The organism is Oceanimonas sp. GK1 (genome assembly GCF_000243075.1).
Classification (GTDB): Bacteria; Pseudomonadota; Gammaproteobacteria; order Enterobacterales; family Aeromonadaceae; genus Oceanimonas.
The window spans coordinates 1,067,501-1,123,395 of the sequence record NC_016745.1; the positions used below are offsets into that span (position 1 = coordinate 1,067,501).

Below are 55,895 nucleotides of genomic sequence, written 5' to 3' on the forward strand. Positions count from 1 at the left end.
CATGAGTAACGATAAAGGGGGTGAAAAACCTCCTCGCCGGAAGACCAAGGGTTCCTGTCCAACGTTAATCGGGGCAGGGTGAGTCGGCCCCTAAGGCGAGGCCGAAAGGCGTAGTCGATGGGAAACGGGTTAATATTCCCGTACTGACACACATTGCGATGGGGGGACGGAGAAGGCTAGATGGGCCAGGCGTTGGTTGTCCTGGTGAAAGGGTGTAGGTGGTGACTTTAGGCAAATCCGGAGTCACAACGCTGAGACCCGAGACGAAGGTACTACGGTACTGAAGTCATTGATGCCCTGCTTCCAGGAAAAGCCTCTAAGCTTCAGATGTGTGTGAACCGTACCCCAAACCGACACAGGTGGTCGGGTAGAGAATACCAAGGCGCTTGAGAGAACTCGGGTGAAGGAACTAGGCAAAATAGTACCGTAACTTCGGGAGAAGGTACGCTGGAGCGGGTGAAGTCCTTCGCGGATGGAGCCTGAGCCAGTCGCAGTGACCAGGTGGCTGGGACTGTTTATCAAAAACACAGCACTGTGCCAACTCGCAAGAGGACGTATACGGTGTGACACCTGCCCGGTGCCGGAAGGTTAATTGATGGGGTTAGCTGCAAGGTGAAGCTCTTGATCGAAGCCCCGGTAAACGGCGGCCGTAACTATAACGGTCCTAAGGTAGCGAAATTCCTTGTCGGGTAAGTTCCGACCTGCACGAATGGTGTAACCATGGCCACGCTGTCTCCACCCGAGACTCAGTGAAATTGAAATCGCCGTGAAGATGCGGTGTACCCGCGGCTAGACGGAAAGACCCCGTGAACCTTTACTATAGCTTGGCACTGAACATTGACCCTACATGTGTAGGATAGGTGGGAGGCTGTGAAGCGGTGACGCCAGTTGCCGTGGAGCCGACCTTGAAATACCACCCTTGTATGTTTGATGTTCTAACTTGGCCCCCTTATCGGGGGTGAGGACAGTGCCTGGTGGGTAGTTTGACTGGGGCGGTCTCCTCCCAAAGTGTAACGGAGGAGCACGAAGGTTGGCTAAGTACGGTCGGACATCGTACGGTTAGTGCAATGGCATAAGCCAGCTTAACTGCGAGACGGACAGGTCGAGCAGGTGCGAAAGCAGGTCATAGTGATCCGGTGGTTCTGAATGGAAGGGCCATCGCTCAACGGATAAAAGGTACTCCGGGGATAACAGGCTGATACCGCCCAAGAGTTCATATCGACGGCGGTGTTTGGCACCTCGATGTCGGCTCATCACATCCTGGGGCTGAAGTCGGTCCCAAGGGTATGGCTGTTCGCCATTTAAAGTGGTACGCGAGCTGGGTTCAGAACGTCGTGAGACAGTTCGGTCCCTATCTGCCGTGGGCGTTGGATGATTGAGAGGGGCTGCTCCTAGTACGAGAGGACCGGAGTGGACGAACCTCTGGTGTTCGGGTTGTCACGCCAGTGGCACTGCCCGGTAGCTAAGTTCGGAATCGATAACCGCTGAAAGCATCTAAGCGGGAAGCGAGCCTCGAGATGAGTCATCCCCAGGCACTTGATGCCTCTAAAGGGCCGTCCGAGACCAGGACGTTGATAGGCAGGGTGTGGAAGCGCTGTGAGGCGTGTAGCTAACCTGTACTAATGACCCGTGCGGCTTAACCATACAACACCCAAGAAGTGTGAGAGACTTGTAGTCTCGAGAACAAAACAGATTCATCACAAAGCTTTTTTCGAATTCAAGTTTAATGCCTGGCGGCCATAGCGTTGTGGAACCACCTGACTCCATGCCGAACTCAGCAGTGAAACGCACCCGCGCCGATGATAGTGTGGCAGCTGCCATGTGAAAGTAGGTCACTGCCAGGCACCCAATATAGTACTCCTGACTATACAGCTTTTGCGGAGCGGTAGTTCAGTTGGTTAGAATACCGGCCTGTCACGCCGGGGGTCGCGGGTTCGAGTCCCGTCCGCTCCGCCATCTTAAAGAAGCCCTTAGCTAGTTGATAGATAAGGGCTTTTTGCTGTTTTGCCTTCAGTCAAATCACTCACCCTCAATCTGTCAAGTCACCTCTCGTGACCAAAACGTGACCATTGGGTGACCTGAACCCGGTTTTGGCCGGGACTCAGTGGCTGGTCAGGCGGCTCAGGTAGGGCTGGAGTGAAAAGCCCAGGCGTTTACTCAGCGCCCACTCCAGATCCTTAAGGGCTTTGGCATTGTCCGTGGCGCGGCTGGTGCCGGCAAATACCACCCAGTTACCACTGCCGGTCAGGCAGGAGCGAACATCACAAAAGCGCGTTTGCAGGCGCTGCATAAATTCATCGTTCTGATGATTATTCCAACAGTTCAGCACCAGCCAGCCACCGGTTTTGAGCTGGCGGTGGCAGTTGTCGAGAAACCCGGCCGAGAGCTGCTTTGGCTCCACATCATCGGCGTTGTACAGATCGCTGAAAATCACATCCAGCTTCTTGCCCTGATAGTCACGCATAAAAACGAAGGCATCGGCCTGATGCAGTTGCAGTCGTTTACCCTGTGGCAGCTGAAAGCAGCGCTGTGCGGCTTCTATTACGGCCGGGCGCAGTTCCACGGCCTGCTGCTTTAATCCGGCAATACCGGTATGCAGGCAGGTATTCAGGGTGCCGGCCCCCAGCCCCAGCGTCAGGGTGTGTTTGGGGGTGTTAAACAGCAGCACCAGCAACATGGCCCTGACATATTCAAGCTGAGGCACATGGGGTTCACTTTTCTGCCAGCTGCTTTGGGCATCCGGGCCGCCAAAATTCAGCGTGCGCACTCCTTCTGACTCCAAAACCCGGATCGGACCGAATTCATCCCGAGCACTGAAAATTTCCTGCGGCATAACACACCTTCTCCGGGCAAAGCACCATTCTAACTCAGCACAGCAGAAGGAGAAAAAAACGCCGGGATGGCCGGGGCTGTGAGCATGTTGAAATATGCACCATGGCGCCAATAGAGAGCAGCGCATAGGCTTTGGATAGTCCGTTCTGTCGTTAACGGGAATCCCATGTCTCCACCCAAACACGCTGATCTGCCCGCCTTTCACAGCGAAGGACTGACCAAAACCTATGGCGAAGGAGGGGCTGCCGTGCAGGCCCTACGCGGGGTGGACCTGACCTTGCCCGCCGGTGAGCTGGTGGTGCTGCTCGGTCCGTCGGGCAGCGGTAAATCCACCCTGCTTAACCTGCTGGGCGGGCTGGACCGGCCAAGCGCAGGGCGGCTCTGGTTCTTTGAGCAGGAGCTGAGTGCCATGGATGACGCCGGCATCACCCATTACCGGCGTCATCATGTGGGCTTTGTGTTTCAGTCCTACAACCTGATGCCAAGCCTGACCGCCGAGGAAAATGTTGAGCTGGTGACCGAGCTGGTGGAGACCCCCATGGTGGCAAGGGAGGCGCTGGAGCGCGTGGGGCTCGGCCGGCGCGGCCATCATTTCCCTTCCCAGTTGTCCGGCGGTGAGCAGCAGCGGGTAGCCATTGCCCGGGCCATTGCCAAACGTCCGACCGTCCTGTTGTGCGACGAGCCCACCGGTGCCCTCGACAGCGCCACCGGCCGAATGGTGCTGGGGGTATTGCAACAGGTGAACCGGGAGCTGGGTACCACTGTGCTGATCGTCACCCACGCGGCGGCGACCGCCGCCATGGCCCACCGAGTGATCCACTTTGCCGATGGCCGGGTTCGTGACGTGCTGACGTCCGAGCATCAGCTTGATGCCGGCCGCATTGAGTGGTGACCGTCCATGGCGACCATGCTCAACCGCAAGTTGCGCCGGGATCTGTGGCAAATTCGCGGCCAGGCCCTGGCCATCGGCCTGGTGGTGGCGCTGGGAGTCATGTTGCTGGTGATGATGCATGGCCTGGTCAACTCCCTTGGCGATACCCGCGACAGTTACTACCAGCGCTACCGGCTGGCGGAGGTGTTCGCACCGGTCAAGCGGGCGCCGAAGCGGCTGCTAAGGGCGGTGTCTGCACTGCCCGGAGTGGCCCTGGCGGAAGGGCGGATCATCGGCGCCGGCCGGCTCACACTGCCCACGGAGGAGGTGCCCATACCCGTGCGGCTGGTCTCCTTGCCCGGCCGCATCAACCAGCTTCGGCTGACCGCCGGGCGTTTGCCTGAGCCAGTGCGACAGCAGGAAGTCTTGCTGCTGAACACCTTTGCCAAGGCGCAGGGGTTACGACCAGGGGACCGTCTTGAGCTGACCCTGAACGGCCGTCGGGAACGGCTGACGGTGGTGGGCCTGGCCATGGCACCGGAGTTTCTTTACGTGACCCCGCCCGGGGAATTGGTGCCCGACGATGGCCGCTTTGCGGTGATCTGGATGCACGGCGAGGCACTGGCCGACGCTCTGGATCTGAATGGGGCCGTCAATGAGTTCCTGATCCGTCATAGTACCAATATTCCCTTGCCGGCGCTGATCGCGGCGCTGGACCGGCTGCTGGCTCCCTACGGCGCCCTGGGCGCCTATCCGCGCGCCGAGCATCTCTCCGATCGCTTTATTCATGAAGAAATTGACGGGCTGCGGGTGTCGGCGCGCATACTGCCGCCGGTGTTCCTCGGGGTGGCCGCTTTCTTGCTGTACATCATGTTGTCGCGCATGGTGCAGGCAGAGCGGGAGCAAATCGGTCTGCTCAAGGCATTCGGGCACAGCAACCCTGAGGTAGGGCTGCACTATCTCAGGTTCGTGCTGGTCATTGCCCTTGGCGGCGCGCTGGCCGGTGTGGGGCTGGGCTACGGTTGCGGTTATTACCTGGCCGGGGTGTACCAGCTTTATTACCACTTCCCCTACCTGATGTTTCGCATCGAGCCCGAGGTGCTGCTGCTAGGTACCTTGATCAGCATGGCCGCGGCCTCGGCGGGCTGTATGCTGGTGTTACGGCGAGTATGGGCCCTGGCGCCGGTGGCGGCCATGCGCCCGCCGGTGCCGACCGACTTCAGCCGCAGCCTGCGCTTTGGTCCGGGCTGGCGGCGCTGGCTGGATCAGCCTGCGCGCATGGTGCTGCGCCAGTTGTGGCGGCGGCCGGTCAGGGCCCTTCTCACCGTGCTTGGCATTGCCCTCGGCATGGCGCTGTCGGTCGCCATGCTGACTGTGATGAGCGGCTTTGAACAGGCCCTGAACCTGCAGTTCGGGGTGATCGATCGCAGTGACGCCACCCTGACCTTTACCGAGCCGCGGGGGAGCAGCAGCCTGTATGCCCTCGGGCATGTGCCAGGGGTAGTGGCGGTAGAAGGCGTTCGTGAGGTGCCGGTGATCCTGCGTCATGACCGCCGGTATTATCGCGGTGCCGTAACTGGTCTGACGGTCGCGCCGCAACTCTATCGTGCCCTGGACAACCGCCAGCGTCCGTTGCGCCTTGAGGGCGAGGGGCTGGTGCTGGCCCGGCCATTGGCAACGCGGCTGGACATTGCGCCGGGCCAGCTGTTGCGGGTGGAGGTGCGTGAAGGCCGGCGACCGGTGCTGACGGTGCCGGTGACTGCGGTGGCCGATACCCTGCTGGGTGCTCCCGCCTTTATGTCGCTGGCGGCCCTGAACCGGGCCATGAAGGAGCCGGACCGGGTTTCAGGAGCCTACCTGCGACTCGACCGCGCTCAACAGGCCCGGTTGTACCGGGAGCTGAAAACCATGCCAGTGGTGGCGGGCGTCAGCCTCAGGGCGGAGCGGCGGGCGGCATTTCGGCAGGTGATGGACAGCGGCGCCGGCGCCACCCGCTATATTATCAGCGCCATGGCCGGCATCATTACCTTTGGCATTGTGTTTAACGCGGCCCGGGTGGCCTTTGCCGAGCGGACGAGGGAGCTGGCCTGTCTGCGTATACTGGGAATGACCAGCGCCGAAACCGGCCTGGTGTTGCTGGGGGAGCTGGGTGGATTGACCCTGGCAGCGCTACCGCTGGGTTCACTGCTGGGGTATGGGCTGTCTCAGGCCGCTGCGGCGGGATTCAGTACCGAGCTGTACCAAGTCTCGGCCGAGCTGGACCCGGCCAGCCATGTCTGGTCGGTGCTGACCGTGCTGGTGTCCGCTGCTTTTTCGGCGGTCCTGGTACAGCGGGACATTAACCGCCTGGATCTGGTGTCGGCCCAGGCCATCAGGGATTGATTGAATGGCGCTGCTCTCATCACGCAAAGGCCTAGCGATAGCGGTACTGGTGCTGGTGGTCGTGCTGGTGTACGGGCTTTGGCCCGAACCCCGGCCAGTGGACACCGGCGTGGTACGTCGTGAGCCGATGGCCCTGACCATAGTGGAGGAGGGACGTACCCGTGTGCGCCAGTCCTACCTGGTGACGGCGCCGGTGGATGGCCGCTTGTTGCGGGTCACCCTGGAAGCGGGAGACGAGGTGCATCAGGGTCAGGAAGTGGCCCGGCTGCTGCCGGTGATGGCGGGGTTGCTGGACAGCCGCACTCAAGATCAGGCTCAGGCCGCCCGAAATGGTGCCCGGGCGGCACTGGCGGCGGCCCGGGCCGAGGTGGCCGAGGCCGAGGCCGGTCGGCGGCTGGCGGAGGATCAATTGGCGCGCAACCGTCCGTTGCAGGCGCAGGGTGACATTTCGGCGGCCCAGTGGCAGCGTCTGCGTCAGGAGTTCAGCGTGGCAGTGGCCCGGCTGGAGGCGGCCCAGGCGGCGGTGGCGGTGCGTGAGGCGGAGTTGACTTCGGCTGAAGCCTTGTTGCAGGAGAACGCCGGCACATCGGGCGCTGCCGGCGTGGGGTTGCCGGCCCCCATCGGCGGACAGGTGTTGCAACGCTTGCTGCAGGGGGAAGCCGTGATCTCCGCGGGGACGCCCATTCTCGAGCTGGGCAATGTGGCCCGGGATCTGGAAGTGCTGGTGGAGCTGCCGTCTGCCGAGGCGGTGCGGGTGTCGACCGGTGACGAGGTAGAAATCGCACATTGGGGCGGACCGGACGTGCTGATGGGGAAGGTGGAGCGGATTGAGCCCAGGGGCTTTACCAAATTCTCCGCCCTGGGCGTGGAAGAGCAACGGGTAAATGTGCTGATCCGTTTTCTCGGTAACCCTGAAGCGCGGCGTGGGCTGGGACACGGTTACCGGGTGGAAGCGCGCATTCGCATCTGGCAGGGTGACAATGTGCTGACCGCGCCTTCCGGCGCGCTGTTCCGCCATCAGGGGCAGTGGGCGGTGCTGGTGGTTGATCACGGCCGGGCCCGGCTGACACCGGTGCAGGTAGGCAAGGACAACGGTCAGCGGGCCGAAATTCTGGACGGCTTGCGCGAAGGCCAGCAACTGGTGCTATATCCGGATCCCGGCCTGGCCGACGGGGCCCGCATTGCGCCGGGCCCCGCGGACGGACGTTAAAGCACCATCATGTCGCGCTGGAATGACTTCTCGCAGTAGCGGCAGCGAAACATCACCTGGTGGCGTACCGCCCGTACCCGAAACTTGCTGCTCACTGGTTCCCGGTGGCTGATGCAGTTGCCGTTGGGGCAGGAAAATACGCCTTCCACCTGTTCGGGCAGTTGCAGCTGCAGCTTTTCCACCACTTCAAAGTCTTCGATCAGGTTGACCGTGGCTTCGGGCGCAAACAGCGCCAGCTGGTTGGCCTGGGCGGAGGATAACCGTACGTTCTCCACCTTGATGATGTCCTTGGCCCCCAGCGCCTTGGACGGCAGGTTGAGCCCCACGGTAATGCGTTCCCGGTTCTCTGCCAGGCCAAACAGCTGCAGAATGCGGATGCCCTGGCCGGCGGGAATATGGTCGATCACGGTGCCGTTGTGAATGGCCTCGACTTGCAGTTGGGTTTTGTTCACGGCTGCTCCTTACAGGGTTTCGTTCAATACCAGCGCCAGCAGGGCCTGGCGGGCGTAAACGCCGTTTTCGGCCTGCTCGAAGTAATAGGCGTAGGGGGTGTCGTCCACCTCTACCGTGATCTCGTCGATGCGGGGCAGCGGGTGCAGTACCTTGAGGCTGTCCTTGGCGTTGTCCAGCACCTGGGGCGTCAGTACGTATTTGGAGGCCACGTGCATGTATTCGGTTTCGTCAAACCGCTCCTTCTGCACCCGGGTCATGTACAGAATGTCGAGCTCGTCCATCACCTCTTCCATGCTGTCGCGGAATTCGAAGTTGATGCCTTTTTCCACCAGCTCCTCGCACAGGTAGTCGGGCATGGCCAGGGCCTGGGGAGCGATAAAGTAGAATTTGCAGCCGAACAGGCTGAGTGCTTGGGTGAGCGAGTGCACGGTGCGGCCGTATTTCAGGTCGCCCACAAAGGCCACGGTCAGCCCCTGCAGGGTGCCCTGGGTTTCGTAGATGGTGAACAGATCCAGCAGCGTCTGGGTGGGGTGCTGGTTGGAGCCGTCGCCGGCGTTGATCACCGGCACCGAGGAAAACTCCGCCGCCAGCCGCGCCGCGCCTTCCTGAGGGTGGCGCATCACGAAGGCATCGCTGTAGGAGCTGATGATCTTCACCGAGTCGGCCAGGGTTTCGCCCTTTTTGGCCAGCGAGGTGCTGCCGCTGTCGGAAAAGCCGATGACGGCGCCGCCCAGACGATGCACGGCGGTTTCAAATGACAGCCGGGTGCGGGTGGAGGCTTCAAAAAAGCAGCTTGCCACCACCTTGTGCTTCAGCAGCTCGGGTCGGGGATGGGTCTTGAGCATGACGGCGGTATCGATGACCAGCTCCAGCTCGGCGCGGGTAAAGTCGGATATGGAAATGACATGCTTTTGATATAGAGGGTTCGCCATCAGCAATGCTCTTCAAGTGGAATTCGGGCCATAAAAAAACCCCGGAGTGGGGCCATTGAAGTGACAGGATCGCAAAGGTCGAAGCCGGTGCCGGCAAGGAGCACCGCCGCAAGGGGGCAGCAGCCATGGGATTCAAGCATGAAGGGCTCCGCGTATTTGCAAACCGTTCGGATTATAGAGAAATGTGCGGCCAAAGCAAAATGCGGTGAGGGGATGACCGCAAGCGGTGAAAGAGTGAGCGAACGCGCCGCGAGGGCGGAAAAAGCCCTTTACCTTTGATGGCGGCTGGATATAATTCGCCTCGTGTTGCAGGGGCATAGTTCCAATTGGTAGAACAGCGGTCTCCAAAACCGACGGTTGGGGGTTCGAATCCCTCTGCCCCTGCCAGCTTCACCGAAAAGGCCAGCCTCAGCGCTGGCCTTTTTCGTTACGGGGTGCTCATGAAGCCATTATCATCGCAACTCTGGCAATTTCTCGGTTTGCCGGTATGGCACTGCGCCCATGCCGAGCGCCTGCCCCATGCCCCTGTTGTTCCGGCCACTGCCGAGGTGCGGCTTATCGTCGGTCAGGGCCATCGCCTGCCGGCTGTCCTGCTGGCCGATCTCGTCCTGGCCCTGAACGGTGTTCAGCCCGAAGTGGAAGATGAAACCGCCTGGCTGGCCGCCGGCCGTCCCGGTGCGCCCATTATGCTGGGCTTCAATTTGACCTCGGTTGCCGAGGATCTGGCCTGGCAGGGCACACTGCCGCTTTCTTCTTCCCAAAAGCGCGAACTCTGGAGCCGGCTGTGCAGCCTGAATGCCGCCCGCTGACGCCGGCGGATCTCGATGCCATGACGGCGCTGGAGCACTCTGCTCATGTTCATCCCTGGAGCCGGGGACTGCTGGCCGAGGCCTTTGGCGAGCGCTACTTTTCCGGCTCACTCTGGCACCAGGGCGAATTGCTGGGCTATTTCATCGCCGACCGGGTGCTCGACGAAAGCACCCTGATGAACATCTGCGTGGCTCCCCGGTGGCAGGGCCGAGGGCTGGGACGGCAACTGCTGGAGCACTATTTTGCCCGCTGCCGGGCCCTGGGGCTCGGCTGGTTGTGGCTGGAAGTGCGCGCCTCAAACCGGTCGGCGCTGGGCCTTTATGTTGCCACCGGTTATGAGGAAAGCGGTCGTCGGCGCAATTATTATCCCACGGCCGAGGGCCATGAAGATGCCGTGCTGATGCAAAAGCGGCTCTAGTTCCTATACTGGAAGGCACACACTCTCCCAGGGATGAAACATGAGAGGTTTGCTTGCCACTGTGCTGGTGCTGACGGGAATGGCACCGGCCCAGGCCGACATCTATCAATATCGCGACGCCGCTGGCGTGGCGCATTACACCGACAACCGGCTGCGGGCCAACACCGGCCAGCGCTGGCATCAGGATGCGGTCAACAAGGACGGCATTCTGGTGCGGGTGGTCAAAAAAGCCGACGGCCACTATTTCTTTGCCCTGAATCGTCTGGCCAGTCAGGCCCTGCTGACTCTGAAATTTTCCGGCCAGCAAAACGTGGCCATTCCCGCTGCGCTGCAGCAGCCCGTGGCGCTGCCTGCACGGCAGGAAAAATTTATCGGCAAGCTGACCCCGGCGCAAAGCGGCGCCTGGCGCTATGACTACGGTTTCGCCTACAGCAGCCATGACGGACGAAATACCGTTGGTAGCGGGCACCGTGTGCAGAAAATCGCCGGCAGCACCCTGGTCAGCCCGCGGGTGCAGGCCTGGAAGCAGCACCACCATCAAACCGCTCAGGCCCTTGCCGGTGCCGTGGACATGAGCCCGCCGGTAGCCGGCCCTTACCGGGTATCCCAGGGCTTTAACGGCGACTTCAGTCACAACAAGGTGGCCAACCGGTATGCCCTCGACATCGCCCTGCCGGTGGGCACGCCCTTGCTGGCCACGCGGGACGGTGTGGTGGTAGCGGCGGTGGATCATCATGTGGGCGGCGGCCTCAAGGCCGAATACCGAGGCCGGGCCAATCACCTGCGGCTGCGCCATGACGACGGCACCATGACCCTCTATGCCCATCTCGACACCGGCTCTCTCAAGGTGAAGGAAGGCCAGCGGGTGCGCGCCGGCCAGGTGGTGGCGGCGTCCGGCCACACCGGTTACAGCTCGGGCCCTCACCTGCACCTGGCGGTGCAAGTCAACAATAAGGGCCGAATGGAGTCCATTCCCTTTACCCTCAATGGCCGGCTGCCCGGTACCGCAAACACCCTGCTGGCCCAGGGCAGTGAAGGCAGCGCCGGCGATTGAGTGCTGAAAACGGGTGCCTTATGGGGATCTTTGCGGCTTTTTACCGTCTTTCCTTCGATTGATGCAGCTACCGCTGCACTACCGGCATGGCTGTCTTGAGTCGGGTTGGCATGCGGTGCTTTGCCGGTTGTAATCTCTGCTGTTCGGTGGCCGGGATCTGTCTGTAAAATAACGTCATGAGCTGGTTTGACTGGTTAACCCCAAAACGCGCCCCCGTGACGCCTCTGCCCTGGCATGAGGCGCTGGCGGCCCTGCCCATTTTGCAGGGGCTGAACGAAGCTGAACAGCAGCGGCTGAGCGAACTCGCCCGCGCCTTGCTGGCGCGCAAAACCCTGACCCAGCTCGGCGTGACCCTGAGCCCACAGCAGCAGGCCGAGCTGGCCCTGCAGGCGGCATTGCCGGTGCTGAACCTGGGGCTGGACTGGTATGGCGGCTTTCGCGAAATCATTCTGATCCCCGAGCCGGTGACCCGGCGTGAAAACGTGCAGGACGAATACGGCCTGGTGACGGAGGTGATCGAGGAGCACGCCGGCGAGTCCTGGCAACAGGGGCCCCTGGTGCTGGCCTGGAGCGAGCTGGCCGACGACGGTGGCTGGGACGGTTACAACCTGGTCATTCACGAGCTCACCCACAAGCTCGACATGCTGGGGGGCGAGGCCGACGGCGTGCCCCCCATGCGCGCCGGCATGAATATGGAGGAGTGGCGACGCGACTTTCAGGCCGCCTTTGATGATCTGCGAATGCGTTCAGATCAGCATCAAGCCCCTATCGACCCTTATGCCGCTACCCATCCGGCGGAGTTTCTGGCGGTGTCGGCGGAGTTGTTTTTTACCGATCCCCGGCAACTGTATGCCGTTTATCCGTCGGTCTATCGCCAGCTGTCGCTGTTCTTCGGGCAGGAGCCGCGAGCCCGCCAACCCGAGCCTGTCCGGTAACTTCTTCCCGTCTTCTGTGATCCTGCTCGCCAAATGACCACTTGGCCCGTCAAGGATAAATGATACCTTAACGATTGAAAGCCAGAGCCTATCGAGGCTCGAGGAAAGATCGATTTATCTTTTTTCAGGTCAGCCAGTATATTGACTTCCGTGCTGTATCTTTCTTACGATGTGTCTTCACGTAAAACCTTTTGTGCGGGTTTTGGTGAAACTTTGTATGCAATCATGATTAAAAATACAAAATGCATCATTGAATATGCATCGATGGTATAGCGCCGTTGTAAAACAACGTCATTTTGCTGGCACAACACAGGCAAGGCTGCCAAGCGGTTGAAGGAACAGCTTGCTGAACACCGGGGGCAAAGGCACCCGGTGCGATACCAACATGAATCAGGGAATTATTATGTTAATCGGAATTCCAAGGGAAACGCTCAGCGGAGAGACTCGGGTGGCCGCGACCCCCAAGTCGGTCGAACAGCTGCGTAAACTCGGTTTTGACGTCTGCATCGAGCAGGGGGCGGGCATCAAGGCCAGCTTCGAGGATGCGGCCTACCAGGCTGCGGGTGCCAAACTGGTCGGCACCGACGAGGTCTGGCAATCCGCCATCCTCTACAAGGTCAATGCCCCCACTGCCGACGAGATCGAGCGGCTGCAGGCGGGCACCACCCTGGTCAGCTTTATCTGGCCGGCACAAAACCCCGAGCTGGTGGAACAACTCAAGGCCAAGGGCGTGACCGTGATGGCCATGGACATGGTGCCGCGTATTTCCCGCGCCCAGTCCCTGGATGCCCTGTCGTCCATGGCCAACATCGCCGGCTACCGGGCGGTGGTGGAAGCCGCCCATGAATTCGGCCGCTTCTTTACCGGCCAGATCACCGCTGCCGGCAAGGTGCCGCCCGCCAAGGTGCTGGTGATCGGCGCCGGTGTGGCCGGCCTGGCGGCCATCGGTGCCGCCGGCTCCCTGGGTGCCATCGTGCGCGCCTTCGACACCCGCCCCGAGGTAAAAGAGCAGATCAACTCCATGGGCGCCGAGTTCCTCGAACTCGACTATGAAGAAGAAGCCGACTCCTCCGACGGCTACGCCAAGGAAATGAGCCAGGCCTTTATCGACGCGGAAATGGCGCTGTTCATGGAGCAGGCCAAAGAGGTGGACATTATCATCACCACCGCGCTGATCCCCGGCAAGCCGGCGCCAAAGCTGATTACCGCCGACATGGTGACGGCCATGAACCCGGGCTCGGTGATCGTGGATCTGGCGGCGCAAAACGGCGGCAACTGCGAGCTGACCAAGCCCGGTGAGCTTTTCGTGTCCGACAACGGCGTCAAGATCGTAGGCTACACCGACCTCAACGGCCGGCTGCCGACCCAGTCCTCCACCCTGTATGCCACCAACCTGGTCAACCTGGCCAAGCTGCTGTGCAAGGAAAAGGACGGCAACATCAAGGTCGACTTCGACGACGTGGTGCTGCGCAACATGACCGTGACCCGGGACGGCGAAGTGACCTTCCCGCCGCCGGCCATCAGTGTGTCGGCGGCACCCAAGGCCAAGGCCGCGGCCCAGCCCGCCGCCGAGCCCCATGCCAAAAAGCCGAGCAACCTCAAGTACTACCTGGGCGGCGCCGGTGTGCTGCTGTTCGCCTGGCTGTCGGCGGTGGCGCCGGCCGAGTTCCTGTCCCACTTCACCGTGTTCGTGCTGGCCTGCATCGTGGGCTACTACGTGATCTGGAACGTGTCCCACTCCCTGCACACGCCGCTGATGTCGGTCACCAATGCCATTTCCGGCATTATCGTGGTGGGAGCCCTGTCCCAGGTGGGCGCCGGTGGCTTTGTCAGTTTCCTCGCCTTTGTGGCGGTACTGATCGCCTCAATCAACGTGTTTGGCGGTTTTACCGTTACGCACCGTATGCTGAAGATGTTTAGAAAGGGCTAATGGAATGTCACAAGGACTAGTAACTGCATCTTATATCGTGGCCGCCGTGCTCTTTATTCTGAGCCTGGCGGGCCTGTCCAAGCAGGAGTCGGCCAAGGCCGGTAACTGGTATGGCGTGGCGGGCATGACCATCGCCTTGCTGGCCACCATTTTCAACCCCGAGGTCACCGGCCTGGGTTGGATCATTGTGGCCATGGCCATCGGTGCCGCCATCGGTATCCGCTTTGCGCTGAAAGTGGAAATGACCGAAATGCCGGAGCTGATTGCCATACTGCACAGCTTCGTGGGTCTGGCCGCGGTGTTTGTGGGCTACAACACCTACATGGATCACGGTGACATGTTCGGCGCCATGCTGAACATTCACAACACCGAAGTCTTCCTCGGCGTCTTTATCGGTGCCGTCACCTTCACCGGCTCCATCGTCGCCTTCTGCAAGCTGCGCGGCCTGGTGTCGTCGAAGCCGCTGATGCTGCCGCACCGCCACAAACTCAACCTGCTGGCGGTGGTGGTCTCGGCCCTGCTGCTGATCTGGTTCGTGCAGGTGGAAGGCTCCACCTTCGCCCTGCTGGTGATGACCCTGATCGCCCTGGCCTTTGGCTGGCACCTGGTGGCTAGCATCGGCGGCGCCGACATGCCGGTGGTGATCTCCATGCTCAACTCCTACTCGGGCTGGGCGGCGGCGGCGGCGGGCTTTATGCTCTCCAACGACCTGCTGATCGTCACCGGTGCCCTGGTGGGCTCCTCCGGTGCCATCCTGTCCTACATCATGTGCCGAGCCATGAACCGCTCCTTTATTTCGGTGATCGCCGGCGGCTTCGGCTCCGACGGTATCGCGGCCTCCGGTGAGGAAGAGGACGGTGAATACACCGAGGTGAACGCCGAGGACGTGGCCGAAATGCTGAAAGGTTCCAGCTCGGTGATCATCACTCCCGGATACGGCATGGCGGTGGCTCAGGCCCAGTACCCGGTGGCCGAACTGGTGTCCAAGCTGCGGGCGGCCGGCGTCAAGGTGCGCTTTGGCATTCACCCGGTGGCGGGTCGTCTGCCCGGCCACATGAACGTGCTGTTGGCCGAGGCCAAGGTGCCTTACGATGTGGTGCTGGAAATGGACGAGATCAACGACGACTTCGACGACACCGACACCGTGCTGGTGATCGGTGCCAACGACACCGTCAACCCGGCGGCCAATGAAGACCCCGCCAGCCCGATTGCCGGCATGCCGGTGCTGGAAGTGTGGAAGGCCCAGCAGGTGGTGGTGTTCAAGCGTTCCATGAACACCGGTTACGCCGGGGTGCAGAACCCGCTGTTCTTCCGGGAAAACAGCGTCATGCTGTTCGGCGATGCCAAGGACAGCGTAGACAACATTCTGAAAGCGCTGTAACAGGCCACAGGCCATACAAGGGACGCTTCGGCGTCCCTTTTTTTTGGCGGTGCCAATAAAAAAAGAGAGCCGACGCTCTCTTTTTTATACACAGGACTTGGTGTTGGCGACAGCGGCAGGACTTAGTTACCGCGGTAGGTGGAGAAGCCGTAGGGGCTCAGCAGCAGCGGCACATGGTAATGATCCAGCTTGCCATCGGCACTGAAGATCACCGGGATCTCGGGAAAGAAGGTCTCGGTGTCGTGCTTTTCGAACCAGTCACCGGTTTCAAAGGTCACCTTGTAAGTGCCTTGTTCCAGTGCCTTGCCTTCCGGATAAAGGGCGGTAATACGGCCCTGCTCGTTGGTCACGGCGCTGTTCAGTTCTACCCAGTCGTCGCCCTGCTGCTGCTCCAGTACCACCTTGACATCGGGTGAAGGCAGGCCGTTTTCCAGGTTGAGTACGTGCACGCTCAGCGGGTTGCCGGCGGCGAAGGTCAGGGTGGATACACCGGCCATCATGGCGCCGGCCAGAACATGTTTAAAGGTCATGGCGATTCTCCGTGGTGGTGGGTGGGCTTCGCCTCACCCGTTCATGTGTTCGCCGTGTCTGGCGAGATGGGCTCATCATGCCTAAGCCTGCCTTGCAAACCCCTTACCGCTTTATTACAAAACCGTCATCAAGGGGGCGGTGCCGTATTCGGTGATAAACTGCCCCCATCAATTGCACTGAGCGAGGCCGAGCATGCGCATTCTGGTGGTGGAAGACGAAGCCAAAACTGCCGATTACCTGAGAAAGGGCTTTAGCGAATCCGGTTATCAGGTGGAGGTCGCCAAAGACGGCCTGGAAGGGCGCTATCTGCTGGAAGAAAGCGCCTTTGATCTGGTGATCCTCGACATCATGCTGCCGGGCTTGGATGGCTGGCAGCTGCTGCAGTTTATTCGCAGCCAAAGCGATACCCCGGTGATTTGCCTGAGCGCCCGGGACGCGGTGGAAGACAAGGTGCGCGGTCTGGAGCAGGGCGCCGATGACTATCTGGCCAAGCCCTTTTCCTTTGCCGAGCTGCTGGCCCGGGCTCGCAAGCTGCTGCGCCGGGGCAAGCCAGCCGAGCCGCTGTTTTACCGGCTGGCGGATCTGCAACTGGATCCGCTGGCGCGCCGGGTGAGCCGGGGCGGGCGGCGCATCGAGCTCACCAACAAGGAGTTCACCCTGTTGCAGTTGTTGCTGGCCCACCAGGGGGAGGTGTTGTCGCGTACCTATATCGCCTCCCAGGTGTGGCACATGAACTTTGACAGCGACACCAATGTGGTGGATGTGGCCATTCGCCGGCTGCGGGCCAAGATCGACGACGACTTTGAGCCCAAGGTCATTCACACCGTGCGTGGCATGGGTTATGTGTGCGAGCAGCGGGAATGAAGCGGGTGTGGTCGTCATTAAGCTTGCGGCTCTCGCTGATGTTCGCCCTGGTCAGCGCCCTGCTGCTGGGCAGCCTCGGCTTTTATCTGTATTACTCGCTGGAGCGGGAATTGGCCTGGCGGGACGATCAGAGCCTGCTCGGACGCCTGGAGCACATGCAGGCTCTGCTCAGCAGCAGCGACAGCATCACCGATCTGCGTGACCGGCCCACCCTGTACGCCAACATGCTGGGTAACGAAGACAGCCTGCTGTGGGTGCTCAACCTCGACGGCGAGGTGCTGATCTCGGTGAACCCGGCCGGACTGGCGGTGCCCACCGGGCTGCCCGCCGGCGAAACCCGGCTGGGTTATAACCTCGATGGAGATGCTCGGCTGGCCTGGCGCCGGCTGGAGCTGAACGAGCGCAGCCTGATGCTGGTGGCGGGCAAGCTGCTGGCACCGCGGGAGCAAATGCTGGCCGCCTACCGGCTGCGGCTGCTGCTGGCCCTGGCCGGCGGTGCCCTGATGGCGTTTGCCCTGGGCTGGCTGGTGAGCCGGCGCGGTCTGGCGCCGGTGCGGCGGCTGGCGGCACAAGCCGGTGCCATTGAGGTACGCCGGCTGCACCGGCGGCTGAATACGCGGGCGCTGCCCGACGAGCTGCGCGAGCTGGGGGAAAGCCTGAACCACATGCTGGCCCGGCTGGAGGACGGTTTTGGCCGGCTGTCGCGGTTTTCCGAGGATCTGGCCCACGAGATCCGCACCCCCCTCAGCAACCTGATGGGGCATACCGAGCACAGCCTGCGCCGGCCCCGCAGCACGGAGGAATACGAAACCCTGCTGGCTTCCCAGCTGGAGGAATACCAGCGGCTGGCACGGATGGTCGACAGCATGCTGTTTCTGGCCCGCACCGAGCAGCCCCAGGCACAAATTCGGCTGACATCGATTTCCCTTCCCTCGCTGGTGGCGCAGTTATGCGACTATTTCGAAGGCATGGCGGAAGAGGCAAGCATGGCCCTGGTGAACCGGACCGAGGGGGAGGTGCGGGCCGACGAGGAGCTGCTGCGCCGGGCATTGGCCAACCTGCTGGCCAATGCCCTGCGTTACGGTGTACCGGGCCAGCCCATTACCATCAGCAGTGGCCGGACTGAAAAGGGAGTATTCCTCAGCGTGCACAACATGGGGCCGGCCATTGCGAGTGAGCATTTACCCCGGCTGTTTGACCGCTTTTACCGCTGCGACCCGTCCCGCACTCAAGGGGGGGATACCGGCGGCCTGGGGCTGTCCATTGTCGACTCCATCATGCAACTGCACGGTGGCGAGGTCAGCGTGCACAGTGACGATAACGGCACCACCTTTACCCTGCGCTTTCCGGCCTGAGCCGCTTCGGCCTGTGCTTGCCCTGCAGTCATTAATCCCTTATTTTCCCAAGGTTGAAGAGAGGAGAATAATAATGACGAGCAAACGCGGGCTGGTGTCACTGACTCTGCCGGTGATGATGGGATATCTGCCCTTGGGCGCGGTGTTTGGCGTGCTCTGGGTAGATGCCGGGTTGACCTGGTACTGGGCGCCCTTGATGAGCGTGCTGGTCTATGCCGGGGCCCTGCAGTACCTGGCGGTGGGCATGCTGGCCGCCGGCATCGGCTGGCTCGATCTGGCGGTGGCGGCCCTGCTGGTGAACTTTCGCCATCTTTTTTACGGCCTGTCCCTTTACCATTTGCTGCCCAGGGGCGTGATTGGCCGGCAGTATTTCATTTTTGGCATTACCGACGAAACCTATTCCCTGCTCAGTGCCTCGGGCCAGGTCAAGGACAGCAAAACCGCCCTGCTGGTGGTGCTGTTCAACCAGAGCTACTGGGTGCTGGGCACCCTGGCGGGCATGGTGCTGGCGCGGGGCCTGCCCCCCGGGTTGCAGGGGCTCGATTTTGCTCTGACGGCACTGTTTGCCGTGCTGGCGGTGGAGCAAATTCGCGCCAAAAAGGACTGGGGCGCCGTGGCCCTGGGGCTGGCCGCGGCGGCGGTCGCCGGCATCTGGGTAAGGGATTACTTCCTGCTGGCGGCCTCCATCATGCTGGTACTGGTCTTGCTGGCCTGGCCCGTTCGGCAGCCAAAGGAGAAACCGGCCCATGTCTGATGTCGATTATCTGTGGGCGGCGCTGATCATGGCCGGCGTCACCTTTGCCCTGCGCGCCTTTCCCTTTGTGGCCCGGGGCTTTATTGCTCACCACCACCGTATTCAGGTGCTGGGCCGGCGGCTGCCGGTGGCCATGATGGTGCTGCTCACCCTGTATGCCATGGGCGTGCATCAGTGGGGCTCGCTGTCCGATGGCGGGTACCAGCTGGTGGCGGTGGCGGTGGTGGCCGGACTGCAGTTATGGCGGCGCCAGGCACTGACCAGCATTGTTGCCGGTACCCTGGTGTACATGGCCCTGGTGAATGGCTGGCTGGGGCTCTGATCCCCGGCCGGTTTTCGGCTATAATCGCCGTCTTTCTTGTTGAATGGAACCGAACATGACCCTTTCTGTACCTGCCCGCCTGCTGGGCCTGGCGGCCCTGTGCCTGAGCGGCCTGACCCAGGCCGAAACCTTTGTATTTACCGCCATTCCGGATCAGGATGAGCGCCGCCTGACCGAGCGTTTTGGCAAGATTGCCGATTACCTCTCGGAAAAGCTGGAGGTGGAGGTGAAATACATTCCGGTGAAGAGCTACCCGGCGGCGGTGAGCGCCTTTCGCAACGATCAGGTGCAGCTGGCCTGGTTTGGCGGCCTGACCGGCGTACAGGCCCGGGAGCTGGTGCCTGGCAGCGAGGCCATCGCCCAGGGGGTGGAAGACACCGCCTTTGTCAGTTACCTCATTGCCCATGAAAGCACGGGGCTCAGTGAAAGTGAGCAGTTACCGGCGGAGCTGGCCGGCAAGCGCTTTACCTTTGGCGACAAGGGCTCCACGTCCGGCCGGCTGATGCCCGAGTTCTTTTTGCGTCAGCACTTTGGCCAGGCCCCCGAAGCGCTGTTCTCTCGAGTGGGGTTTTCCGGGGATCACAACCGCACCATCAGCCTGGTGCAGTCCGGCGCCTATGAAGTGGGGGCGGTCAACTACGCGGTGTGGGACGCGGAGCTGGAAAAGGGCAATATCGATAAGAGCAAGGTGAAGGTGATCTGGACCAGCCCTCAGTACCCCGACTACCAGTGGAGCATTCGCGGCGATGTGAACGCCCGCTTCGGTGACGGCTTCAAGGAAAAGGTGAAGCAGGCACTGCTGGAGATGAAAGATCCCGAGCTGCTGGCGGCCTTTCCCCGTTCCGGCTTTGTGAACGCCACCAACGAGGATTACGCCCCCATTCGCGACACCGCCGTGGCCATTGGCATCATGGATCCCGAGCAGTAATGAGCGATCCCGCCCGCCTGTTCCGGTTTCATGACGCCAGCCTTGGCTATGCCGGCCGGCCCGTACTGGAAGCGCTGAACCTGGAGGTGAGGCAGGGCGACAAAATCGCCCTGCTGGGGGAGTCGGGCACCGGCAAAAGCACCCTGCTGCGCCGGCTGCGGGAGCTTCGGCCACGGGAGGTGGCCTGGTGCCCGCAACAGCCGGGGCTGGTGCCGGTGCTGAACACCTTTCACAACATCTACATGGGCCGGCTGGCTCATAATCCGTTCTGGTATAACCTGGCCAATCTGGTGAAGCCATTGGCTGGTCCCAAAGCAGACATTACCGCACTGGCCAGCCGGCTGGGTCTCAGCGGCCAGTTGTGGCGCGCCGCCGGTGCCTTGTCTGGCGGCCAGCAGAGCCGGGTCAGCCTGGCCCGGGCGCTGTATCAGCAAAAGCCGGTGTTCATCGGTGACGAGCCGGTGTCGGCGCTGGATGAGCGTCAGGCCGCCGACTTGCTCAAGCTGATATGCGAACGCCACCAGACCGTGGTGCTGGCGCTGCATAACGTGGAGCAGGCGCTCACTCACTGCACCCGCATCGTCGGGCTGCGCCAGGGCCGGCTGGTACTGGATGCGCCCAGTACCGAGCTGACCGCCACCCAGCTCCGGGCCCTGTATACCTCCTCATGACGACGTCTGCCTCCATGGGCCGCACCAGCCTGCTGTTTGTGGTGCTGGCGCTGCTGTGTCTGCCCTGGGCGGACTTTTCCGTCACCGCCGTGGATCCCTGGTTCGAGCTGGGCCGCCTCGGTGCGGGCCTGTTGCTGCCGGCCTGGCCCGATATGGGAGTGCTGCTGTCGGCCCTGGCCAACACCCTGGCCTTTGCCCTGCAGGGGGTGGCCCTGGGCGCGGTACTTGGCCTGGGCCTGGCCTGTGGCTATCGTTCGGCCTGGGTGCGCCGGCTGGCAGCGGGGCTGAGAGCCGTGCACGAGCTGTTCTGGGCCCTGCTGTTTATGCAGTTGCTGGGGCTGTCGGCCCTGGCCGGGGTGCTGGCCATTGCGCTGCCCTATGCGGGCACCTTTGCCAAGATTTACGGCGAGCTGTTTGAAGAGGCGGATCCGGCCCCGGAGCAGGCGCTGCCGGCGGGCTTTGGCCGGCTGAGCCGGCTCATTTACCTGCAATTACCCCTGTGTTGGCGGCAGATGGCCACCTATACCGGCTACCGGCTGGAATGCGGCATTCGCAGCTCGGCGGTACTGGGCTTTATCGGCCTGCCGACCCTGGGCTATCACCTGGAATCCCTGCTGCGTCAGGGCTACTACGATGAGGCCGCGGCCTTTTTCTATGCCCTGGTGCTGATCATCGCCACCCTGCGCTGGTGGCTACGGGCCCGACTGGTGCCGCTTTATTTGCTGGCGGCGCTGGTGTGGCTGCCGCCGGTGGCCAGCCTGAACTGGACGCTGATGGCCCGCTTTTTTACCGAAGACATTATTCCCGCGCCCCTGCGGGCGGGCGACTGGGCCGGGCTCTGGCCCTGGTGGGCGTCGCTGTGGCAGCAGCAGGCGGGACCGGGGCTTGCCAATACCCTGGTGCTGGCGCTGTTGTCGCTGGTGGTGACCGGGGTTTTGGCGCTGGTGTGGTTTCCGACCATTTCCCGGCGGTTCGGTCATGGCGTCAGCCGCGGTGCCAGTCATGGCTGGCTGGTGCTGATGCGCTCATTGCCGGAATACCTGCTGGCCTTTGTGGGTATGCTGCTGCTGGGGCCCGGCATGCTGCCGGCCATGCTGGCGCTGGGGCTGCACAACGGCGCCATTATCGCACACCTGCTCGGGCATCACCTCAATACCCTGAGCCTGCGGGAAGACGCGCCCTCAGGCCTGAACCTGTACTTTTTCGAGGTGCTGCCCCGGTTGTATCGGGCCTTTATGGCCTACAGTCTGTACCGGTTCGAAAACCTGATTCGCGAAACCGCCATTCTCGGCATGCTGGGCATTCCCACCCTCGGCTTTTTTATCGACTCGGCCTTCAGCGAATTCCGCTTTGATCGGGCCATGGCGCTGCTGCTGGTGTGCGCCGGGCTGAATATCCTGGTGGACATACTGGCCCGGCGGTTGCGCCAGCGGCTGCATCTGGGCAGCCGCGCCGAGGTGCTTTAAAGCACCAGCCCTCCATCGATTTTCAGTACCTGTCCGGTGATGTAGCGGGCGCGGTCACTGGCCAGAAACAGCACGCCTTCGGCGATGTCGGCCGGCTCGCCGAGGTGGCCGAGGGGAATGCGGGCGGTCATTTTCTCCAGTACCCTTTCCGGTACCGCCTGAGTCATCTCGGTATTGATAAAACCGGGAGCGATGCAGTTGGCGCGGATCTGGGCGCCGCCCCGGGCCAGCTCCTTGGCCCAACCCTTGGTCATGGCGATGACGCCGCCCTTGCTGGCGCCGTAGTTGCTCTGGCCGATATTGCCGTCGGTGCCCACGATGGAGGAAATGCTGACGATGCTGCCGCGCCGGTTGAGCTTTATCAGCGGCAGCATGGCCTGAGTGACCAGGAATACGCCCTTGAGGTTCACGTTCAGCACGCGATCCCAGTCGGCCTCGGTCATGTTGTCGAGCAGGGCGTCGCGGGTGATGCCGGCGTTGTTCACCAGCACATCGAGGCGACCGTACTCGCTCTGAATGCGAGTGCTGAGCTGGCTCAGGGCCTCGCTGTCGCACACGTCCAGGGTGACGGCGGTGACGTTGTGGTGCTCCTTCAACCAGCCATCGGCCGGGGCCATGTCGATGTCGCAGGCATAGACCCGGGCCGCGCCGGCCCGGGCCAGGGTTTCGCTGATGCAGCGGCCCAGCCCGCGGGCGGCGCCGGTCACCACACAGATGTGGTTGTGCATATCCTGAGTATTGCCATTCATGATGAACATCCTTTGTGAACCGTCGAGTCAGTGAGTGTCACTTGCCTCACCATGGTAGCTTGAATTTTGCAGTGCAATATTAATTTTATACTTTTTAACTAGAGTATTTTTCAATATCTTTTTGCAATGCACAGGGTGGCGCCTGAACACCGGGCACAAAAAAGCCCGCACAAGGCGGGCTTTTGACAGCAAGGGCTGAAGCTATGCTTACTGACCGTTCCAGGCGGCCACCAGGGCGCGCTCTTCGTCGGTCATGCCGGTGATGTTACCCAGCGGCATGTACTTGTTGGCAGTCACCTGTTTCACACTCTGGGCCTGCAGCAACAGATGCTCTTCGGTGTCCAGCATCACACCCAGGGGGGCGGCGGCAAAGCCGGGCTGAGTGGGGTTGGCGGCATGGCACTGCACGCAGCGGGCTTCCATGACTTCCAGCACCTGGGCGGTGGTCACGACAGCAGCAGCCGGAGCGGCGGCTTCTTCGCCGGCGGCAGTTTCTGACTGGGTCGCAGCCGGCGCTACCGCGGTCGGGGCCGGAGCTGACTTGGGCGCACCTACCCAAACGGCCACCAGGATCAGCGCCACACCGGCAATCGGGTAACCCGGACGAATGTGGCCGGCGTGCATCAGCACGAAGTACTGACGGATCAGGGCACCGGCGAAGATGAACAGGGTCATGATCACCCAGGACAGTTCGTGGCTGTAGGTGAAGGAGTAGTGGTTACTCAGCATCAGCAGCACGACCGGCAGGGTGAAGTAGGTGTTGTGCACGGAACGCTGCTTACCACGCTTGCCGTCGAGCGGGTTCGGGGTCTCACCGGCTTTCATGGCGGCGACCATGCGGCGCTGGCCAGGAATGATCCAGAAGAACACGTTGGCGGACATGGCGGTGGCCATCACGGCACCGGTCAGCAGGAAAGCGGCCCGGCCGGAGAAGATGTGGGTGCTCAGGTAAGCCACCACCACCATCATCACGGCCACGGCCACAGACAGAATGCCGTCGCGCTCCATGTTGGGGCTGATGCGCTTGCACAGCTCGTTATACACGATCCAGCCCAGCAGCAGGAACGCCAGGGCGGCGATATTGGCCTGCCAGCCGGTCATGTTGGCGGCCCACTCCCAGGGAGAGCTGCGGTTAACCAGATAGAAGCTGGGCTTGGTCAGGTACAGCAGGGTGAACAGACCGAAACCGGACAGCCAGGTGGTGTAAGACTTCCAGAACGACCAGTGCAGGTCTTCGGGCAGCTGCTCGGGGCTGGTTGCATATTTCTGGTTGTGGTAGAAACCACCGCCGTGCACGGCCCACATTTCACCGAACACGCCTTTCTTCTTGCACTCTTCGGACTTGGGCGGACGCAGGCCGTTGTCGAGCATTACGAAATAAATGGATTCCCCTACCCAGGCAATGGCGGCAATGACGTGCAGCCAGCGGAGCAGCAGGTTACCAAAATCCAGCAGATACGCTTCCATGATGGTCTTACCTTCTCTGTTTCATTTTGTTTTGATTGAGACCCAAGCGCATCGAAACAGATGCCCTGCCAGTGGCGGGAGCTGAGACCACATGCGCTGTCGTGTGCTTACAAAGTGTATACAGTTCAAAAATTGGACTGTTGACAATTTGTGAGGTGATTTTTTTCAAAAACATGAACTTTGTCAACATTCATTAACAGTTATTTTTCTTGCATTTGTAACCATTCGGCCAGTGCTGGCGTGGTTTTGATGGAGAAAGTCAATGTTAATCAAGGTGTTGAGCTTGGTGGTTGCCAGCGCTCGCCGAGACGCTGCGCAAGCGAACGCGAAGCGGGCGACATCATAGCGTATTTGGGGATCACTGCAACCGTGTCCCCGGGCAAAGTGGCGGACGATAAGGGGGTGATCTTGTATACACACGAATCTGTGAATCACCATCAAGCGTAGCCATGGGGATGAAACTGGGCCACCCGGCAGGCCAGCAGGTGGTGCAGGGGCGCCGGGTCAAAGACGGGGCTGAGCCGGTGCAGCACATGGGCCAGGCTTTCCAGGGTCGACAGCGCCTGCCCCCCCGGCCCCTTGCGCATGGCGTAGCGGCCGGCCGGGGCCCGGCTGAAGCTGAGCGCGGGCAGTTCGTTCAGCCAGGGATTGAGGTGGCGTAACCGCCGGGTCTTGCGCCAGGTGCCGTCGAGCACCACCAGGCCACTGATGTCGAGGCCGGCAGGAGCGGTGGTGTCGATGTCCACCGCCTTGTCATCGGGATAGAGCAGCCACCAGCGTCCTTGCGCGGGGGGCGACAGTGGCGCCATCGCTTCGGCCACCACCCGGGTCACATCGGGCAGCGCCAGCTGCAGCAGTGGCACCGTGCTCTTGGCGTGTTTGGCTTCCTGCGGGTGTTGCAGCACCACCACCGGCAGCGGACAGGTCTGGGGCTGGACCTGGGCACACAGGCAGGTGCGCTCTGGCAGCCGGCAGCGAGGGCAGGTGACACGGGACATAAATGGGCAAAATCCTGACTGAAAACAAAGCAGTTTAACGGCCCCGGCACCGGGGCGAAAGCCGGGTCAGGTATGAGACTGATTGTTAAGCGCCGCCGAATAGGCGAAAATAACCGCCAGTTCAGTTTAACCCAGCGGATTTCATGTTTTCAGGCTCACCGCCGGCAGCCCCGAGTCCGTGTCAACCCAGAAGATAGCATTCATGTCACACAGCACCATAGCGCAGGAAATTGCCAAGCGCCGTACCTTTGCCATTATCTCTCACCCGGACGCCGGTAAGACCACCATCACCGAAAAGGTGCTGCTGCACGGCCAGGCCATTCAGACCGCCGGCACCGTCAAAGGCCGGGGCTCGGGCCAGCATGCCAAGTCGGACTGGATGGAAATGGAAAAGGAGCGGGGCATCTCGGTCACCACCTCGGTGATGCAGTTTCCCTACAATGACCGCCTGGTGAACCTGCTCGACACGCCCGGACACGAAGACTTCTCGGAAGATACCTACCGCACCCTGACCGCGGTGGACTCCTGCCTGATGGTGATCGACGCCGCCAAGGGCGTGGAAGACCGGACCCGCAAGCTGATGGAAGTAACCCGGTTGCGCGATACCCCCATCGTCACCTTTATGAACAAGCTGGACCGGGACATTCGTGATCCCATGGAGCTGCTGGACGAGGTGGAAACCGAGCTCAACATCATGTGCGCGCCCATTTCCTGGCCCATCGGCAGCGGCAAGCTGTTCAAGGGCGTGTATCACCTGCACCGGGACGAAACCATTCTGTACCAGTCCGGCCAGGGCCACACCATTCAGGAGGTGCGCATCATCAAGGGCCTGGACAATCCGGAGCTGGATGCCGCGGTGGGCGACGGCCTGGCCGCCCAGCTGCGCGAGGAGCTGGAGCTGGTGATGGGTGCCTCCCATGAGTTCGACCGGGAGCTGTTCCTGGCCGGCGAGCTGACCCCGGTGTTTTTCGGTACCGCCTTGGGCAACTTTGGTGTGGATCACATGCTCGACGGCCTCACCGAATGGGCGCCGGCACCCCAGCCGCGTCAGACCCAGGAGCGGGAAGTGACCGCCGCCGACGACAAGTTCTCCGGCTTCGTGTTCAAAATTCAGGCCAACATGGATCCACGCCACCGGGACCGTATCGCCTTTATGCGCATCGTGTCGGGCCAGTACACCCAGGGCATGAAGATGAAGCACGTGCGCATCGGCAAGACGGTGAGCATTTCCGACGCCGTGACCTTTATGGCCGGGGACCGGGAGCGGGCAGAAGAAGCCTTTGCCGGCGACATCATCGGCCTGCATAACCACGGCACCATTCAGATTGGTGACACCTTCACCCAGGGGGAAGATCTCAAGTTTACCGGCATTCCCAACTTCGCTCCCGAGCTGTTCCGCCGCATTCGCCTGCGGGATCCGCTCAAGCAGAAGCAGTTGCTCAAGGGCCTGGTGCAGCTCTCCGAGGAAGGCGCGGTGCAGGTGTTCCGGCCGCTGGACAACAACGATCTGATCGTGGGCGCCGTGGGTGTGCTGCAGTTCGACGTGGTGGTGGCCCGGCTCAAGGCGGAATACAACGTGGATGCCCTGTACGAGTCGGTCAACGTGTCCACCGCCCGCTGGGTGTATGGCAAGGATCCGAAGAAACTGGATGAATTCCAGCGCAAGGTGTCCGCCAACCTGGCCCTGGACGGCGGCGACAACCTCACCTACATCGCGCCCACCATGGTCAACCTGAACCTGACCCAGGAGCGCTACCCGGATATTCAGTTCAGCAAGACCCGGGAGCACTAAGGCGTACAAAGCTCTGCAGCCGGCCAACGGCTGCAGGGTTTCAGTAGGCGCCGCTTTAGCCGGCGCAAACCCACCAACAATCTTGTACTTAAAGGTGCTGCGCACCTTCTGCCAACTAAAGTGGCAGCTACCACTGTGCCGGCATGGTTGCCGCCCGTTTTTCACTTCACATCTGATACCCTGAAGTCAGTACACTGTTCTTTCCCGGGGTTGCCCATGCTGCTCACCGACACCCACTGCCACTTCGACTTTACCGCCTTTGCCGACGATCGCGCCGGCCACTGGCAGCGTGCGCAGGCGGCGGGAGTGCACCGGCTGGTGATCCCGGGGGTAGAAGAACGTCAGTGGCCAGGGCTGCCGGCGCTGTGCGATACCCTGGCCGGTACCCGTTACGCCCTGGGCCTGCATCCCTGGTGGGTGGAGGGTGCCTCTGCCCAATGGCAGCCGCGGTTGGTGGCGGCACTGAATGCCGCCGACGAACGTTGTGTGGCCATTGGCGAAACCGGGCTGGACATGGCCTGCAAGCTGCCCCTGGCCGAGCAGGAAGATGCCCTGGTGTTTCAGCTCAAACTGGCCTGCGAGCGTGGCCTGCCGGTCATTATGCACAGCCACAAGGCCCACGATCGGCTGCTGAAGTGGCTGCGCCGCTTTACCCCGGTGGGTGGCGTGGTGCACGGCTTTGCCGGCTCGCTGCAACAGGCCGAGGCGTTCTGGAAACTGGGCATTCATTTAGGGATTGGCGGCACCATCACCTATGAACGGGCTCAAAAGACCCGCAACACCGTCGCCGCCATGCCCCTTGAGGCCCTGGTGCTGGAAACCGACGCCCCCGACATGCCCTTGTGCGGGTTTCAGGGCCAACCCAACCATCCGGAGCGGTTGCCGCTGGTATTGCAGGCCCTGGCCGAGCTTCGCCGCGAGCCGGTGGCGCAACTGGCAACGGCGCTGGAAGCCAATGCCGGCCGGCTGTTTGCCTGGTAGCCGGTTTTCCGTACACTGGGTGCAGTCACAAGGAGAGCAAGCATGACCGCATCGCCATCCCTGGCCCGGCAGATCCTGGGGCTGATGGATCTGACCCGCCTCAATGAGCACGACACCGAGGCCGACATTATCGCCCTGTGCCATCAGGCGGCGACGCCGGCGGGTACCCCGGCAGCGGTGTGCGTCTACCCGGCATTTGTGCCGCTGGCGCGGGCCACCCTGCTGGAGCTTGGCATCGCGGACCAGGTGCGTGTGGCCACGGTCACCAACTTTCCTGCCGGCGGCAGCGACAGTGCCGGGGCGGCGCGGGAAACTCGGGCCGCCATCGCCGCCGGCGCCGATGAAGTGGATGTGGTGTTTCCCTGGCGGGCGTTGCTGGCCGGTGACGAGCACACCGGCCTTGAGCTGGTGCGGGCCTGCAGAGCGGCCTGCGGCGAGCGGGTGCTCAAGGTGATCATCGAAAGCGGCGAGCTGGGCACGCCGGCGCTGATAAAACGGGCCAGCGAGCTGGCCATCGAGGGCGGTGCCGACTTTATCAAGACCTCCACCGGCAAGGTGGCGGTCAATGCCACCCTAGACGCGGCACACATCATGCTGAAGGTGATTAAGCACAGCGGCCGGCCGGTGGGCTTCAAGGCTGCCGGTGGCGTGCGCACCACGGCCCAGGCGGCGGACTACCTGCGGCTGGCCGCCGATATCATGGGCCCCGGCTGGATCACCCCGGCGCATCTGCGCTTTGGCGCTTCCGGGCTGCTTACCGATCTGCTGCATACCCTGCAACTAACCACTCACGACGGCGGCCCGTCCGCTTACTGACCTTGATTCGGCCTGCGGCCTGAGGATGATGCCCATGAAACGTGCCATCGTACTGGTTCTCGACTCCTTCGGCATTGGTGCCGCCCCCGACGCGGCCCGTTTCGGTGATGCCGGCGCCGACACCCTGGGCCATATCGCCGCCGCCTGTGCCCGGGGGCAGGCCGACGTTGGCCGCCGGGGGCCCTTGCACCTGCCCAACCTGGCCCGGCTGGGGCTGTTTCACGCCCATGCCGAGAGCACGGGTGCGGTAGCCGAAGGAGTAATTCTGCCCGTTGAGGTGACCGGCAGCTACGGCTACGCCCAGGAGCTGTCATCGGGCAAGGACACGCCGTCGGGCCACTGGGAGCTTGCCGGGGTGCCGGTGCTGTTTGACTGGGGCTATTTTCTTGACACCGAGCACAGCTTTCCGCCAGCCCTGATCGATGAACTGGTCGAGCGGGCCGGATTGGCGGGCATACTCGGCAACTGTCATGCTTCGGGTACCACCATTCTGGAGCAGCTGGGCGAGGAGCATGTGCGCACCGGCAAGCCCATTTGCTACACCTCGGCAGACTCGGTGTTTCAGATAGCCTGCCACGAGCAGCACTTTGGCCTGGCGCGGCTCTACGAGCTGTGCGAGCTTGCCCGGGAGCTGCTGATGCCCTACCACATCGGCCGGGTCATCGCCCGGCCCTTTGTGGGCGAGCGCGCCGCCGACTTTGTGCGTACCGGCAACCGGCGGGACTACAGCATAGCCCCGCCGGCGGCCACCGTGCTGCAAAAGCTGGCGGATGAACGCAAGGGCGAGGTGGTGGCCATTGGCAAGATTGCCGACATCTACGCCCACTGCGGTATTACCCGCAAGATCAAGGCCAATGGCCACGACGCCCTGTTTGACGCCACCCTGAGCGCGCTGCAAACCGCCGACGACAACACCCTCATCATGACCAACTTCGTCGAGTTTGACTCGAGCTTTGGCCACCGGCGCAACGTGGCCGGCTACGCCGCGGCGCTGGAGGACTTTGACCGTCGCCTGCCCGAGCTGCTTGGCCTGCTGGCCCCCGAGGATCTGCTGATCCTCACCGCGGATCACGGTTGTGATCCCACCTGGCCCGGCACCGAGCATACCCGGGAGCACATACCGGTGCTGTGCACCGGCGCCGGGCTCAGGCCCGGCTCCCTGGGCCGGCGGGAAACCTTTGCCGATATCGGCCAGAGCCTGGCGGATTACTTCAGCACCAGCCCCATGGACTTTGGCCGCTCGTTTCTCTGACGAGGCCTCATCACTTTCACCAAGGGAAGGAACACGCATGGCAACTCCCCATATCAAGGCGGAACGCGGCGACTTTGCCGACACCATACTGATGCCCGGCGATCCGCTTCGGGCCCAGTACATCGCCGACACCTTTCTCTCCAACGTGCGCCAGGTGAATGCGGTGCGCAACATGCTGGGCTTTACCGGCAGCTACAAGGGCCGGCCGGTGTCGGTGATGGGGCACGGCATGGGCATTCCGTCGGTGTCCATCTACGCCAAGGAGCTGATCACCGAATTTGACGTTAAAAACTTGATCCGGGTGGGCTCCTGCGGCGCGGTGCGCGATGACGTCAAGCTGATGGATCTGGTGATCGGCCTCGGCGCCAGTACCGAGTCCAGAGTCAACCGTACCCGCTTTATGGGCCACGATCTGGCGGCCATCGCCGATTTTGAACTGACGCAACATGCGGTGGCGGCGGCCACTCGGCTCAGTGTGCCGGTGAAGGTGGGCAACCTGTTCTCGGCGGATCTGTTCTATACCCCCCAAAGCGAGCTGTTTGAATTACTGAAGCGCTACGGTGTGGTGGGCGTGGAGATGGAAGCCGCCGGGCTCTATGGCGTGGCCGCCGAATACGGCGCCCGGGCCCTGACCATTTGCACGGTATCGGATCACATACTGCGCGGCGAGCAGCTCAGCGCCGATGAGCGCCAGACCGGCTTTGACCAAATGATGGAAGTGGCGCTGGAGTCGGTCTTGCTGGGCGACTGAGCCTTAGTCGGCGGGGGCAGGGCGCCGGCGCAGCCTTAACAGCGCCGAGGCCAGCAGGGCACCGGCGGCGCCTGCCAGCGGCAGCAGCCAGCCCAGGTGCTGATACAGCCGCTGCCACAGCTGCCACTGCTCGCCGGTCAGTGCCGACTCCGCCAGCTCCAGCTGCAAAAAGCCGGCAATGCGCTCCTGCTCATGGAGGGGGCGTACATAGGCCCGGGCCGGCTCGGCACCGAGCTCACCGGTGTCGGCCAGCAGGGTACCGCCGGCATCGTAGAGGCGGGCCGACAGCACCAGCGGCGAGTGGGTGAGCTCGGCGACCAGCAGTTGCTGGGCATCCTTGTCTTCCGCCGCCAGCGAGCGCAACGCCTGAAATTCGGCAAAATCCGCCAGCGCCGAGGCCGAGGTGCGATGAGGCAACTGCTGCCAGTGCTGACCCAGCTCATTCAGGGCCAGCCACTGGCGCCCTGCCAGCAGGGCCAGCAGCAGGGCCAGTAGCCAGAGCCAGGGCAGCCGCTTGAAGTGTGATTGAAGGTATCCCATGGCGGGCAATATTGTCGCTTGCCTGCTTAAAAAGCAATACGCTACCCTGAGCGCCGGTTTGTCGTAGTAAAGGAAGAAACGTGGCACTGAGTCTGAACGGGCTGCCCGAGCGGGTAGTGGAATGGAACGGCGCGCTGGCGCAGCAAACATACCTGTGGCAACAGGGAGTATGGGTGGCTGGGCAACTGCCCGCGGCCGAAGGGCGGCTGGTGCTGCTGGCGGAGCAACTGGGCAAACAGGCCTTGAGCCACAGTCTGCAGGTGCTGGATGAGGCCGGTATCGAGGCCGAGCTGAGCGCGGTGCATACGGTAGCCGGGCGGGAGCTGGCCAGCCTCAGGCTGTCGGCCTGGTCGCCGGCGCTCAAGACGGCGCTGCAGCAGGTGGCCATCGACTGGGATCTGGCCTGTGTGCCGGCGTTGCCGGAGGCCGGACGGCCCGGCCTGGTACTGATGGACATGGACTCCACTGCCATTCAGATTGAATGCATTGACGAGATCGCGGCCCTTGCCGGAGTGGGCGAAGAAGTGGCCGCGGTGACCCGTGCCGCCATGGAAGGGGCGCTGCCGTTTTCCGAGAGCCTGCGCCGCCGGGTGGCGGCACTGACCGGTGCCGACGCCGCCATTATTGAGGAAGTGATCGGGCGCATGCCGCTGATGCCGGGCCTCACCGAACTGGTGGCCGGGCTCAAGGCCATGGGCTGGAAGGTGGCCATCGCCTCGGGCGGCTTTGTGCCCTTTGCCCGCCATTTACAGGAGCAACTGGGGCTGGATGCGGTGTTTGCCAATACCCTGGGCATCGAGCACGGCAGACTGACCGGAGAAGTGCTGGGCGCCATTGTCGATGCCGACGCCAAGGCCAACATTCTGGCCGAGCTGGCCCACGAGCACGGCATCCCCCTGGCACAGACCGTGGCCATTGGTGACGGCGCCAACGATCTGAAAATGCTGGCCCGGGCCGGCCTGGGCGTGGCCCTGCACGCCAAGCCGCTGGTGCAGGAGCAGGCGCCGGTATGCCTGAACCGGCTCAGTCTGGAAGGGGTGCTGGGGCTGCTGCAGGCGCGTTGAGCCGGCAGCGCGGCAGGGCCAGATCGGTGATATTGAACACCTGGCACTGCAGCGCCAGCTCGGCCAGGCTCTGCTCCAGCTGCTGGGTTTTGTGCAGCGAGGCTTCTGTCAGCCGCTGCCACTCGGGCACGTAAAAATCGAGCTGGCGCAACTGCAGCCGGTTGACCACCGCCAGGCAGACGGTGACCCGGCGCTGGCCGTCCAGCAATTGCCGTTGCTCGGCCGGAGTCGGGTTTACCTGCACGCTGGGGGCTGCGCCGGTAGCGGGATCGGCGGCCAGCCAGATCTCCGCCACCAAATGGCTTTTGCCATTGGGCCGTTGCAGGGTGGTGGCGATGGACTGCAGCAGCTGGCGGGAGATCAGCCGGCCCAGCTGGGCCTGGCCGTTACCGTCGGAGAGCAGCGCCATCAGCCGCTGGCGCACTGGACTGGCCAGGCCGCCCTGAACATAAAAACCGCCGTCGTTACGGCCCAGCAAAAAGGCCGGCCCGGCCAGTTGCTGCAGGGCCTGACGGGTCAGCCACATCATCCAGGCCGGTTGCTGGGCACGCTCGGGACGGGCGCGCAGCTTGTCCTGATTCTGGGCCAGCAGGGCGGTGAAAAAACGGCTGGCGGCATGGCCCTTGCCCTGATCATGAGCATGCAGGTGCAGCACCCGTCCGCCGCCACTCAGGTTGACCAGCTTGTAGGGCAGTTTTTTCAGATTCCAGTCCCGGCCCAGCTTGTTCAGCTCGGGCAGGTTGAGCTGTACCAGCGCCGGCAATGCCAGCGTCACAGGGGTGTTGAGGGTGAGTTTCAGGCCCTCGACCGAAATGTCTTCGGTCACGCCGCCGATGGTCGCGCCCTCCAGCAGCAGCTCCACCGGGGTTTCAAAGCGAAACCGGGTTTCCCTGCGCTGGGACGGCGGGCGTAGGGACACCAGCTGGATCGCGCTGGGCTCGGGTTGTACCAGATAAGGCCGCAGCAGGCGGGCATTGGCAGGCAGCAGGGTGGCCAGCTCGGGGGCGGGCAGTGGCGTCAGCCACAGTTGCCACTTGAGCGGGGCCAGCCGGTCACGGCCCAGGGCATCCAGATTGTCGGTGATCTGATCGGTAAACAGCACCGGGCGAATGCCCAGGTGATAGAGCTGCAGGGTGCCGGCGCGCTGGCCTTCGCTGATAAACTGCCGAAGCAGCTGCTCCTGCTCCAGCCGGCGCTGCTCGGCGGCGAAATAGTAGGTGTCTTTCTTGCCCTGAATGCGAAAGCTGTACAGCAACACCGGCTCGTGCTGGCGTGCGGCCAGGTCAAGCACCCGCGCCGGGGGCAGCAGGCTGGCCAGCAGATCCCCCGGGCGCTCGTGGCGCCAGCATTCCAGCAGTTTTTTGCCAAAACGATTGCACAGCACTTCCTGCAGCCGGCCCTGCTCGTCAAAGAACAACGACTGGCCCAGCCCGGTTTCCAGCAGCGCCTGGCCCCAGCACTGGGCGAGGGCGGTATCGAACAGATCCTGGGCATCGTGGCCGTAACGGCTCTGGTTCTGCTCAATGAATTGCCCCAGCGCCTGATCCCAGGCGCCGTCGGACTCGGTGCGGCGCAGCCGGACCCGTTCCGACCGAGCGCGGCCCTTGTCGTCCCGGTAGGCATCCGCCAGCCGGTAGCGTTTGGGCTCCACCAGGGCGCCCATGCCGGGTTGCTGAGCCAGTTCGGGAAAGGACACCGACAGTTCGTCGGGCAGGGGAACCGGCGGACTCAGAGTGAGCATCAGGCCGTGAATGGAAATATCCAGGCTGTTGACCTGAAGGTCGCCGTCCGCCAGATGCAGCCGCACCGGGGTGACGAATTGCAGCCGGGGCTCTTTGCGCCGAGTGCCAAAGGCGGGATGGTGCCAGGGCGTGGCATTGAGCATGGCCGGTTGCTTGCGCATGGCGGCCAGGTCGGCGAGCAGGGTTTCGTACAGGCCACGGGTATATTCGCCATGGTACTGCCCCAGCAACTGCATGAACCGCTGCTCCAGCCGGGGCGGCAGCATGTGACTCAGTCCGCGGTGGGGCACCGGCCGGCATTGCCCGGGAAACAGCTTGCGCAGATCCAGCACCCGCAGACAGGGCGACTTGAGCCGGCTGAGCTCGGCCAGCAGCTGGTAGCGGGTCTGACTGTCCGCCTCGGGCAGCAGGCTGGCCAGCAGGCTTTCCGGATCCTGCTGGTAGCTCAGGGGAATAATGCGGGTGAGCAGGGCTTTGTAGGGGCTGAAGTCCATTCCGGTACAAGCTTGAGTGAGCGAAAAACTTGCGCCAGTATAACAGCTTGTGAATCAATGAGTGAGACAGCATGGCCAAGTCCAAAACCGCCTTCGTGTGTGGGGAGTGCGGTGCCGAATTTCCCCGCTGGCAGGGGCAGTGCTCCGAGTGCAAGGAGTGGAACACCGTCAGCGAAGTCCGGCTGGCACCGGCAACCTCGTCCAGCCGCAATGCCCGTTTCTCCGGCTATGCCGGCCTGCAGGAAAACAAGGTCCAGACCCTCAACGAAATTGCCATGACCGAAATTCCGCGCATCAACAGCGGCTTTCGCGAGCTTGACCGGGTGCTGGGCGGCGGTCTGGTGCCCGGCTCGGCCATTCTCATCGGCGGCAACCCGGGGGCGGGCAAGAGTACCCTGCTGCTGCAGGTGATGTGCGGCCTGGCCGGGCGCATGAAAACCCTGTACGTCACCGGCGAGGAATCGTTGCAGCAGGTGGCGATGCGCGCCCAGCGCCTGGGCCTGCCCCGGGATCAGCTGCGCATGCTGTCGGAAACCAGCGTCGAGCAAATCTGCCAGGTGGCCCGGGAGGAACAACCGGCGGTGATGGTGATCGACTCCATTCAGGTGATGCACGTGGCCGATGTGCAGTCGGCGCCGGGTTCGGTGAGCCAGGTGCGGGAAGCGGCGGCCCAGCTGACCCGCTTTGCCAAGCAGCAGGGGGTGGTGATCCTGATGGTGGGGCATGTCACCAAAGACGGCACCCTGGCCGGCCCCAAGGTACTGGAGCACTGCATCGACTGCTCGGTGCTGCTTGATGGCGCCGCCGACAGCCGCTTTCGCACCCTGCGCAGCCACAAGAACCGCTTCGGCGCGGTCAACGAGCTGGGGGTGTTCGCCATGACCGAAACCGGCATGAAGGAAGTGAGCAACCCGTCGGCCATCTTCCTCAGCCGGGGCGAGGAGCAGACCACCGGATCCGTGGTGATGGTGATCTGGGAAGGCACCCGGCCCTTGCTGGTGGAGCTGCAGGCGCTGGTGGATTATTCCCAGCTCGCCAACCCGCGGCGGGTGACCGTGGGTCTGGAGCACAACCGGCTGGCGCTGCTGCTGGCGGTAATGCACCGCCACGGCGGCATGCAGATGGCGGATCAGGATGTGTTCGTCAACGTGGTGGGCGGCGTGCGGGTGGAGGACACCAGCGCCGATCTGGCATTGTTGCTGGCGCTGGTGTCGAGCTTTCGCGACAAGGCGCTGCCCAAGGAGCTGGTGGTGTTCGGCGAGGTGGGCCTGTCCGGGGAGATCCGGCCGGTGCCTTCGGGGCAGGAGCGGCTGATGGAAGCGGCCAAGCACGGCTTTACCCGGGCCATCGTACCCTGGGCCAACCGGCCCAAGCAGGCTCCCGAGGGCATGGAAGTGATCCCGGTGAAAAAACTGGAAGACGCGCTGGCGGCGCTGTAACGCCGTCATAGCGGGTTTGCCCGGCATCCTCTGCAAAGGAAGCTCACTCCCGCGAAGGAATATCATCCTCGCGAAGGCGGGAGCCCATGACAAACGGTGCCGTTACCGAAAGATGCCGGCTCCAGGCCGGCATCACTGCTATTGCGCATGCTTACATGCTCTCAAGCAACTGTTCAAGCTGGCGGTGCAGCAATTGATCGTCGCCCAGGTTCAGCTCCACCAGCCGCCGCAGATGAGTAGCGCTGTCGAGATCCAGCCGATCGCATTCCAGCCCGATGTCGGTGCCTTCCTGATGGCGCTGCCGCCCTTCCATGCGAATGCAACTGCCGTCTTCCAGGGTGATGAGCAGCGTCAGCGTGTCGCCGTTGCGGCCCTGCCAGTGGTCCAGAGATAGCAGGGCGCCGTGCAGGGACAGATCCCTGAGCCGGACGGGCCATGACTGGCCCGTGGCGTCGGTGAGCCGGGCATCGGCGCTGAAGGCAATGCGGCAAAAGGCTCTGCGTTCGGCCATGGGGCCTCCTTATGCCGGTGCGCTGGTATCCAGGTGATCCACCAGATCAATGGCCGACACCAGCCGGTCTTCCAGTGAGAAACGCTCTTCCAGCAACTCGCCCAGCCGGTTCAAATCCTGATCCAGCTCCAGCAGGGTGTCGTCGTCGGCCTGAGTGTACTTGTCGTGAAAGTTCAGGGCTTCATCTGTGTTGCGCTTGATGCGCGGATAAATGCGTTCCGCCAGTATCCGGGCATTGCCCTGGGATGACTCGTAGGCCGCCAGCACGTGATCATAAATTTCGAAATGACCGGCCGAGACATAGTCCACCAGCTGGCCACAAAATTCGTGCAGCTCGGCTTGCGAGGGCAGGGTGCGGTGAGTGGACAGGCGAATGTATTCAACGAGCAGGGCCTGGCGGGCGTTAAGAAAGGCGTCCAGTGCCTTGTGAATACCGCCAAGCCTGGCTTTGGTTTGTTCCAGTTTCCCGAGCATGGTTCCCTCCGTGGGCTGCCTGATGGGCTCAGTACTATAAGTAAAGAAAAGCGGCGCCCCGGTCAATAGACCGCTGGTGATTTCGTGACCATGGCGGGAGCAACGCCGGCTTTTTCGCGTTCCCGGGCGGTGGTGGTACAATGCGGCCAATTTTGCCACCCGATGATGCGGAACGACGGAATGAAATCACTCAAGAATGATACTTATCTACGCGCCCTGTTACGTCAGCCCACCGACTACACCCCGGTGTGGATGATGCGCCAGGCCGGCCGCTACCTGCCGGAGTACAAGGCCACCCGGGCCCAGGCCGGCGACTTTATGTCGCTGTGCAAGAACGCCGAGCTGGCCTGTGAAGTGACCCTGCAGCCGCTGCGCCGTTTTCCGCTGGATGCGGCCATTCTGTTTTCCGATATTCTCACCATTCCCGACGCCATGGGGCTGGGACTGTACTTCGAGACCGGTGAAGGCCCGCGGTTTGAGCGTCCGGTTACCTGCGCCGCCGACGTCAAGCGCATCGGCATTCCCGATCCGGAAGGCGAGCTGGGCTACGTGATGAACGCGGTGCGCACCATTCGCCGTGAGCTGCAGGGTGAAGTCCCGCTGATCGGCTTTTCCGGCAGCCCCTGGACCCTGGCCACCTACATGGTGGAAGGCGGCAGTTCCAAGGCCTTCACCAAAATCAAGAAGATGATGTACGCCGAGCCGCAGACTCTGCACCTGCTGCTCGACAAGCTGGCCGACAGTGTTACCAGCTACCTCAATGCCCAGGTGGCGGCCGGCGCCCAGTCGCTGATGATCTTCGATACCTGGGGCGGCGTGCTGACCCCGCGGGATTACAACGAGTTTTCGCTGCGCTACATGGCCAAGATCGTCGATGGCCTGACCCGGGAACATGACGGTCGCCGGGTGCCGGTCACCCTGTTCACCAAGAACGGCGGTCAGTGGCTGGAAGCCATCGCCGCCACCGGTTGTGACGCCGTGGGCCTGGACTGGACCATCAATATTGCCGACGCTAAACGCCGGGTGGGTGACAAGGTGGCGCTGCAGGGCAACATGGATCCGTCCATGCTGTATGCCTCTCCTGCGCGCATCGAACAGGAAGTGGCTGGCATTCTGGAAGGCTTTGGCCATGGCCCCGGCCATGTGTTCAACCTGGGTCACGGCATTCATCTGGACGTGGATCCGGAGCACGCCGGGGCTTTTATCGAATCGGTGCACCGGTTGTCGCGCCCTTATCACGCCGAATAAGGCGCCCCGCCGGGGCCAGTCCCCGGCAAGTGGGACAACGGAGACACAAAAAAAAGCGCCATTCGGCGCTTTTTTTGTGTCTGGCTGAATCTTGTCAGCCGGCGTTGAGCTGCTGCTTGTATTGCTGCACCTTTACCAGGAACTGCTTGCGGGCAGCCCCGGTCAGGCCCTCGGCCATGGGCAGCTTGACCTGCATGGGATCCACCGGGCGGTTGTTGACCAGAAACTCGTAGTGCAGGTGCGGGCCGGTGGAACGGCCGGTGTTGCCCGACAGGGCAATGCGATCTCCCCGGCGCACCTTGTCACCCGGCTTCACCAGGAATTTGCTCAGGTGCAGGAAACGGGTGGTGTATTTGCGGCCGTGGCGGATCACCAGGTAGTTGCCCGCCAAGCGATGGTGCACTGCCTTGACCACCACGCCGTCGCCGGGGGCCAGCACCGGGGTGCCGGTAGGTACGGCAAAATCGGTGCCCTTGTGGGGACGAATACGGCCGGTCACCGGGTGCTTGCGGTGCAGGTTGAAGTTGGAGCTGATGCGGGAGTGATGTTTCAGCGGAATGCGTACAAAGCCGCGTTCCATGCTGTTGCCCTCGTCATCGTAGAAGTTGCCGTCTTCATGGCGGAACGCCTGGTAGCGGCGGCCGTTGTTGACGATTTCCACCGCCTGCAGTTCGGCTTTGCCGGTGCTCTGGCCTTCCACGAACTCACGCTTTACCACCACGCGAAAAGTATCGCCCTGGCGCAGATCCCGGGCAAAATTGAGCTGCCACTGGAACAGGTTGGCAATTTTCTGGATCTGGCCGGCGGACAGACCGGCGCTGCGGGCGCTGAGGTAGAAGCTGCCGTTGATGGTGCCACCGAGGTTGCGGCTTTCCCAGTGGCTTTCCTCGGTTTTCAGCCGGCTTTGGTAGCCTTCGCCGCTGCGGGTAAAGATGCGGGTATGCATGATGTCCCGCTGGATCTTGAATTCCTGCAACAGGTTGTTTTCGTCGATCAGCAGGTGCAGGCTCTGGCCGGGGCGCAGGCCGTCGAGTACTCGGTTCTCGTCGGCATCCAGCAGCTTGTACATGGTAGCCAAGGGCAGGCCCAGGCCGTTGAAGATGGTGCTCAGGGTGTCGCCGTTCTGCACCACGTATTCCTGCCATTCGGGCTCGCTGGCGGCGATTTCATCCAGGGCATCCACCGGCTCGGCAGCGCCGATGTCGTCGTTGGGCAGGGTATAAAATTCGGTGCTGTCGACCTGCTCCTGTTCCTGCGGATGCTGGGGCACATGCAGGCTGGCCGGAATGCTGATGCGCACCGGTTTGTCGGTCAGCTCGCCGGGAGTGGGGATCAGTGCCGCGCTGGAAAGGGTCAAGCCGCTGAGCAGCACGATGCCGTACAGGTGCCGTCGGGGCAGGGGCGAGGGCAAGTCTTGCAGTCTGCTTTGTATCGGGCGGAGAAAATTCATCCGGATTACCTGTGCCAGTGGAATGCTACACGATGCATCTTGTTACCGTTTTATTTTTCGACGTTTTAAGAACCAGTTAACATATGCTGGCCGTCTTTTATTACCAAATGGCCCGAAAAACTCGGGCCACCGGGGTTAGTGCATTCGTTCTCACGAAAGTTCGGCATTATACAAAAATTCGTGACCGAGTGTTTATCTTTCATTCAACAAACAAACGGCCATGTCGTCGGCCAGCTTGAGCATAAAGTTGAAATAACCGTCGGGCCCGTTGTCGATGTCGCCGGCCAGGGGATCCAGTACCGCTACCCGGGCCTGGGTGCCGCGCACCACGGCATTGATGACCGCGGGCCGGAACTGGGGCTCGGCAAAGACGCACTCGGCACTGGCGTTTTCCAGGGCCCGGTGAATACGGGCCACGGTTTGTGCCCCCGGTGCCCGCTCGGGATTCACGGTAAAATGGCCCAGTGAAGGGATCTGATAATGGGCTTCCCAGTAGCCGTAGGCGTCGTGAAACACGAAGTAACCTATGCCTCTGGCCGGCGTCAGGCGCTCCATGACCCGGCGATCGGTGTCGCGCAACTTTGACTCAAACAACGCCAGGTTGTGTTGATATCGATCAAGGTTTTCCGGATCGATCGCCCCCAGGCGCTCGGCGATCAGCCGGGCGATGTGCAGTCCGTTGTGGGGATCCAGCCAGACATGAGGATCCCGGCCGGTGTGATCGTGGCCATGATGATCGTCGTGCGCATCATTCTCATGCTGAGTCAGCGGGGCGTTGTGGTTATCATGGTGGTCGGTTTCATCGTGCTCATCGTGCTCGTCATGATCATGGTGCTCAACGGGCAGCCGGGTCAGCAACGGCAGACTGTTGTCGCGTTCACTCAGCAGCGGGGTGAGAAATCCTTCCAGCTCGGGCCCCACCCAGATCACCAGATCGGCATCCTGAATGCGGCCCAGATCCGAGGGCTTGAGGGCGTAGTCGTGGGGGGAGGTGCCCGGCTTGAGCAGCAATCCGGGGGGCTGGCCGCCCTCGGTGATGGCGCTGGCGATCAGCTGCAGGGGTTTGACGGTGGTCAGCACTTCAACGGCATTGGCCTGGCTGCCAAGCAGCAGGCCCAGAAAAAACAGGGCTCTCATAACGGGAATACTCTGGTGATTGTGAATGGTATTTGAATAACCGTGAATGTTATAATATTACAAATATTGAAGTAAAGGCGCATCGCGAATGACCAAACTGGTAGAGCTGACCGAGGTCGGCCTGGAAGCAGACGGCAACGTCATTCTGGATCACATTTCCCTGAGCCTGCACCGGGGCGAGATCCTCACCGTGGTCGGCCCCAACGGCGCCGGCAAAAGCTCGCTGGTCAAGCTGGTGCTGGAGCTGCGTCAGGCCAGCCGGGGCACGCTGTGGCGCAAACCGGGTCTGCGGGTGGGCTATGTGCCCCAGAAGCTGCACCTGGATCCGGTGCTGCCGCTGACGGTGGCGCGGTTTCTGAGCCTGTCGCGCGGGCGGCGGCTGACCGTGGCGCAGGCGCTGTCGCGGGTGGGCGCGGAGCGGCTGGCCGAACGGGCCATGCAGGCATTGTCGGGGGGAGAAATGCAGCGCATTTTGCTGGCCCGGGCCCTGATGATGGCGCCCGAGCTGTTGATCCTGGACGAGCCGGCTCAAGGGGTAGACGTGCACGGCCAGACCGAGCTGTATGCCTTGATCCAGCAACTGGCAGGCGAGCTGCAGTGCGGTGTGTTGATGGTGTCCCACGATCTGCACCTGGTGATGGCCAGCACGCACAAGGTGATTTGCCTCAACCGCCACGTATGCTGCCAGGGCGAGCCCGAACAGGTAGCGCGCCATCCGGAGTTTGCCCGCCTGTTCGGCCGCCCCGAGCTGGCCCAGCTGGCGGTGTACACCCATCATCACGATTGCGACGAAGAACATCACGGAGACGTGCGCCATGTGGGATAGTTTTCTGCTTTATGCCCTGCTGGCGGGGCTGGGTATCGCCCTGCTGGCCGGCCCCCTGGGTAGTTTTGTGGTGTGGCGGCGCATGGCCTATTTCGGCGACACCCTGGCTCATTCCTCGCTGTTGGGGGTGGCCATGGGATTGCTGCTGCAGATCAACCTGACCCTGGCGGTGCTGGTGGCCTGCCTGCTGCTGGGGGTGCTGCTGGCCGGCCTGCAACGGGGCAGCCGGCTGGGCACCGACACCCTGCTGGGCATTCTGGCGCATACCGCCCTGTCGCTGGGGCTGGTGGCCCTGGCCTTTATGGACAATGTTCGGGTGGATCTGATGGCCTACCTGTTCGGGGATCTGCTGGCGATCCAGCCTTTGGATCTGGCCTGGATCTACGGTGGCGGCGTTCTGTTGCTGCTGGTGTTGCGCCAGTTTTGGAGCCCGCTGTTATCCATTACCGTCAGTGAAGAGCTGGCCCGGGTGGAAGGGCTTAAGGTGGAGCGGCTCAAGCTGCTGTTGCTGCTGATGATCAGTATGTTGATCGCGGTGGCGATGAAGTTTGTGGGAGCGCTGATCATTACCTCGCTGCTGATCATTCCCGCCGCCACCGCCCGGCGTTTCAGCCGTACCCCGGAGCAGATGGCCGTGCTGGCGTCGGGCATTGGCGTACTGGCGGTGTTGGGCGGCCTGCAACTGTCGGTGAGTTACGACACCCCCACCGGCCCCTCTGTGGTGGTGGCTGCCGCCACCCTGTTTCTGCTGTCTCAGGTCGTGCCGAAACGCGGCTGATGGTGCATGCGAAGCGAAGCAACAGTGCGGTTGCACTTCACGACACGCTTCGATGAATGCCACTCACTAAAAAGCCTGCTGCGAACATATTCAATGTTCGTGCAAGCTTTTTTACTTCGTCATGGCGTGCCTTCGAGCAGTGCGCTTTGGCCGACGGTATTGCAAGGTCATGCAAGCAACAGGGCTTCTAGCTTCCAGCTTCAGGCTTGGTGTTCAGAACTTCATGCACCCGCGCCTTTAGAGCGGGTAGCTCTTCCTGCTCGAACCAGGGGTTTTGCGTCAGCCAGCGGCGGTTGCGCGGGGAAGGGTGGGGCAGGGGCAGGCGCTCGGGAGCGAACTCCCGCCAGTGGCGCACCGTCTCGGTGAGGGTGCGGTAACGGCTGCCGAGGTAATAACGCTGGGCGTACTGGCCGATCAACAAGGTCAGGCGAATGTCGGGCAGGGCTGCCAGAATGCGGGCATGCCAGGTGGGGGCACATTCGGGGCGGGGCGGCAGATCACCGCTTTTGCCCGGGCCGGGATAGCAAAACCCCATGGGCATGATGGCAACCTGCTCTGGGTTGTAAAAGGTGTCGCGGTCGAGTTCCAGCCAGCGGCGCAGGGTATCGCCGCTGGGATCGTTCCAGGGAATGCCGGTGTCATGCACCCGGGTGCCCGGCGCCTGGCCGATGATCAGAATGCGTGCCCCCTTGCCCAGCTGTACCACGGGGCGCGGACCCAGCGGCAGCTCGGCCTCGCACAGCCGGCAGGCACGTACCTCGGCGAGCAGTTGCTTCATCAGTAGCCCAGATCGAAGTTCACCACCCCTTCCATGGCTTTGCCTTCAACAAATTTCAGATAGTTGCGGCTGAAGCGGGTGACGATTTGATCCGGAAAGCTGTAGCCCGAGTTGTGGGGGGTGATCACCACATTGGGCATGTCCCACAAGGGGCTGCTTTCGGGCAGGGGTTCGGTGGCGAACACGTCGAGCACGGCGGCGCCGATGCGGCCGCTGCGCAGGGCGTGCAGCAGGGCGGTTTCGTTCACCGCATCGCCCCGGCCCACGTTGAAAAACACCACGCCGGGCTTGATGTGGTTGAGCCGCTCTTCGTCAAACAGGTGCCGGGTTTCGGGAGTGGAAGGCAGCACGCTCACCACCACGTCGGCCTGAGGCAGCACCTTGTTCAGTGCCTGGGGCTGGTAGGTGCGGTCAAAGTTGGGCGCTTCACGGCCGGTGCGGCTGATGCCGAGCACCTGCATGCCGAAATGGCGGGCAGTGCCGGCCACGTGCTGGCCGATGCTGCCGGTGCCCAGCACCAGCAGGGTCTTGCCCGCCAGGCTCTGGTAGGCGATGGGCTGCCAGTTGTGATGGCGTTGCTGCTCCCGGTAGTGGCGCAGGTGGCGGGTGAGCGACAGCAGGTGAGCAAACACATATTCACTGACCAGGGGCCCGAAAATGCCGCGCACATTGGTGAGCAGGTAGTCCTGGCGAATGCCCGGACCGAGCAGCTTATCCACTCCGGCGTAGGTGGACTGCACCCATTTGAGCGCCCGGGCTTCCTTCAGCCAGGGCCGAATGCGGGCCGGCTCGCCCAGCAGAATATCGGCCCGCTCCAGGCCGGCGCGAATGTCGTTGTCGTTGCCGGGCATCAGTACGGTCAGGCCCGGCAGGTAGGCCTTGCTCAGCAGATCCCGGTAGTGATGATTGTCCTGGCTGAGCAGCAGCAGGGTATGATTGGCCATACCTGTTCTCCTTGAAATGGGGTGTTCGCCGGTTTTGTGAGACAATGACACAGGCAAAATCTTATACCAGTGTTTCCCCCGCAAACTGTGAGCCCGAGAGCAAACGGCCACCGGGTTGCGGGGCAAACCCAACCACAAGGAATTTCGCGTGTTCGGCGATAAATTTTATAAAAAACTCAACAAGCTCATGCCCTGGCAGCAAACCGTGTTTGCCCTGGCGCTCGCGGAGCGCATGTACCCCAACTACCGGCTGTTTGCCGAGACCGCCGGGTTTGGCGACGGGGATCGCTTTCGTCATTGCCTGGACGTGCTCTGGACTTACCTGACGGTCAAGGGATCGCGGGCGGATCTGTCGGCCGAGTTGGAGTCGTTCGAGAATTTTATTCCGGATCCGAACAAATTTGAATCCTACGGCGCCTGGCCGGCCCTGGATGCCTGTGTTGCCCTGGGCGCGGCCTACAACTCGGTGATCTGCCGCATCGGCGAAGAGGCGGAAGAGGCCAGCAGCGCCTCGCTGGGCACGGTGGCCGGCTTTGCCGAGCTGATGGCGGAGCGGGAGCTGGACGAAGAAGAGCTCTACGAACAGGAGCTGATGGAGGCTGAAATGGAATTCCAGGTGGCCTTGCTGGAGCGGGTGGCCCAGCCCCGGGAAGCCGACGCCATCCTGGCGGTGCGGGAGTTCGCCGCTCAGGGCGGGGTATCCAATATCGGCATCGGGCTGGAGTAGCGCCGGCGAACCGCGGCCTGGCCGCGGCTTATTCGTGCAGCAGGCTGCCCACCTGTAGCATGGGCGCCACGTCCAGATCGTGGGCGTTCATCATGGATGAGATGCGCTGCAGCGACGACAGCAGCAGGTTTTGTTCCCACTCTTCCAGCGACTGAAAACGCTGAATAAAGCTTTCCTGCAACGGGCGGGGCGCGGTTTTCAGCTTGGCCACCCCGTCTTCGGTCAGCACCGCATGCACCTTGCGCTTGTCGGTCTGGCTGCGCTCCCGGCGCACCAGTTGTTTTTGCTCCAGTCGGTCGATAATGGTGGTGGCCGTGGCCTGGCTCATGTTGGTCGCCTGGGCCAGCTTGCGCATGGTGATGTCGCCATGCTCGCTGATGGCCTGCATCAGCAGCAGTTGCGGGCCGGTGAGGCCGGACGCCTTGCTGAGCTGGCGGGAATGGAGATCGATGGCGCGGATGATCTGGCGCAGGGCCACCAGTACCTCTTCATGTTTTTCCACAAGCTACCTGTATCTCTGGTTAACGGGGGCTGGCTGAAATTGCGCGCACCATAACGCAAATCCGGCGGGGTTGAAAGTCCCGCCAGAGTCCGTTGTGCGGTGTGGTGGTCGGTGCCTGGTGACTCGGGGGCAATTGTATGTACAATTGGTATTCACAGCAGGAGGCCCCGTGACCCAGTCGATTCCCCTTTATCAGCAGATCAAGCAGCATATTCTGGCCCGCATCGAGTCGGGGGCGTACCCGTTGCACCAGCAAATTCCCCCCGAGCAGGAGCTGGCCGGGCAGTTTGGTGTAAGCCGCATGACCGCCCACAAGGCCATTCGCGACCTGGTGCAGGAAGGCTATCTGGTGCGCCGGGCCGGGCTGGGGACCTTTGTCACCGAGCCCAAGGCGGAATCCCCCCTGGCCGACATCAACAACATCGCCGATGAGGTGCGAAGCCGGGGTCATGATTACGCCAACAACGTGCTGGTGCTGGAGAGTCGGCGCGCCGATGAGGAAGTGGCCTTGCAGATGGGCATGCGGCTCAACGCAAAAGTGTTTCATTCGGTGCTGGTGCACCTGGAAAACGGCGTGCCTATTCAGGTGGAAGAGCGTTTTGTCAATCCGCAGCTGGCGCCGGGGTATCTGCAGTGTGACTTCAGCCGCCAGACCCCCAACGCTTACCTGATGGCGCAGTGTCCGCTGTCGGACATGGAGCACATTGTCGAGGCCCGGCTGGCGCCAGCCAACATCAGTGACTGGCTGCAGATCCCCTCGGAGCAGCCCTGCCTGCTGGTGACCCGCCGCACCTGGTCGCTGAACCAGCTGGTGAGCTTCGCCCGCCTCTGGCACCCGGGCAACCGCTACAAGTTGCGTTCCACCCTGAAGTTGTAGGGAGCGGGGATCAGGGACTGGGGACCGGAAAATGCATCAGTCGCCTGATCCCAAGTCCCCATTCCCCGGTTTTACCGCCAGCGGGTCAGTTGCAGATCCAGGCTGTGGCTGCCGTCGGTAAGCTGAATTTCCTCTTCCTGCAGGGTGGCAAACAGGTCCATGCTGCGCTGGCACAGCTCCCCCAGTTGCGCCGGCTGGGGCTCGGCCAGATGAAAAATTTCCAGCCGGGGCAGCTGGCCCAGCTCCACCTTGTGCTTGTTCCACCATTCCTCGGCGCTGCGGCCGCCATAGCTGTACACCACCACTTGCTCGGCCCGGGACAGGGCCTGCTTGATGCGCTTGACGCTGGGCTCACCCAGCTCCACCCACAGTACAATGCGGCCGTCGGGGGCCTTTTGCCACAGCTCCGGCTCGTCGTCGGTGCTCAGCCCCTTGGTAAAGCTCAGATCCTCGTCGGCGTGGCGCATAAAGGCCAGCAGCCGCACCATCAGGCGAATGTCGGTTTCGGAAGGATGCTGGGCCACGGTCAGGCTGTGGGCCTGGTAATAGTGGCGGGTCAGATCGCTGATATTGATGCGCACCTTGCGCAGGGTGGCGGTCAGAGCCATGAACGGATTCCGTGTAAAAGCGGACATAGTAGCGGCAAGCGGCGCACCGGGCCAGTCTGCGCCGTACTCGACCACGGACTTTTCGGCACGCTACTCAGCTTTATGTATATACAAATGCCATGTTCGCCTTTCTCATATGTAAAATAATTGTGTGATCCGGATCCTTTATTCCTACTTTGTCTGATTTTTTGGTTGCCAAGGCGGGCATTGTTCTTTTAAATGTATATACAAATAGTGCAGCAAGGAGCCCGTTATGTCAGCACCGGATCGTCTCTGGATCAACGTCACCCTGTTCGACGGTTTGAATACCGCCGCCGAGCCCATGGCGGTGGCGGTGAAAAACGGCCTGATCGAGCGGGTGTGTCCCATGAGTGAGCTGCCGGCCCGCGAGCGTGAGGCCGGTGAGGTGTTCGACGCCGAAGGTCGGCTGCTGACCCCGGGGCTGGTGGACTGCCACACTCACCTGGTCTTTGGCGGCAGCCGGGCCGGCGAATTCGAGGCCCGGCTCGAAGGCCAAAGCTATGAAGCCATCGCCCGCGCCGGCGGCGGCATTCTCAGCACGGTGCGCGCCACCCGCGCGGCCAGCGAGGACGAACTGTTCGCCAGTGCCCTGCCACGTCTTGAGGCACTGATGAGTGAGGGCGTGACCACGGTGGAGATAAAGTCCGGCTACGGCCTGACCGTGGAAGACGAGCTGAAAATGCTGCGGGTGGCCCGCCGACTTGGGTGTGAGCGGCCGGTACGGGTGGTCACCACTTTGCTGGGGGCCCATGCTTTGCCGCCGGAATATAAAGACGATGCCGACGGCTATATCGAGCTGGTGTGCAATCGCATGATACCGGCGGCCGCCGCCGAAGGCCTGGCGGATGCGGTAGACGTGTTCTGCGAGGGTATCGGTTTTTCCGTGGCCCAGTGCCAGCGAGTCTATGCCGCCGCCAAGGCCCATGGTCTGGCCATTAAGGGCCATACCGAGCAGCTTTCCAATCTCGGCGGCAGCGCCGCCGCGGCTCACGCCGGGGCGCTGTCGGTGGATCATATCGAATATCTGGACGAAGCCGGGGTGAAGGCCCTGGCCGAGGCCGGCACCGTCGCCACCCTGCTGCCCGGCGCCTTTTACATGCTGCGCGAAACCAAAGTGCCGCCCATTGAACTGCTGCGCCGTTACGGCGTGCCCATGGCCCTGGCCACCGACGCCAACCCCGGCACCTCACCGATTTTCAGCCTGCGGCTGATGCTGAACATGGCCTGCACCCTGTTCCGGCTGACGCCGCTGGAAGCCCTGAGCGGCGTCACCGCCCACGGCGCCCGGGCGCTCGGACTGCACCAACTGACTGGGCGCATTGCCTCCGGCCTGCGCGCGGATCTGTGCCTGTGGAACACCAGCAACCCGGCGGAGCTGGCCTACAGCGTGGGGCTGCCCACCCTGGCCCGGCGCGTGTTTGCCGGCAACATCCACTGAATTGAAACAACCTGTTGATTACGACACTGAAGAGGGAATTTTCCATGACTCAGCAAACCCCGTCACTGCAAGACCAGCGCCACGATCCCAGCCGCGTCATCAAGGCGCCCACCGGCGTCAACAAAATCTGCAAGAGCTGGCTCACCGAAGCCGCCTACCGCATGCTGCACAACAACCTGCACCCGGACGTGGCCGAGCGCCCCGAGGATCTGGTGGTGTACGGCGGCATCGGTCGTGCCGCCCGCAACTGGCCCTGCTTTGACCGCATTGCCGAGGTGCTGACCCGTCTGGAAGATGACGAAACCCTGCTGATCCAGTCCGGCAAGCCGGTGGGCGTGTTCAAGACCCACGCCGACGCCCCCCGGGTGCTGCTGGCCAACTCCAACCTGGTGCCCCACTGGGCCAACTGGGAGCACTTCAACGAGCTCGATAAAAAGGGCCTGATGATGTACGGCCAGATGACCGCCGGATCCTGGATCTACATCGGCTCTCAAGGCATCGTGCAGGGCACTTACGAGACCTTTGTGGCCATGGCCAAGCAGCACTTTAACGGCGACGCCAAGGGCCGCTGGATCCTCACCGGCGGTCTGGGCGGCATGGGCGGTGCCCAGCCCCTGGCGGCCACCATGGCCGGCTTCAGCTGTATTGCGGTGGAATGCGATGAAACCCGTATCGACTTCCGTCTGCGTACCCGCTATGTGGACAAAAAGGCCTACAGCCTGGATGAAGCGCTGGGCATCATTGACGAAGCCAAGGCCCGGGGCGAGGCGGTGTCCGTGGGCCTGCTCGGCAACTGTGCCGATATCTTCCCGGAAATCGTGGCGCGCGGCATAGTGCCCGACGTGACCACGGATCAGACCAGCGCCCACGATCCCCTGAACGGCTACCTGCCCAAGGGCTGGACCATGGACTACGCCGCCGAAATGCGCCGCAAGGATGAAGCCGCCGTGGTGGACGCCGCCAAGGAGTCGATGGCCATTCAGGTGCGCGCCATGCTGGCGCTGCAGGAGCGGGGCTCGGCCACCACCGACTATGGCAACAACATTCGTCAGATGGCCAAGGAAAAGGGGGTCGAGAACGCCTTTGACTTCCCCGGCTTTGTGCCGGCCTATATTCGCCCGCTGTTCTGCCAGGGCATAGGCCCATTCCGCTGGGTGGCGCTGTCCGGCGATCCGGAAGACATCTACAAGACCGATGCCAAGGTGAAGGAGCTGATCCCGAATGATCCGCACCTGCACAACTGGCTCGACATGGCCCGGGAGCGGATCAGTTTTCAGGGGCTGCCGGCGCGGATCTGCTGGGTGGGCCTGAAGGATCGCGCCCGTCTCGGCCAGGCCTTCAACGACATGGTCAAAAATGGCGAGCTCAAGGCGCCCATAGTAATAGGCCGGGATCACCTGGACTCCGGCTCGGTGGCCAGCCCCAACCGGGAAACCGAAGCCATGAAGGACGGCTCCGATGCGGTCTCCGACTGGCCGCTGCTGAACGCCCTGCTGAACACCGCCGGCGGTGCCACCTGGGTATCTCTGCACCACGGTGGTGGCGTGGGCATGGGCTTCAGTCAGCACTCGGGCGTGGTGATCGTCGCCGACGGCACCGACGCTGCCGCCGCCCGCCTGGGCCGCGTGCTGCGCAACGACCCGGGCACCGGGGTGATGCGTCACGCCGATGCCGGCTATGATATTGCCATTGATTGCGCCCGGGAGCAGGGCCTGGATCTGCCCATGGTGAACGGCTTGAGCAAGAAGGACTGAACACGATGAACACACTGACCATCAACCCCGGAAAAATGACCCTGGCCGAGATGCGCCTGGCCTATGAACACCCGGTTAAGCTGAGCCTGGACCCTTCTACCCATAAGGCCATTCAGGCCTCGGTGGATTGCGTGAACCGCATGGTGGCGGAAGACCGCACCGTGTATGGCATCAACACCGGCTTTGGCCTGCTGGCCAACACCCGCATCAAACCCGAAGATCTGGAAACCCTGCAGCGCTCCCTGGTGCTGTCCCACGCCACCGGTCTGGGCGAGTTGGTGAGCGACGAGCTGGTGCGCCTGATTATGGTACTCAAGATCAACGGCCTGGCCCGGGGCTTCTCCGGCATTCGGCTGGAAGTGCTGGAGGCGCTGATGGCCCTGGTCAACCATGAGGTCTACCCCTGCATTCCCGGCAAGGGCTCGGTGGGCGCCTCCGGAGATCTGGCGCCGCTGGCCCACATGAGCTGCGTGCTGCTGGGCGAGGGCCATGCCCGCTACCAGGGTGAGATCATCAGCGCCGGTCAGGCGCTGGAAATCGCCGGGCTCAAGCCCATGGGGCTGGCGCCCAAGGAAGGCCTGGCGCTGCTCAATGGCACTCAGGTTTCCACCGCCTTTGCCCTGCGCGGCCTGTTTGAGGCGGAAGACCTGTTCGCCGGCGCCATTGCCGTGGGCGGCCTGACGGTGGAGGCCACCCTGAGTTCACGCCGTCCGTTCGACCCGCGCATTCACGACGTGCGTGGCCAGCAAGGGCAGATCGACGCCGCCGCCGCCTACCGCCACGTGCTGGGTGAAGCCAGCGAGATCAGCCGCTCCCACGTGAATTGCGCCAAGGTGCAGGATCCGTACTCCCTGCGCTGCCAGCCCCAGGTGATGGGCGCCTGCCTGACCCAGTTGCGCCAGGCCGCCGAGGTGCTGCTGATTGAAGGCAACGCCGTGTCCGACAACCCCCTGGTGTTTGCCGACGATAACGACGTCATCTCCGGCGGCAACTTCCATGCCGAGCCGGTGGCCATGGCCGCCGACAATCTGGCCCTGGCCATTGCCGAAATCGGCTCCCTGAGCGAGCGCCGGGTGTCGCTGATGATGGACACCCATATGTCGGGCCTGCCGCCCTTCCTGGTGGAAAACGGCGGGGTCAACTCCGGCTTTATGATCGCCCAGGTGTCGGCGGCGGCTTTGGCCTCCGACAACAAGGCGCTGGCCCACCCGCACTCGGTGGACTCGCTGCCCACTTCCGCCAACCAGGAAGACCATGTGTCCATGGCCCCCAACGGCGGTCGCCGGCTGTGGGACATGGCGGAAAACACCCGGGGTGTGCTGGCCATCGAATGGCTGGCGGCCTGTCAGGGGCTGGACTTCCGTGGCGGCATGAAGACCACCGAGCTGCTGGAGCAGGCCCGCCAGACCCTGCGTGAAACAGTGAGCTATTACGACAAGGATCGTTTCTTTGCGCCGGACATCGAGCAGGCCAACGGCCTGCTCAAGGCCAATGTGCTCAGCCACCTGGTGCCGGCGGGGCTGCTGCCGAGCCACTGAGCCGGACAGTTCGGGACGCACTGTTGCACCGTCATGGGGCTGCCTCGGCAGCCCCTTGTTTTTTTGTCCAGTAGTCCCATGCTAGACTCGCCTCTTTCTTAGCGCCGGGAAAGGTGGTCAATGGCGAATTTCAGAACCCATATTCAGGTGGCAAGCACCGCCAGCGGCCTGTTGGCGGCCGGCATGGTGTGGGCCGGCGAGGTGAGCTTAAGCCAGGGCGGTGTGTTGTGGCTGGCGGGCAGCCTGGGCGGTATTTTACCGGATATGGACTCGGACTCGTCCCGGGCATTGAGCATTGTGTTCCGGCTGTTCGGGGCGCTGGCCGTGCTGCTGGCGCTGCTGTTTGGCCAGCAGCATCTTTCCCTGCTCGATACCCTGGTGCTGGCGGCGGTGGCCTATGGCCTGGTGCGCTACCCGCTGTGCTGGGCCTTTGCCCGCTTTACCGTGCACCGGGCCAGCCTGCACTCGCTGCTGGCCAACGCCGTGTTTGGTCTGGTGACCGTGGTGCTGACCGACCGGCTGTTTGGGCTGGGGCCGGAGCTGGCCTGGCTCACCGGCCTGTTCGTGTTTCTCGGTGCCGGCATTCACCTGTTGCTCGACGAGCTGTACAGCATCGATCTGGAAGGGCGGCGCATCAAGCGTTCCTTCGGTACTGCATTCAAGCTGGTCGAATGGCCGGCGCCCTTGCCCAACCTGCTGTTGCTGGCGTTGCTGAGCGCAAGCTGGTGGCTGACGCCGGAGCAGTCCGGGCTGCTGGCGCGGCTATTGCCGGTTTTCCACATCTGGTAGAATGGCCCCGCTTCAATACCCCCCATATACAGGACACAAGTGATGAGCCTCGCAGACAAGGTTTTGGCCGTGAACAACGACCTTCCCATTCGTACTCGCCAGCCGGTACACAGCGGCAAGGTGCGCTCGGTTTACTGGCTGACGGAAGAAGACAGCCGTCGGTTGATCCAGGAAAAAGGCTACAAGGTCGCCCCCGACGCGCCCCTGGCGATCATGGTGATTAGCGATCGCATCTCCGCCTTTGACTGTATCTGGCACGGTGAAGAGGGCCTGAACGGCGTACCCGGCAAGGGCGCGGCGCTGAACGCCATCTCCAATCACTGGTTCCGGCTGTTCAAGGAGCAGGGCCTGGCCGACAGCCATATTCTGGACATTCCCCATCCCTTTGTGTGGATAGTGCAGAAAGCCACGCCGGTGAAAATTGAGGCCATCTGCCGCCAGTATATTACCGGCTCCATGTGGCGCAGTTATGAAAAGGGCGAGCGGGAGTTCTGCGGCATTCGTCTGCCCGAGGGCCTGAAAAAGGATCAGAAGCTGCCCGAACTGCTGATGACCCCGTCCACCAAGGGCATTCTGAAAGGTATTCCCGGCGTGCCGGAGGCGGACGACGTCAACATCACCCGCCAAAACATTGAAGACAACTTCGCCGCCTTTAACTTCAAAAGCCGGGACGACATCGCCACTTATGAGCGGCTGCTGAAGGAAGGCTTTGAGGTTATCAGCCAAGAGCTGGCGAAAATCGATCAGGTTTTTGTGGATACCAAGTTCGAGTTCGGCTATGTCACCGACGATCAGGGCAATGACAAGCTGATCTACATGGACGAGGTGGGCACCCCCGACTCTTCCCGTATCTGGGATGGTCCGGCCTACCGGGAAGGGCGCATCGTGGAAAACTCCAAGGAAGATTTCCGTCAGCTGCTGCTCAAGCACTTTCCCGATCCGGACATTCTGCTCAACAAGGAGCGCATGCCGGAGCGGGAAGCCCTGGCCGAGAACAATGCCCTGCCGGTAGAGGTGCTGATGAACATCTCCCGCACCTATGTGGGCATCGCCGAGCGAATCACCGGCCAGAAGCTGGAGCTCTCCGACAATCCCAAGGCCGACATCATCGCCATACTGCGCGACCAGTACGGCCTTGTAGATTAATCACAACCTTCTGCTGTCTGCAGTGCCGTGCACTTACGTCGGGCAATAGGCACTGCTTCTTCGGCACGCTGTGGTGACATGCCACTCAATATTTCAACCCGCTGCGAACATACAGAATGTTCGGTCGGGTTGATATATTTCGTCACGTCGAGCAAGCTCGCCCATGTAAGCTCCGTTGCGCCATCCCTGGCGCAAAGGGCACGACGAAGCAGACACCCGTTGCCCTCCTTGCGAGCTCCGGAGCGTTTGTTCACTGCTTACAGCCAACACCGAAGTTTCGTGAAGCAGCAGCAGGGATTGCCGTAGCCGACCGTCAAATGTCATGGATGACATTTGTCGAGCGCCCCAGGGAGGGGCTTGAAGCGTGTCGGCGGAGTGCAACCCTGCTGCTGCTTCCTCTTCCGCTCACTCAAACCGCGGGGCGTCGTAATCTTCCGGTTCGTCGGTGTAGATACACACATTGTGCTCGGCCACCAGCCCGTCGGGGCTGACGCAGTGGGCTTCAAAAAACGCCTGAATACCGCTGCGCTGGCAGTGGGCCTCAAAGCTGGCCATATCGGCCCAGATCTCGTTAAACACCAATGGAAAGCTGTGGCCACCGGCAAAGGGGCTGTCGATATGGCGGGTGACCCGGTACTGGAGGCAGCCGTCCTCACGCAGGGTGTCGGCTTCCAGCGCCTGCAACACACGAAACAGCTCGCGCTCCCTGCCCGGTTTGGGCTGAAAGGCGGCAATGCAATAAACGCGACGCGACATCATTTTTCCTCGTAATCAAAAACAAAAACGCCACCGTTATGGTGGCGTTGCAACAAACGGCAAAGAAGCTTAGCGAGTGCCAAACACCACTATGGTCTTGCCGTGGGCGGTGATCAGGTTCTGCTCTTCCAGCATTTTCAGAATGCGGCCCACGGTTTCCCGGGAGCAGCCCACGATCTGGCCGATCTCCTGGCGGGTAATTTTGATCTGCATGCCGTCCGGGTGCGTCATGGCGTCGGGCTGGCGGGCCAGGTTCAGCAGGGTCTCGGCGATACGGCCGGTCACGTCCAGGAACGCCAGGTCGCCCACCTTCTGGCTGGTGGTTTGCAGGCGGGTCGCCATCTGGGCCGACAGCCGCATCAGGATCTCCGGATTGACCTGGATCAGCTGGCGAAACTTCTTGTAGGAAATCTCGGCCACTTCGCAGGGGGACTTGGCCCGCACCCAGGCGGTGCGCACCGGGTTGTCGGTGTCTTCAAACAGACCCAGCTCCCCGATGAAATCACCCTGGTTAAGGTAGGACAGGATCATTTCCTTGCCGTCTTCATCCTTGATCAGCACGGCCACCGAGCCCTTGACGATATAATAAAGGGTCTCGGCCTTTTCACCGGCGTGGATCAGCGAGCTTTTGGCAGGATATTTGTGAATATGGCAATGTGACAAAAACCATTCCAGGGTCGGGTCACTTTGGGGCTTGCCGATAACCATGCATTTTCCTCTTGAGTCGGCCCGGTCTGTGGCAGCCCGGCCGTTTACCTAGTTGCGTGGGTGAACGGCTAGCATAAAAGGCTTGCAGACCTTCATCAAGAGCCGGGCCGGTTTTATCCGGCTCGTGCCTCGAGAGGCAATAGGCTAATATGCGCTTTTTTCATCAGGAGGAGCTATGAAAGCCAAGATCAGCTGGCTAGAGGGAATGTGTTTTGAGGGTGTATCCGAGTCTGGACACAAAATTGTGCTGGATGGTACCAATCCGGGCCAAGGTGCCAGTCCAATGGAGCACGTGCTGCTGGGCGCCGGCGGCTGCAGTGCCATTGATGTGGTGTCCATTCTGGAAAAAGGACGTCAGGCCATTACCGGTTGTGAGGCGGAGCTAAATGCCGAGCGGGCAGAAAATCCCCCCCGAGTATTTACCCGCATTCATCTGCATTTTGTGGTGACCGGCCGTGAGCTGTCGGAAAAACAGGTGGCACGGGCGGTGGAATTGTCCATGAAAAAATATTGTTCGGTGATCAAAATGCTGGAAAAGGCGGTGGAGATTTCTTCCTCTTTTGATATTCGGGAAGCCTGAGGCACTGGCGGCCTTGTCCGGCCGCGAACAGAGTGCTGGCTGATCTGGGTCAAATTGAGTCTGTTTTCTTGCTGCTACGGTGGGTGGGACCAAAACCCCAATGACAATCACGTGGCTGTCA

Annotated in this window: 53 protein-coding genes, 2 tRNA genes and 2 rRNA genes (1 of these 57 cut by a window edge); 38 read left to right on the top strand and 19 right to left on the bottom strand. The window is 62.2% G+C overall.

Annotation, left to right across the window (positions count from 1 at the left end):
• The 3 genes from GU3_RS05075 to GU3_RS05085 all read left to right on the top strand — a co-directional run.
• A 23S ribosomal RNA gene (locus GU3_RS05075) occupies positions 1–1,644 on the top strand (it extends 1,247 nt beyond the left edge of the window).
• 85 nt (positions 1,645–1,729) lie between these two features.
• Positions 1,730–1,844 (top strand): 5S ribosomal RNA (gene rrf, locus GU3_RS05080).
• A gap of 35 nt (positions 1,845–1,879) precedes the next feature.
• Positions 1,880–1,956: transfer RNA gene (locus GU3_RS05085), tRNA-Asp, on the top strand.
• 145 nt (positions 1,957–2,101) lie between these two features.
• Here GU3_RS05085 and GU3_RS05090 read toward each other — a convergent pair.
• Positions 2,102–2,767, bottom strand: coding sequence for a spermidine synthase (locus tag GU3_RS05090; RefSeq protein WP_237711168.1), 666 nt, complete (start codon positions 2,765–2,767; stop codon positions 2,102–2,104).
• Between the two features lie 231 nt (positions 2,768–2,998).
• On the opposite strand from GU3_RS05090, the gene GU3_RS05095 reads away from it, so the two are divergent.
• Genes GU3_RS05095 through GU3_RS05105 form a run of 3 tightly spaced genes read left to right on the top strand, consistent with a single transcriptional unit; the run spans position 2,999 to position 7,295 of the window.
• Complete coding sequence (locus tag GU3_RS05095) at positions 2,999–3,724, top strand: ABC transporter ATP-binding protein (RefSeq protein WP_014291473.1); 726 nt, start codon at positions 2,999–3,001, stop codon at positions 3,722–3,724.
• 6 nt (positions 3,725–3,730) lie between these two features.
• Entirely contained in the window at positions 3,731–6,085 is a 2,355-nt protein-coding gene (locus GU3_RS05100; protein ID WP_014291474.1) for an ABC transporter permease, read from the top strand.
• 4 nt (positions 6,086–6,089) lie between these two features.
• Positions 6,090–7,295 carry an efflux RND transporter periplasmic adaptor subunit gene (locus GU3_RS05105; RefSeq protein WP_014291475.1) on the top strand — a complete coding sequence of 402 codons (1,206 nt, stop codon included), beginning with the start codon at positions 6,090–6,092 and terminating at the stop codon, positions 7,293–7,295.
• On the opposite strand, the gene pyrI is transcribed toward GU3_RS05105, so the two are convergent.
• Both pyrI and pyrB read right to left on the bottom strand, forming a co-directional pair.
• Positions 7,292–7,747, bottom strand: coding sequence for an aspartate carbamoyltransferase regulatory subunit (gene pyrI / locus GU3_RS05110; RefSeq protein WP_014291476.1), 456 nt, complete (start codon positions 7,745–7,747; stop codon positions 7,292–7,294). The two genes, GU3_RS05105 and pyrI, sit on opposite strands and share 4 nt — an antisense overlap.
• 9 nt (positions 7,748–7,756) lie before the next feature.
• Positions 7,757–8,680 (bottom strand): aspartate carbamoyltransferase, encoded by a 924-nt coding sequence (pyrB, locus tag GU3_RS05115; RefSeq protein ID WP_014291477.1) that lies wholly within the window; start codon positions 8,678–8,680, stop codon positions 7,757–7,759.
• A 310-nt stretch (positions 8,681–8,990) separates the two neighbouring features.
• Here pyrB and GU3_RS05120 point away from each other — a divergent pair.
• From GU3_RS05120 to pntB, 7 genes are all read left to right on the top strand, one after another.
• Positions 8,991–9,067, top strand: a tRNA-Trp gene (locus GU3_RS05120).
• 53 nt (positions 9,068–9,120) lie between these two features.
• Positions 9,121–9,489: a hypothetical protein gene (locus GU3_RS05125; RefSeq protein WP_050899394.1), complete on the top strand. Its 369-nt coding sequence runs from the start codon at positions 9,121–9,123 to the stop codon at positions 9,487–9,489.
• Complete coding sequence (rimI, locus tag GU3_RS05130; RefSeq protein WP_041542954.1) at positions 9,465–9,908, top strand: ribosomal protein S18-alanine N-acetyltransferase; 444 nt, start codon at positions 9,465–9,467, stop codon at positions 9,906–9,908. The genes GU3_RS05125 and rimI overlap by 25 nt, the downstream gene beginning before the upstream one ends.
• A gap of 40 nt (positions 9,909–9,948) precedes the next feature.
• On the top strand, positions 9,949–10,962 hold the full coding sequence (locus tag GU3_RS05135) for a M23 family metallopeptidase (protein ID WP_014291480.1): 1,014 nt from the start codon (positions 9,949–9,951) through the stop codon (positions 10,960–10,962).
• A gap of 176 nt (positions 10,963–11,138) precedes the next feature.
• Complete coding sequence (locus GU3_RS05140) at positions 11,139–11,897, top strand: zinc-dependent peptidase (RefSeq protein ID WP_014291481.1); 759 nt, start codon at positions 11,139–11,141, stop codon at positions 11,895–11,897.
• A 403-nt stretch (positions 11,898–12,300) separates the two neighbouring features.
• A complete protein-coding gene (locus tag GU3_RS05145) occupies positions 12,301–13,827 on the top strand; it encodes a Re/Si-specific NAD(P)(+) transhydrogenase subunit alpha (RefSeq protein WP_014291482.1) in 1,527 nt (508 codons plus the stop codon).
• A gap of 4 nt (positions 13,828–13,831) precedes the next feature.
• Positions 13,832–15,208 (top strand): Re/Si-specific NAD(P)(+) transhydrogenase subunit beta, encoded by a 1,377-nt coding sequence (gene pntB, locus GU3_RS05150; protein WP_014291483.1) that lies wholly within the window; start codon positions 13,832–13,834, stop codon positions 15,206–15,208.
• Positions 15,209–15,330: 122 nt separating this feature from the next.
• On the opposite strand, the gene uraH is transcribed toward pntB, so the two are convergent.
• On the bottom strand, positions 15,331–15,738 hold the full coding sequence (gene uraH / locus GU3_RS05155) for a hydroxyisourate hydrolase (protein ID WP_014291484.1): 408 nt from the start codon (positions 15,736–15,738) through the stop codon (positions 15,331–15,333).
• A gap of 193 nt (positions 15,739–15,931) precedes the next feature.
• Here uraH and GU3_RS05160 point away from each other — a divergent pair, with 193 nt between their 5' ends.
• From GU3_RS05160 to GU3_RS05190, 7 genes are all read left to right on the top strand, one after another.
• Entirely contained in the window at positions 15,932–16,603 is a 672-nt protein-coding gene (locus GU3_RS05160; protein ID WP_014291485.1) for a heavy metal response regulator transcription factor, read from the top strand.
• The gene (locus tag GU3_RS05165) at positions 16,600–17,958 is read left to right on the top strand and encodes a heavy metal sensor histidine kinase (RefSeq protein ID WP_014291486.1); all 1,359 of its coding nucleotides are present in this window, start codon (positions 16,600–16,602) and stop codon (positions 17,956–17,958) included. The genes GU3_RS05160 and GU3_RS05165 overlap by 4 nt, the downstream gene beginning before the upstream one ends.
• 73 nt (positions 17,959–18,031) lie before the next feature.
• On the top strand, positions 18,032–18,712 hold the full coding sequence (locus GU3_RS05170; RefSeq protein ID WP_014291487.1) for an AzlC family ABC transporter permease: 681 nt from the start codon (positions 18,032–18,034) through the stop codon (positions 18,710–18,712).
• Complete coding sequence (locus tag GU3_RS05175) at positions 18,705–19,034, top strand: branched-chain amino acid transporter permease (protein WP_014291488.1); 330 nt, start codon at positions 18,705–18,707, stop codon at positions 19,032–19,034. The genes GU3_RS05170 and GU3_RS05175 overlap by 8 nt, the downstream gene beginning before the upstream one ends.
• Before the next feature lie 55 nt (positions 19,035–19,089).
• Positions 19,090–19,962, top strand: a complete 873-nt coding sequence (locus GU3_RS05180) for a putative selenate ABC transporter substrate-binding protein (protein ID WP_014291489.1) — start codon at positions 19,090–19,092, stop codon at positions 19,960–19,962.
• Positions 19,962–20,633 carry an ATP-binding cassette domain-containing protein gene (locus tag GU3_RS05185; protein WP_014291490.1) on the top strand — a complete coding sequence of 224 codons (672 nt, stop codon included), beginning with the start codon at positions 19,962–19,964 and terminating at the stop codon, positions 20,631–20,633. Before GU3_RS05180 ends, GU3_RS05185 begins: the two co-directional genes overlap by 1 nt.
• On the top strand, positions 20,630–22,099 hold the full coding sequence (locus GU3_RS05190; protein ID WP_237711169.1) for an ABC transporter permease: 1,470 nt from the start codon (positions 20,630–20,632) through the stop codon (positions 22,097–22,099). Before GU3_RS05185 ends, GU3_RS05190 begins: the two co-directional genes overlap by 4 nt.
• Here GU3_RS05190 and fabG read toward each other — a convergent pair.
• The 3 genes from fabG to GU3_RS05205 all read right to left on the bottom strand — a co-directional run bounded on the left by fabG (position 22,096) and on the right by GU3_RS05205 (position 25,313).
• On the bottom strand, positions 22,096–22,848 hold the full coding sequence (gene fabG, locus GU3_RS05195) for a 3-oxoacyl-ACP reductase FabG (protein WP_014291492.1): 753 nt from the start codon (positions 22,846–22,848) through the stop codon (positions 22,096–22,098). The genes GU3_RS05190 and fabG overlap by 4 nt on opposite strands.
• A 207-nt stretch (positions 22,849–23,055) precedes the next feature.
• A complete protein-coding gene (locus GU3_RS05200) occupies positions 23,056–24,315 on the bottom strand; it encodes a urate hydroxylase PuuD (RefSeq protein ID WP_014291493.1) in 1,260 nt (419 codons plus the stop codon).
• 437 nt (positions 24,316–24,752) lie between these two features.
• Entirely contained in the window at positions 24,753–25,313 is a 561-nt protein-coding gene (locus tag GU3_RS05205; RefSeq protein WP_014291494.1) for a tRNA-uridine aminocarboxypropyltransferase, read from the bottom strand.
• Between the two features lie 202 nt (positions 25,314–25,515).
• Here GU3_RS05205 and prfC point away from each other — a divergent pair, with 202 nt between their 5' ends.
• The 5 genes from prfC to deoD all read left to right on the top strand — a co-directional run bounded on the left by prfC (position 25,516) and on the right by deoD (position 30,905).
• Positions 25,516–27,105, top strand: coding sequence for a peptide chain release factor 3 (gene prfC, locus GU3_RS05210; RefSeq protein ID WP_014291495.1), 1,590 nt, complete (start codon positions 25,516–25,518; stop codon positions 27,103–27,105).
• A 216-nt stretch (positions 27,106–27,321) separates the two neighbouring features.
• Positions 27,322–28,086, top strand: a complete 765-nt coding sequence (locus GU3_RS05215) for a TatD family hydrolase (RefSeq protein WP_014291496.1) — start codon at positions 27,322–27,324, stop codon at positions 28,084–28,086.
• 42 nt (positions 28,087–28,128) lie between these two features.
• Positions 28,129–28,902, top strand: a complete 774-nt coding sequence (gene deoC / locus GU3_RS05220; RefSeq protein ID WP_014291497.1) for a deoxyribose-phosphate aldolase — start codon at positions 28,129–28,131, stop codon at positions 28,900–28,902.
• A gap of 34 nt (positions 28,903–28,936) precedes the next feature.
• Positions 28,937–30,154, top strand: a complete 1,218-nt coding sequence (locus GU3_RS05225) for a phosphopentomutase (RefSeq protein ID WP_014291498.1) — start codon at positions 28,937–28,939, stop codon at positions 30,152–30,154.
• A gap of 37 nt (positions 30,155–30,191) precedes the next feature.
• Entirely contained in the window at positions 30,192–30,905 is a 714-nt protein-coding gene (gene deoD, locus GU3_RS05230) for a purine-nucleoside phosphorylase (RefSeq protein WP_014291499.1), read from the top strand.
• Positions 30,906–30,908: 3 nt separating this feature from the next.
• Here the strand turns inward: deoD and GU3_RS05235 are convergent, their stop codons facing one another.
• Positions 30,909–31,445, bottom strand: a complete 537-nt coding sequence (locus GU3_RS05235; RefSeq protein WP_041542958.1) for a hypothetical protein — start codon at positions 31,443–31,445, stop codon at positions 30,909–30,911.
• A gap of 80 nt (positions 31,446–31,525) precedes the next feature.
• On the opposite strand from GU3_RS05235, the gene serB reads away from it, so the two are divergent.
• Positions 31,526–32,509 carry a phosphoserine phosphatase SerB gene (gene serB, locus GU3_RS05240; protein WP_014291501.1) on the top strand — a complete coding sequence of 328 codons (984 nt, stop codon included), beginning with the start codon at positions 31,526–31,528 and terminating at the stop codon, positions 32,507–32,509.
• Here serB and GU3_RS05245 read toward each other — a convergent pair.
• Positions 32,469–34,745, bottom strand: a complete 2,277-nt coding sequence (locus GU3_RS05245) for a PilZ domain-containing protein (RefSeq protein ID WP_014291502.1) — start codon at positions 34,743–34,745, stop codon at positions 32,469–32,471. The genes serB and GU3_RS05245 overlap by 41 nt on opposite strands.
• 71 nt (positions 34,746–34,816) lie before the next feature.
• Here GU3_RS05245 and radA point away from each other — a divergent pair, with 71 nt between their 5' ends.
• Complete coding sequence (gene radA / locus GU3_RS05250) at positions 34,817–36,184, top strand: DNA repair protein RadA (RefSeq protein ID WP_014291503.1); 1,368 nt, start codon at positions 34,817–34,819, stop codon at positions 36,182–36,184.
• Between the two features lie 151 nt (positions 36,185–36,335).
• On the opposite strand, the gene GU3_RS05255 is transcribed toward radA, so the two are convergent.
• Positions 36,336–36,695: a PilZ domain-containing protein gene (locus GU3_RS05255; RefSeq protein WP_014291504.1), complete on the bottom strand. Its 360-nt coding sequence runs from the start codon at positions 36,693–36,695 to the stop codon at positions 36,336–36,338.
• Positions 36,696–36,704: 9 nt separating this feature from the next.
• Entirely contained in the window at positions 36,705–37,169 is a 465-nt protein-coding gene (rsd, locus tag GU3_RS05260; protein WP_014291505.1) for a sigma D regulator, read from the bottom strand.
• Between the two features lie 180 nt (positions 37,170–37,349).
• On the opposite strand from rsd, the gene hemE reads away from it, so the two are divergent.
• The gene (hemE, locus tag GU3_RS05265) at positions 37,350–38,417 is read left to right on the top strand and encodes a uroporphyrinogen decarboxylase (protein ID WP_014291506.1); all 1,068 of its coding nucleotides are present in this window, start codon (positions 37,350–37,352) and stop codon (positions 38,415–38,417) included.
• A gap of 94 nt (positions 38,418–38,511) precedes the next feature.
• On the opposite strand, the gene mepM is transcribed toward hemE, so the two are convergent.
• Positions 38,512–39,867 carry a murein DD-endopeptidase MepM gene (gene mepM, locus GU3_RS05270; protein WP_014291507.1) on the bottom strand — a complete coding sequence of 452 codons (1,356 nt, stop codon included), beginning with the start codon at positions 39,865–39,867 and terminating at the stop codon, positions 38,512–38,514.
• A gap of 192 nt (positions 39,868–40,059) precedes the next feature.
• The gene (gene znuA / locus GU3_RS05275; RefSeq protein ID WP_014291508.1) at positions 40,060–41,004 is read right to left on the bottom strand and encodes a zinc ABC transporter substrate-binding protein ZnuA; all 945 of its coding nucleotides are present in this window, start codon (positions 41,002–41,004) and stop codon (positions 40,060–40,062) included.
• An 88-nt stretch (positions 41,005–41,092) separates the two neighbouring features.
• Between znuA and znuC the strand changes: the two genes are divergently transcribed.
• Together znuC and znuB are read left to right on the top strand one after the other, a co-directional pair.
• Entirely contained in the window at positions 41,093–41,830 is a 738-nt protein-coding gene (gene znuC, locus GU3_RS05280; RefSeq protein ID WP_014291509.1) for a zinc ABC transporter ATP-binding protein ZnuC, read from the top strand.
• Positions 41,820–42,608, top strand: coding sequence for a zinc ABC transporter permease subunit ZnuB (gene znuB, locus GU3_RS05285; RefSeq protein WP_014291510.1), 789 nt, complete (start codon positions 41,820–41,822; stop codon positions 42,606–42,608). The genes znuC and znuB overlap by 11 nt, the downstream gene beginning before the upstream one ends.
• Positions 42,609–42,795: 187 nt before the next feature.
• Here znuB and GU3_RS05290 read toward each other — a convergent pair whose 3' ends face one another.
• Together GU3_RS05290 and GU3_RS05295 are read right to left on the bottom strand one after the other, a co-directional pair.
• A complete protein-coding gene (locus GU3_RS05290) occupies positions 42,796–43,386 on the bottom strand; it encodes a uracil-DNA glycosylase family protein (RefSeq protein ID WP_014291511.1) in 591 nt (196 codons plus the stop codon).
• Positions 43,386–44,330: a D-2-hydroxyacid dehydrogenase gene (locus GU3_RS05295; RefSeq protein WP_014291512.1), complete on the bottom strand. Its 945-nt coding sequence runs from the start codon at positions 44,328–44,330 to the stop codon at positions 43,386–43,388. Before GU3_RS05295 ends, GU3_RS05290 begins: the two co-directional genes overlap by 1 nt.
• A 148-nt stretch (positions 44,331–44,478) precedes the next feature.
• On the opposite strand from GU3_RS05295, the gene GU3_RS05300 reads away from it, so the two are divergent.
• Positions 44,479–45,057, top strand: coding sequence for a YjaG family protein (locus GU3_RS05300; protein ID WP_014291513.1), 579 nt, complete (start codon positions 44,479–44,481; stop codon positions 45,055–45,057).
• Between the two features lie 28 nt (positions 45,058–45,085).
• Here GU3_RS05300 and GU3_RS05305 read toward each other — a convergent pair whose 3' ends face one another.
• Positions 45,086–45,559 carry a MarR family winged helix-turn-helix transcriptional regulator gene (locus GU3_RS05305; RefSeq protein ID WP_014291514.1) on the bottom strand — a complete coding sequence of 158 codons (474 nt, stop codon included), beginning with the start codon at positions 45,557–45,559 and terminating at the stop codon, positions 45,086–45,088.
• Between the two features lie 169 nt (positions 45,560–45,728).
• Between GU3_RS05305 and hutC the strand changes: the two genes are divergently transcribed.
• Complete coding sequence (gene hutC / locus GU3_RS05310; RefSeq protein ID WP_014291515.1) at positions 45,729–46,436, top strand: histidine utilization repressor; 708 nt, start codon at positions 45,729–45,731, stop codon at positions 46,434–46,436.
• A 71-nt stretch (positions 46,437–46,507) separates the two neighbouring features.
• On the opposite strand, the gene GU3_RS05315 is transcribed toward hutC, so the two are convergent.
• Entirely contained in the window at positions 46,508–47,044 is a 537-nt protein-coding gene (locus tag GU3_RS05315) for a YaeQ family protein (RefSeq protein WP_014291516.1), read from the bottom strand.
• Between the two features lie 253 nt (positions 47,045–47,297).
• On the opposite strand from GU3_RS05315, the gene hutI reads away from it, so the two are divergent.
• The 5 genes from hutI (at position 47,298) to GU3_RS05340 (ending at position 53,730) form a co-directional block, all read left to right on the top strand.
• The gene (gene hutI, locus GU3_RS05320; RefSeq protein WP_014291517.1) at positions 47,298–48,503 is read left to right on the top strand and encodes an imidazolonepropionase; all 1,206 of its coding nucleotides are present in this window, start codon (positions 47,298–47,300) and stop codon (positions 48,501–48,503) included.
• Between the two features lie 44 nt (positions 48,504–48,547).
• Complete coding sequence (gene hutU / locus GU3_RS05325; protein ID WP_014291518.1) at positions 48,548–50,257, top strand: urocanate hydratase; 1,710 nt, start codon at positions 48,548–48,550, stop codon at positions 50,255–50,257.
• 5 nt (positions 50,258–50,262) lie between these two features.
• A complete protein-coding gene (gene hutH, locus GU3_RS05330) occupies positions 50,263–51,795 on the top strand; it encodes a histidine ammonia-lyase (RefSeq protein WP_014291519.1) in 1,533 nt (510 codons plus the stop codon).
• Positions 51,796–51,915: 120 nt separating this feature from the next.
• Positions 51,916–52,584: a metal-dependent hydrolase gene (locus tag GU3_RS05335; protein ID WP_014291520.1), complete on the top strand. Its 669-nt coding sequence runs from the start codon at positions 51,916–51,918 to the stop codon at positions 52,582–52,584.
• Between the two features lie 42 nt (positions 52,585–52,626).
• Entirely contained in the window at positions 52,627–53,730 is a 1,104-nt protein-coding gene (locus tag GU3_RS05340; protein WP_014291521.1) for a phosphoribosylaminoimidazolesuccinocarboxamide synthase, read from the top strand.
• A 405-nt stretch (positions 53,731–54,135) separates the two neighbouring features.
• Here GU3_RS05340 and GU3_RS05345 read toward each other — a convergent pair whose 3' ends face one another.
• Both GU3_RS05345 and crp read right to left on the bottom strand, forming a co-directional pair.
• Positions 54,136–54,486 carry a putative quinol monooxygenase gene (locus GU3_RS05345; protein WP_014291522.1) on the bottom strand — a complete coding sequence of 117 codons (351 nt, stop codon included), beginning with the start codon at positions 54,484–54,486 and terminating at the stop codon, positions 54,136–54,138.
• A 69-nt stretch (positions 54,487–54,555) separates the two neighbouring features.
• On the bottom strand, positions 54,556–55,194 hold the full coding sequence (crp, locus tag GU3_RS05350; RefSeq protein ID WP_014291523.1) for a cAMP-activated global transcriptional regulator CRP: 639 nt from the start codon (positions 55,192–55,194) through the stop codon (positions 54,556–54,558).
• Between the two features lie 175 nt (positions 55,195–55,369).
• Between crp and GU3_RS05355 the strand changes: the two genes are divergently transcribed.
• Positions 55,370–55,774 (top strand): OsmC family protein, encoded by a 405-nt coding sequence (locus GU3_RS05355; protein ID WP_014291524.1) that lies wholly within the window; start codon positions 55,370–55,372, stop codon positions 55,772–55,774.
• Positions 55,775–55,895: the final 121 nt, after the last annotated feature.

Coding starts and splice junctions, on each gene's coding strand:
- GU3_RS05095 (WP_014291473.1), top strand. CDS start 2,999: ATGTCTCCACCCAAACACGCTGATCTGCCCGCCTTTCACAGCGAAGGA.
- GU3_RS05100 (WP_014291474.1), top strand. CDS start 3,731: ATGGCGACCATGCTCAACCGCAAGTTGCGCCGGGATCTGTGGCAAATT.
- GU3_RS05105 (WP_014291475.1), top strand. CDS start 6,090: ATGGCGCTGCTCTCATCACGCAAAGGCCTAGCGATAGCGGTACTGGTG.
- pyrB (WP_014291477.1), bottom strand. CDS start 8,680: ATGGCGAACCCTCTATATCAAAAGCATGTCATTTCCATATCCGACTTT.
- GU3_RS05125 (WP_050899394.1), top strand. CDS start 9,121: ATGAAGCCATTATCATCGCAACTCTGGCAATTTCTCGGTTTGCCGGTA.
- GU3_RS05135 (WP_014291480.1), top strand. CDS start 9,949: ATGAGAGGTTTGCTTGCCACTGTGCTGGTGCTGACGGGAATGGCACCG.
- GU3_RS05140 (WP_014291481.1), top strand. CDS start 11,139: ATGAGCTGGTTTGACTGGTTAACCCCAAAACGCGCCCCCGTGACGCCT.
- GU3_RS05145 (WP_014291482.1), top strand. CDS start 12,301: ATGTTAATCGGAATTCCAAGGGAAACGCTCAGCGGAGAGACTCGGGTG.
- pntB (WP_014291483.1), top strand. CDS start 13,832: ATGTCACAAGGACTAGTAACTGCATCTTATATCGTGGCCGCCGTGCTC.
- uraH (WP_014291484.1), bottom strand. CDS start 15,738: ATGACCTTTAAACATGTTCTGGCCGGCGCCATGATGGCCGGTGTATCC.
- GU3_RS05160 (WP_014291485.1), top strand. CDS start 15,932: ATGCGCATTCTGGTGGTGGAAGACGAAGCCAAAACTGCCGATTACCTG.
- GU3_RS05165 (WP_014291486.1), top strand. CDS start 16,600: ATGAAGCGGGTGTGGTCGTCATTAAGCTTGCGGCTCTCGCTGATGTTC.
- GU3_RS05170 (WP_014291487.1), top strand. CDS start 18,032: ATGACGAGCAAACGCGGGCTGGTGTCACTGACTCTGCCGGTGATGATG.
- GU3_RS05175 (WP_014291488.1), top strand. CDS start 18,705: ATGTCTGATGTCGATTATCTGTGGGCGGCGCTGATCATGGCCGGCGTC.
- GU3_RS05180 (WP_014291489.1), top strand. CDS start 19,090: ATGACCCTTTCTGTACCTGCCCGCCTGCTGGGCCTGGCGGCCCTGTGC.
- GU3_RS05185 (WP_014291490.1), top strand. CDS start 19,962: ATGAGCGATCCCGCCCGCCTGTTCCGGTTTCATGACGCCAGCCTTGGC.
- GU3_RS05190 (WP_237711169.1), top strand. CDS start 20,630: ATGACGACGTCTGCCTCCATGGGCCGCACCAGCCTGCTGTTTGTGGTG.
- fabG (WP_014291492.1), bottom strand. CDS start 22,848: ATGAATGGCAATACTCAGGATATGCACAACCACATCTGTGTGGTGACC.
- GU3_RS05200 (WP_014291493.1), bottom strand. CDS start 24,315: ATGGAAGCGTATCTGCTGGATTTTGGTAACCTGCTGCTCCGCTGGCTG.
- GU3_RS05205 (WP_014291494.1), bottom strand. CDS start 25,313: ATGTCCCGTGTCACCTGCCCTCGCTGCCGGCTGCCAGAGCGCACCTGC.
- prfC (WP_014291495.1), top strand. CDS start 25,516: ATGTCACACAGCACCATAGCGCAGGAAATTGCCAAGCGCCGTACCTTT.
- GU3_RS05215 (WP_014291496.1), top strand. CDS start 27,322: ATGCTGCTCACCGACACCCACTGCCACTTCGACTTTACCGCCTTTGCC.
- deoC (WP_014291497.1), top strand. CDS start 28,129: ATGACCGCATCGCCATCCCTGGCCCGGCAGATCCTGGGGCTGATGGAT.
- GU3_RS05225 (WP_014291498.1), top strand. CDS start 28,937: ATGAAACGTGCCATCGTACTGGTTCTCGACTCCTTCGGCATTGGTGCC.
- deoD (WP_014291499.1), top strand. CDS start 30,192: ATGGCAACTCCCCATATCAAGGCGGAACGCGGCGACTTTGCCGACACC.
- GU3_RS05235 (WP_041542958.1), bottom strand. CDS start 31,445: ATGGGATACCTTCAATCACACTTCAAGCGGCTGCCCTGGCTCTGGCTA.
- GU3_RS05245 (WP_014291502.1), bottom strand. CDS start 34,745: ATGGACTTCAGCCCCTACAAAGCCCTGCTCACCCGCATTATTCCCCTG.
- radA (WP_014291503.1), top strand. CDS start 34,817: ATGGCCAAGTCCAAAACCGCCTTCGTGTGTGGGGAGTGCGGTGCCGAA.
- GU3_RS05255 (WP_014291504.1), bottom strand. CDS start 36,695: ATGGCCGAACGCAGAGCCTTTTGCCGCATTGCCTTCAGCGCCGATGCC.
- rsd (WP_014291505.1), bottom strand. CDS start 37,169: ATGCTCGGGAAACTGGAACAAACCAAAGCCAGGCTTGGCGGTATTCAC.
- hemE (WP_014291506.1), top strand. CDS start 37,350: ATGAAATCACTCAAGAATGATACTTATCTACGCGCCCTGTTACGTCAG.
- mepM (WP_014291507.1), bottom strand. CDS start 39,867: ATGAATTTTCTCCGCCCGATACAAAGCAGACTGCAAGACTTGCCCTCG.
- znuA (WP_014291508.1), bottom strand. CDS start 41,004: ATGAGAGCCCTGTTTTTTCTGGGCCTGCTGCTTGGCAGCCAGGCCAAT.
- znuC (WP_014291509.1), top strand. CDS start 41,093: ATGACCAAACTGGTAGAGCTGACCGAGGTCGGCCTGGAAGCAGACGGC.
- znuB (WP_014291510.1), top strand. CDS start 41,820: ATGTGGGATAGTTTTCTGCTTTATGCCCTGCTGGCGGGGCTGGGTATC.
- GU3_RS05290 (WP_014291511.1), bottom strand. CDS start 43,386: ATGAAGCAACTGCTCGCCGAGGTACGTGCCTGCCGGCTGTGCGAGGCC.
- GU3_RS05295 (WP_014291512.1), bottom strand. CDS start 44,330: ATGGCCAATCATACCCTGCTGCTGCTCAGCCAGGACAATCATCACTAC.
- GU3_RS05315 (WP_014291516.1), bottom strand. CDS start 47,044: ATGGCTCTGACCGCCACCCTGCGCAAGGTGCGCATCAATATCAGCGAT.
- hutI (WP_014291517.1), top strand. CDS start 47,298: ATGTCAGCACCGGATCGTCTCTGGATCAACGTCACCCTGTTCGACGGT.
- hutU (WP_014291518.1), top strand. CDS start 48,548: ATGACTCAGCAAACCCCGTCACTGCAAGACCAGCGCCACGATCCCAGC.
- hutH (WP_014291519.1), top strand. CDS start 50,263: ATGAACACACTGACCATCAACCCCGGAAAAATGACCCTGGCCGAGATG.
- GU3_RS05335 (WP_014291520.1), top strand. CDS start 51,916: ATGGCGAATTTCAGAACCCATATTCAGGTGGCAAGCACCGCCAGCGGC.
- GU3_RS05340 (WP_014291521.1), top strand. CDS start 52,627: ATGAGCCTCGCAGACAAGGTTTTGGCCGTGAACAACGACCTTCCCATT.
- GU3_RS05345 (WP_014291522.1), bottom strand. CDS start 54,486: ATGTCGCGTCGCGTTTATTGCATTGCCGCCTTTCAGCCCAAACCGGGC.
- crp (WP_014291523.1), bottom strand. CDS start 55,194: ATGGTTATCGGCAAGCCCCAAAGTGACCCGACCCTGGAATGGTTTTTG.
- GU3_RS05355 (WP_014291524.1), top strand. CDS start 55,370: ATGAAAGCCAAGATCAGCTGGCTAGAGGGAATGTGTTTTGAGGGTGTA.